Raw genomic sequence first — 57,671 nt, forward strand, 5'->3', positions numbered from 1 at the left:
AGGTAATGAAAAAGAGACTTATTTCTTGATGACAGGCGTTGTGTTTTGACTTTCAGCGGGAAGGGTTGGTGATGGATTGCGCTAACAAATCGAAAAAGCCTTTAAAAACGAGGCATTGATCGTAAAGTCAGGTATAATCAAAGCCATTTTTTATCGACGAAAGAACACTATGAATCAATATCTCGCGGTAACTTCAAATGGCATGGAAAACTTGCTGGTTGAAGAACTGACTAAACTAGGCATTGAAAACGCCAAACCAGTACAGGCAGGCGTAAAATTTAAAGCAACGAATGAGCAGATTTACCGTTGCTGTTTGTGGAGCCGCTTGGCGTCTCGATTTGTACGTGTTTTATCGGAGTTTACCTGTAACGACGACATGGACCTTTACCTGTCAACGTCTGCAATCAACTGGGTAAACCAATTCCATAGCTCAAAGCGTTTTGTGGTTGACTTCAACGGTACTAACCGCGAAATCCGCAACAGCCAGTATGGTGCAATGAAAGTAAAAGATGGCATCGTAGACTGCTTCGAGAAAAAAGGGCTCCCTCGTCCTAACATCAGTAAAGAGAACCCGGATATCCGTGTTCACGTCCGTCTGCATAAAGACAAAGCGATTCTTGGTGTCGATATGGTGGGTAGTGGTCTTCATCAACGTGGTTACCGTCCAGAATCTGGCCGAGCTCCACTTCGTGAAACGCTAGCCGCAGCTATTATCATGCGCAGCGGTTGGGACACTCACCAACCGCTTTTGGATCCTATGTGTGGTTCTGGTACTTTATTGATTGAAGCAGCAATGATGGCCGCTAACATGGCACCAGGTGTTAAACGTAAACAGTGGGGCTTTGAAGCGTTAGAAGACTTCGAACTTGAGCTTTGGGCAGAGATTAAATCTGAAGCTAATGTACAAGCTCGTCGTGGCGTCAAAAAAGTTGACGCTAAGTTTTTCGGCTTCGATAACGACCCAAGAGTTCTGAAAGTAGCGCAAGACAATGCTCGCAGAGCTGGTGTCGAAGAGTTGATTGAATTCGCTCAGGGTGATGCTGCAACTCTTACCCGTCCGGCTGGTTTCGAAGCGGGCGTTATCGTTTCTAACCCTCCTTATGGTGAACGTCTTGGAACTGAGCCAGGTCTAATTGCGCTATACACAGCATTTGGTGGCCAATTAAAAGCAGAATTTGGCGGTTGTAACGCGTCTATCTTCTCTAGTTCAGACGAACTATTAAGCTGTCTTCGCATGCGTGCTGATAAACAGTTTAAACTGAATAACGGTGCGTTACCGTGTCACCAAAAGAACTACAGCATTGCAGAGCGTAGCGCTGATGAAGTGAAGGGAGCGAACGGTACCACAGTTCAAATCGCACCTGACTTCTCAAACCGTTTGAAGAAAAACATTGGTAAGATTGGTAAGTGGGCTCGTAAAGAGAAGTTAGACTGTTACCGTATCTATGACGCAGACCTTCCAGAATACAACGTAGCAATCGACGTTTACGGCGACCAAATTGTGATTCAGGAATACGCAGCTCCGAAGAATATCCCAGAAGAGAAAGCGAAACGCCGTTTGACCGATATCATCCGTGCCACAATTCAGGTGACAGGTGTTGAAGCGAATAAAGTTGTTCTTAAAGTTCGTGAAAAGCAGAAAGGTCGTAGCCAGTATCAAAAATTAGGTCAGGAGTCTGAAACTCTTGAAGTGAACGAGTACGGCGTGAAGTTGATCGTAAACCTTCACGACTATCTAGACACAGGTCTGTTCTTGGATCATAAAATCACTCGTCGTCGCTTGGGTGAAATGGCTCAGGGTAAAGACTTCCTTAACTTGTTTGCTTATACAGGTAGCGCAACCGTACACGCAGCAATGGGTGGCGCACGTTCGACAACCACGGTAGATATGTCGAATACTTATCTGAACTGGGCAAAAGACAACATGCAGTTAAATGGTCGTGTTGGTCGTCAACATCGTTTTGAACAAGCAGATTGTTTGCAATGGTTAGAGAATGCGAAAGGTGAGTATGATTTGATTTTTATTGACCCACCGACATTCTCCAACTCTAAGCGTATGGAAACTTCATTTGATGTGCAGCGTGATCACATTAAGCTGATGACCAATCTCAAGCGTTTGTTGCGTTCAGGTGGCACGATCGTTTTCTCAAACAATAAACGCCACTTTAAAATGGATGAAGCTGCGTTGGCAGAGTTAGGGCTAAAAGCGCAGAATATTTCTTCGCAAACATTGCCACTAGACTTCTCTCGCAATAAACATATTCACAACTGTTGGTTAGTGTCTCACGTAGAATAAACGAAGGATTAAAGATAAAAGGATGTTACAAGCGTTCACACTATACAGCACTGAAGGATGCCATCTCTGTGAGATGGCATATGACCTTATGGGTCAGGCAGGTCTCGCCGAACACACAAACATTGTCGATATTGCACTAGATGATGAACTCTTCTCGCGTTACGGCGTCACAATCCCTGTGTTAAAATATCAAAATTCTGAGTTGAACTGGCCGTTTGACTTGGAACAACTCAAAAATTGGTTGGAAAATAATGGCATTACTTACCATTCATAATGCACAACTTGCATTTGGGGACCATCCACTGCTTGATAAAGCAGAATTTGCCCTACAAGAAAACGAACGGGTTTGTTTAGTAGGGCGAAATGGTGCTGGTAAATCAACTTTGATGAAAGTACTCGCTGGAGACATTTTGCTTGATGATGGCAAAATTCAAGTGACTCAAGATGTGGTGGTTTCGCGTTTAGAACAGGATCCCCCTCGTAACCAAGAGGGCACGGTTTACGAATTTGTGTCTGGCGGGTTGGCAGAAGTCGGCGATTTACTCAAGATCTACCATGATCTTCTTGATCTTGTTACGCATGACCCGAGCGAAAAGAACATTAATCGTCTTGCAAAAGTGCAAGAGCAACTCGACCACTTGAACGCTTGGCGTTTTGATGACCGCGTTAATAACGTTTTGGGCGCTCTCAAGCTGAGTCCCGAAACAAAATTGACGGATTTGTCCGGTGGTTGGCAACGTAAAGCAGCACTCGCGCGTGCGCTTGTATGCGATCCAGATGTATTGCTTTTGGACGAACCGACGAACCACCTTGATGTGACCACCATTGAGTGGTTAGAAGGCTTCCTCAAAGACTTTAAAGGTTCGATCATCTTTATTTCGCACGACCGCACGTTTATCAAGTCAATGGCAACGCGTATTGTCGATCTCGACCGCGGTCAATTAGCATCATTCCCTGGAGATTACGAGAACTACCTTGTAGAGAAGGAAGAGATGCTTCGTGTTGAAGAAATGCAAAATGCAGAATTCGACAAAAAACTTGCTCAAGAAGAAGTGTGGATTCGACAAGGCATTAAAGCACGTCGAACTCGTAACGAAGGCCGAGTAAGAGCTCTAAAAAAATTACGTGAAGAACGCAGTGACCGCCGTGAAGTTCAGGGTAAGGTAAACTTAAACATCGATGATGCCTCTCGTTCAGGCAAGATTGTCTTTGAAGCAGAGAATATCTCTTTTGCTTTTGACGGTAAAAATATCGTTGATAACTTCAGCTTCAACATTATGCGCGGCGATCGTATTGCACTAATTGGTCCTAACGGCTGCGGTAAAAGTACCGTGCTCAAGCTGCTATTAGGTCAGTTAGAAACTCAAGGCGGCCGTTTGCATTGCGGTACAAAACTCGAGGTGGCTTACTTCGACCAGTACCGAGAAATTCTCGATCCTGAAAAAACGGTTATCGATAACCTAGCAGACGGCAAACAAGAAGTGATGGTTGGTGGTCGCCAGCGTCACGCATTGAGTTATTTACAGGATTTCTTGTTTGCTCCGAAGCGTGCTAGAACGCCAGTTAAAGCACTTTCAGGTGGTGAAAAGAACCGTTTGTTACTTGCTCGTATATTGTTGAAACCAAACAATTTACTTATTCTTGATGAACCAACTAACGATTTGGATATCGAAACGTTGGAACTTTTAGAAGAAATGCTTGCCAATTATCAGGGTACGTTACTATTAGTTAGCCACGATCGTGAGTTCGTCGACAACACAGTAACGACCAGTTGGATTTTTGAAGGTAACGGTATAATTGAGGAATTTGTTGGTGGTTATCACGATGCAAGACAGCAACGTGAACAAGCTCTTGCTTCGCGCAGCTCGGTTGAAAAAACAGCGAAGAAAGAGAAAGTGGTTGAGGAAACTCCCAAAACTACGCAACCTAAGAACAACTCGAAGAAGTTATCGTATAAGCTGCAAAGAGAATTAGAAGCTCTTCCAGCTAAACTAGAACAATTAGAGTCGGATATTGAGGCGCTACAAGAACAGGTGAATGACCCATCGTTTTTTGCCAAATCTGTAGAAGAAACTCAACCGGTATTGGAACAGCTCGCTGCTGTAGAGCAGGAGTTGGAAATCGCATTCGAGAGATGGGAAGAACTCGAAGCAATGCAACAGGACAGTTAAGAATTCGATGAATTGTAGTAACAAATTCAAATTGACCGCCGTCGCGATGATGGTTGGCACGGCAATGAATGCGAATGCAGCATTGTATCAAGTGGTTGAGGTGGATCCTGGAGTCAACGGGGACAATATTGATTACTCAACAGCTTATGGTGTCGCGATCCAACAGGGGGATGTAGAAAACCCTGGTACAGATGCTCCGTATGCCTTAGGTTGTTTCAACGATTCAGCAGGGTGTACGCCAGAACAATTCAAGCTTGCTCTCGAGACTCGTACAACACCGTTATCTGCAAGTGAAGCCGTTGATGGTGTTAGCTACCGAGAGGAAGTGCCTTTTGCGATGGACTCTGGCTTCTATTATGTACAAGAATATGACGACTTCGAACGCTATTGTTACAATGAACGTCGTTATTCAACATGTGAGTCCTGGGCATCAGTTCATTGGCAGCCATGGAGTAAAGAGCTAAGTAAAGACTTTACAACAAATGCTTTTGCATTCGTCGAAGGCGATGAAAACGCTTACGAAAACAAATACAACAATGTCATTAACAGCCTTACCGAGGACGGAGAGGCTGTTGGTAACCAAAGTATTGTGAGTAGCTCTGATTCTTCTGAATTGGAAACTCGAAACACAGTAGTAGCTCCTGTTCTTCCAACAATAGTCCCAAGCGATGAAGATGCAACTGTCGTCGCTAGCCGTGCATGGCGTACTGATGGCAAGTTTACGGTAGGTAGTATCTCAGAGAAAGCCTCAAACGATAACGGGACCCATCACACATCAAAAGCAGCGATTTGGGATCAAACTGGAGCCGTCAGTCAGGTTGAATGGCCAAGCGGAACTGCGAAAGATGGTGAGCGTTTAGCGCAAGGCAGCATGCGTGGTATCGCTGAAAGTGGTAACAAGGTGTATGGCGTAGGTTACAACACTTACAAAGATGACAACTACATGAATGCGACTGTTTTTGTTGGTACATTGCCGACAGCAGGTTCTATCGCAGGCGTTACTTGGGAAAATAAACAAGTTAGTGGTGCACAGCAACGTATAGATGGTGATACAGTCCATTCAAACTCTCGCTTAACCGACGTCAATGACAATTTTGTCGCCATTGGTGAAGCAAAACGTTCCGGTGGTTATTTAATGCCAACAGGCTCTGCTCCTAATCGATTGTTTATCGTTGATAACGTGAGTGCTGAGTCTGTTAGTGCGTTTTATCCAACAACAGGGATTTTCTTCAGTGGCGCCGGTGGTCACATGGGTAGTATTAACGCTTACAATGAAATTGTGGGTCAGTTAGATGCAGAGGCCACTCGTGAAGATGATGGTAAACCTCGCCGTAAACGTGGTTTCATTTATCCGTATACCCAAGATGGACAGCTGACAAGTGATCGTTCTACAACACTATTTGATGGTAAGCCATGGTTCTTAGATAACTTAACGAATGGTGGTGATCACTCTGATGAGAACAATGCATTCCGTATCATTAATGCTACGGACATCAACGATGCAGGCGTAATTTCCGGTACAGCGATGATGTGTAGTGGTGGCTATAAAACGACCTCGCATAACTCGTCATGTGATGGTGAAGAGAAGATCGTTGCCGTTAAGCTAGTCCCAATTGCTGGGGCAACGGCTGCTGATATTGAAACGCGTAGCGTTGAAGAAGATTCGGCAGAACGACAAGGTGCGGGTCTAGGTTGGTTGGCTTTGACCATGCTAGGTTTGTTCGGGTTCCGTAGAAAATAGTCAGTATTTTTTAAATCAAGCAGAGGCTCACAGAAATGAGCCTCTGTTTTTTTATGCCTTGAGAAAATCCTCAAATTGATCGATTCTTATAAGTGGAGTCATAAAAGCTCCATCAAAGTTTCACAATATCAGCTGTACGTTAGTAAATGGACCTGTATGAGGAATTAACTATGAAGAGACAAAAGCGTGATCGCCTAGAACGAGCTCAATCTCAAGGCTATAAAGCTGGGTTGAATGGGAGGTCTCAAGAGGCTTGTCCGTATCAACAAATTGATGCTCGGTCATATTGGTTAGGTGGTTGGCGTGATGCCAGAGATGAAAAACAATCTGGTCTCTACAAATAACTCTCCACATACAAACAGAAGGATTTGAAAAGGCTCTTTAAGAGCCTTTTCTACATTTGTAACGAGGATGAATGTAGAAATGAAAAAGGCCCCAAAAAGGAGCCTTAAGAATAATCTGTAAGCAGGAGATTAAAAGCTAGAAGTATCTTGGAATAAACCAACTTTCAAATCTTTCGCAACGTAGATCTCTTTACCATCAACACATACACGACCATCAGCTAAGCCCATTACAAGCTTGCGGTTAACAACGCGTTTCATGTGGATTTCGTACGTTACTTTTTTCGCTGTTGGTAGGATTTGGCCAGTAAATTTAACTTCGCCGACACCTAGAGCACGACCTTTACCTTTGCCGCCAACCCAACCGAGGAAGAAACCAACCAGTTGCCACATTGCATCTAGACCAAGACAGCCTGGCATTACCGGGTCGCCAGGGAAGTGGCAATCAAAGAACCAAAGATCCGGAGTAATGTCCAACTCTGCAAGGATCAAACCCTTACCGAAATCCCCTTCAGTTTCAGACATTTTACTGATGCGATCCATCATTAGCATGTTCGGCGCAGGAAGCTGTGGATAACCAGGACCAAACAGCTCTCCTTGGCTAGAGGCTAAAAGATCATCACGGTTATAAGAATCACGTTTGTTTTGCATTATCAATTACTCCAATTTTTGATAGCTGCATCTTAGTGAACACGTGTACGCTAAACAACTCCGATCAGTACTAGACAAACCAGTTTTTGATGCGCTCCACAATTCCTAAAGGATGCTCATGTCTTTCAAAGTTTTCAATACGTTCGGCGATCTTGCCAATGATGCTGTCATCTTCACCACGGAACGGCTTCGACATCAGAATTGGGATAGCTTCATCTACCGTAGAAACCGACCAAATATGGAACTCGCCATTTTTAATGCTTTCTATTACATCTTTATGTAGCGCAAGGTGTTTAAGGTTTGACTTAGGTAAAATAACCCCTTGCTCCCCGGTAAAGCCTTGGTGCTTACAGACTTGGTAAAAACCTTCGATTTTTTCATTTAAGCCGCCAACGGCTTGGACACGGCCAAATTGGTCAACCGCGCCGGTAACCGCAATTTGTTGGTCAACGGGAGACTCAGACAGGGCACTCACCAAACAGCACAATTCCGCTAATGAGGCGCTATCGCCATCAACTTCACTGTAAGATTGCTCAAATACAATAGATGCAGAATATGGCAGAGGCTCATCAAGGTTTAACGCCGAGCTCAAGAATGCTTGCATGATCATCATACCTTTGGCGTGCAAGTTACCGCCTAATTCCGCTTTTCGTTCAACGTCGGAGATGTCACCATCACCAAAATGAATCACACAAGAAATGCGAGCAGGCTCTCCGTAAGAAACAGGGTGTCCGGCCATATCAATAACGGTTAGGCCATTGATCTGCCCAACTTGTTCACCGGTAGTTTCAATGATCACTTGTCCATCAAGAATGTCGTCAACGGCGCGCTGTGGTAGATATGACTCACGATAGTATTTGTCATCAATGGCAGCATCAATCGATGTAAAATTGATAGTGTCACATTCAGTATATTGACTGGCTAAACTAATCAATTGATTGTGCCAAAGAACACCAAGAGGTAGGTAATGTTGATCTTCCGTATAACGCATACCGGCAAGCATTAAGCGTCTAAATGCCGAATCGTCCAAACTAGGGTGCTGATATTTTTTACATATCCAATTCACTAAGCCGAAATAAAGAGCGAGGCTACGCTCAGAGATGTGAATATCTTCTTCTACTTCGGTGTACATAGTCATTCCCGTAGAAAAATCGTCATCTACAAACTCAATCTCTGCCAATTGAGTTCGGTCACCTGTGATGATCAACTTAACGTCATAATGCTGAGCTACAAAAGGAGAGGATGCAATACGATTCGGGGTTAAGTTAATCGGAGCAAAAGCTTCCCCTTGTATCGCAGCTTTCACACTCGGCCATCTTACTGCGTTTGCCAAAATGAGGTTAGCAGGGACGATTAGATAGCCACCATGAGCCTTCGATAATAAGCCATTCTCGAAAGTTGATTGACCTTCAGTATTGACGCTATATCGATCAAATAGATCTTTTGCGTCTAGAGACTCTGTTGAAACCACTGGCAAAGACGCAATATCGATTACAGCTTCTCTAACGAATTCACGGTAAATTGCATTATCTGCGCAGTTTACGAGTAGGACTCTTGTGAGGCCATTTACCCGAGCAAATCGACTCAACGTTGCCGTCAAGCGAGGTTGTAGGTCAGTGAACGTCTTTGCAGGGAGAAATGGGGCGGTTTCTAATAGTGCTTCATATGGCTTAAATGAAGGAGTTACGTCTTGCCAGTCAAGTTGGTTCATTAATAATCGTCTTAATTCAATGTTGAGGTCATTATAACGAAACGTCCTATAACTCCATAGCGAGAATTTGAGCAATATAAAAATACTGAATATTCATATGATTAAACCTTCGACAAATGAGTGATCAACATCGATACTTTATGGAGTTTTAATTGCTGTATAGCAACATCTGGGTTACGCTGTCACCAGATGTGTTTTAAGGGTCGAAAGGATGAAATATCAGCAGCTTGAAAATCTAGAGTGTGGTTGGAAATGGAAATATCTGATCAAAAAATGGAAAGATGGTGAGTCGATCACCAAGTATATTGATACCAGTGAAGCGGATGCTGCCGTTGCAGAACTACGAAAATTAGAACATGAACCAACTTTAGTGCTTGCTTGGATTGAAAATCATATGTCTGAAGAGTTAGAGAATAAACTCAAACAGGCAATTCGTGCCAAGCGTAAACGCCATTTCAATGCTGAACAAGTTCATACCAAAAAGAAATCGATTGATCTTGACTATCGAGTTTGGGAGAAACTGTCAAATCGTGCGAACGAGTTAGGTTGTACACTCTCTGACGCAATTGAATATTTACTCTCAGAAGCTTCTCGCAGTGAGAAGGCCAGTCAAAAAGTAACCTCGATTAAAGAAGATTTAAATAAACTATTGTCTAGTTAATGGAGTATCAAATGCTTTATGTAATCTTGATTGCTGCTGTTGTTATTTTTTGGCTTATCGCTGTAGATAGACCTGTCTTAAAAATATCGTTTGAGAAAGGGCACATTACAAAAGTGAAAGGTCATATTCCTCCTTCCTTTAAACACAACTTGCAAGACATTGCTGAGCATGACCCTTTTGATGGTGAGATGAAAGTTTATAATCAGCGAACAGGAATGCGTTTGACCTTTTCGAAACAAGTTCCGAAGAAAGTGCAGCAGCGAATTCGTAACGTCTTCCCTCATCAAGGCTTTAAGTCAAGCAAAGGGAAAAAAAGAGCTTAAGAAAACTATCAGTTACTTATTCTTGTTAAATGGGGCGCATTAATTGCGCCCCGTTTTATATCTATTAAGTCAGTAAGTTAGAGTTTTTCTTTTATGAATCATAAGGAAGCTCCATGCGATACACTGTCACTTTAATCTGTTTTTTAATTGGGGCATCAGCCGCGAAAGCCGATGATTCAGAGACGAACCCCATTGCAAAGAAAATTAAAACAGAATTGCAAAAGAAGACCAATAGACGATTTGATAGCTATGAAGGTTATTGTGACCTAATGATTGAGATGGAGCATAAAGGTAAGACTGCGAAGATTAAAAAAGTAAAGGGAAGTGGTGATAAAAGCGTATGTAAATTTGCAAAATCAAACTTAAAAATTGGTAAACGATATCGTTATAAGTTTGCGGAAAAATACATACGACTTCACATAACAACGGGTGATTAGCATTCACTAATAATATTTCGATAACTTGGATATATTTATAAGTGGAATTAATGTCACATTCCATTTACTGCTTGTGTCTTTATAGATAAACTTGCCAACAGGAAAATAAAAACAACGTTAGGAATAGCAGTTTGTTGCTCACGCAGAAAAACTATACACCAGAAGCAATGGACATCGCAGTCAAGGTATCGAAAGAAGTCGAACTTAGACATGCCAAGTGGCTAGCTAGTATGAATCACCAAGTGGATCAGTCACAAGTGGATAAGCTCCTTAGTTTACAGGGGCGATATTGTGACGACGTGATCTTTAGTGAAGAAGACAGAATCACGCGCAACCAAAGAATACTTCTCATGTGCGAACAAGAGCGAGTAAAAGAAAAGCGCCAAATCGTGGAAGACAAGCAGAAAACACTGCAAAAAGTCATCAGCGATGTATCGAAAGTCGCCGATCGAATGTTAATGAAAAAGCTTGAAACGCTTCCAATTGATAAATTATTGAGCATTATACCCGCATTTGAGCTGTTCGCATCGTTTGCCTATTCTCCATCTCTAAGCTTTTCAAAACTGACAGACTTGGCTAACAATAGCCATCAGCTAAGCTCAACGATTATAGACCTGATTGAAAACTCAAGACTGCGTGAGCGAGGAAGTGTGGCTAAAACCAGTTCAGATGCAAGAGTCGCGATTGGTCGCCTTGGAATTGAAAATTGCCGCAAACTATTCCCAGTTTTAATGGCGCGCCCAATGATGAGATGGTCAGATAGTAATACTAAAATCCTGACTCCCAAGTTTTGGCAACAATTGGTTTTGACTGCCAACGTCACCAAAATGCGATTGGAATCGGCAGATGTTCAAGATCCCGATTGTGGTGTTTTGATCGGAACGCTTCGTAGCTTAGGTAGCATCGTATTGATTAATCACTTCACAGATACGTTTGAAGACGCACTCATTGAAGTCATGCTGAACTATAGAAAAACGAACAGGAAAGATGAGTATTATGCCTGTGCAGATGTCCGACCAAATTCCGCTTTCTTGCCTAAAGTCATTGTCGATATGGAAGCTCTGGTGACTAAAAGACTTTTAGAAAACTTTCAATGGCCGAAGAATGTAGAACATATAAAAGTTGCTGTTCTTGAAGACATCGAAAGCAAACCCATCTTAGAGCGTAGTGTCTATGGCGCAGCATTAGCGCAGGCTAGGGCATATGCAATCTATGATGGATTATCAAGAAGTGCAGTGTTTGCAGAAAAGCACAAACCATTTTGGTTTGCTAACGTCCAGATATCGGCGGAAGCATTATCATCAATTAGAATGAGTGCTCCAGGGAAGATGACTCTTATGATATAAAGAAGCGACAGTGTCACAAAAAGTTTGAAGCGACTATATCAAGTCGCTTTTTTAATGTCGTAATAAATAGAACTGAATAAGATAAGGTTACGGCGTCACGATCCTTCAAACCAATCGTGGTGAGAGCCATCAATTTGAACGAGCTCGCCTAAACAATCACGTCGGTAACGAGGTTGGTAAACTCGGGGCTTGCGTTTAGAGTGTGTGACCCAAAGTCCGTCGGCGATCATCCATTGACGCAGAGTCTCTTTAGATACAGCGATGTTGTGTTGCTCTGAGAGTTTTTCTAGAGCGAGCGTTGGTGAGAAATCAGAATAATACTTGTGGATGATCTTAAGTATTTCAATTTTAAAATCTTCTGAGTAACGTCGGTTACTTGGACGACCACGAGCTGCGTGCGCGAGACTTTGAGCTCCTAAAGTGGAGAGTCGATTGAGTAAACGCCGGATATGATGAACAGACACATTTAAAATAACTGCAGCATCAACTTGACGTAATCGCTTTTCACGGACGTCAGACAGAACCTTAAATCGATAAATATCTTTTTCACCCATCGTAATCAACATCGGTTAAAGCCTCAAAAGCAAACAATGTTGTTAATCTTAGGAGGACATTTTAAAGTGGCTAAAACCGGACATTACTAAATTGCTCTAACAGATTATGTCAATCCCATTTTAAAATGTCCTCTTTTCTCCCAAGTAGAAATGTCCCTTTATGAGCAAAATAGAGTAGGTGAGTTAGGTTTTACTGTTAGAAGCTTTGAAAGTTTTTGGTGTGATGAGAACTGGGTTTATCGCCCTTAGTTGTTCCTGAAGCGCTCTTTGTTGAGCTCTGCGTTTAGGGGCTAATTATATGGTCCGCCTCACTCTCAAGCCCTACGCTTAGAGTAGGCTCTCAGAACGAGGTGAACCATATGTCTACCATTCACATCTTAGGTATCGATTTAGGCAAGCACTGCTTTCATGCGGTTGGCAACAATCACACTGGCAAAGACGTTATTCGCCGTAAGTTTAGTCGAAGCCAACTACTCCGTTTCTTATCTGTACTTGAACCTACCATCATCGCTTTTGAAGCCTGTGGTGGTGCTCACTGGCTTGCGAGAAAGTGTGAAGCCTATGGGCATCGCGTTCGACTTATCCCGCCTCAATATGTAAAACCTTACGTCAAAGGTAATAAGAACGACTTTATTGATGCGGCTGCGATAGCAGAAGCAGCGAGTCGACCAAGCATGAGATTTGTCTCTGCCAAGTCAGAGGAAGCTCAGGTAATCGCAGCTATCCATCGAGTGAGGGATGGTTATATCAAAGAACGAACGGCTTGTATGAGCCGAATTGGAGCAATACTACTTGAGTTTGGGCTGAGTTTTCCTAAAGGCCATGCCAAGATGAAAGCGCTATTTCAGTGGTTGGCCGAGCAAGATATAAAGTTACCACCGAGCCTGGTCGCTGAGTTGCTCTCGATTCATGAGCACTATAAATACCTAAATGAGCAAGTATCTACTCAAGATAGAAAACTGAAAGCGATTACTGAAAATAATGAAAATGCCGAACTTTTGAAGAGTATTCCTGGTATTGGTGATTTAACAGCAACGTTGTGTGTGGCCAATATCAGTTCTCCTTCAAACTTTGGTGGAGGTCGCGAGATGGCTGCATGGCTAGGACTCGTTCCAAGGCAGTATTCAACGGGTGGCAAATCAAAGTTATTAGGCATGAGTAAACGAGGGAACAAACACCTTCGCGCTCTATTTATACATGGAGCGAGATTCGTGCTATCTAGGATAGAAACAACAGGAAAAGTGTTTGGAGATTGGTTAGTCAATTTACGAGCAACAAAGCCGTTTAATGTAGTGGTAGTCGCACTTGCCAATAAGCTAGCAAGAATAGCTTGGGCGGTGTTGTACCACCGCCAAGCTTTTAAGGCTGTATAGCCATAACCAAGTTTGCAACGCCAATGAACGTGATGACAAAAACGGTCGAACGGCCAGATTAGTAACCTGATACAAAAAATAGCACCTAGTTGCTTTGGGGCTTTTAAGGATAATCTGGCGCGGATATCATCGTGGAGCGGGAAGTTAATGTTCCCAACGTGGACTCCGAATACATTAGCGCAAACCAACTCCGTTATTACTTAATTGTAGTTGCAATAACGGGGCGGACCATACATTTTTGCTCCTGGTGCGTTTCTGTTGTCGACAATTTGGGTTTGCTGAACATGCTCAAGCTTATCGAAAATTTTAAATTCCAACTTTCTGTGGCCATACACAATCGCAATGTCTCCGTTGGGATAGTCTAAGACTTTGACGTGCTCGTGTACTAAGCGAGTGTTTTCTTCCGTTGGCTCAATGAGATAAACCACTTTGTCATATTGAAATGTCAGTGATTTAGAGAGCTTACGAATTTCCTGCCAACTGAAAATATCGTCGAGTTCCTGTGGGGTTTCGCGCACTTTTCGATGCATATTTTTCGGATACATTGCCGGCTTAGCAAAGCGTCGATTGAAATCGGCAATGAAGTAGGGAAGCCAAGCATTCGCTTCTTCGATGGTGTTAATTCCTTGTAAGCGCATCTCTTTGACAAGTCGGTCTTGTAGCGTCAAGTTTACTCGCTCAACACGACCTTTAGCTTGAGAGCTGTTCGCACATATCAGTTCAATACCTAACTCTTTTAATACTCGGGCATACTGAGTTTGACCGACTTGTTTTTGCTTTTCCTGATTCACCCGAAAAATCGAATGCTTATCACTGTAGAACGCTACGGGTTTGCCGTGTTCATTAAGATATTCTCTCGTTGTTAGCATGTAATCAAAGGCCGATTCGGTTTCGCTGAACCTTAAGTTCATCAGGCGGCCAGTCGCATCATCAATGAAGACCAGTAAACAACATTTGTCAGCGCGTCCTTCAAACCAATCATGGTGAGAGCCATCAATTTGAACGAGCTCGCCTAAACAATCACGTCGGTAGCGAGGTTGGTAAACTTTAGGCTTGCGTTGCGAATGAGGCGTCCATAAACCATCTGCAATCATCCAACTTCGTAAGGTCTCGTTAGATACTGGAAGGCTATGTAACTCAAATAGTTTTTCTCTAGCAAGCGTTGGAGAAAAATCAGAATAGTGATCACGAATCAGTTTTAAAACTGTGTCTCGGTAGTCACTGGGATAGCGGTTATTACTTGGCTTACCTCGAGCTTGGTGAGTCAATCCTACAGCACCGAATTCTCTCAGGCGATTCATAAGCCTTTGAACTTGGCGAACACTCAAATCAAGAATGTCTGCCGCGTCGACTCGTCGGATCCTACGATCGCAAACATCTTGGATTACTTTAAAACGATAGATATCAGAATCATTCATAGTCACTAGCATCTTAAACGCATCCTTAGCTGGTTGTAAGCAAAGCTTAGTGACTACGAGCTAAAGAGACATTTTAACTTTGGTAAATAGTGACATTACAACTTTGCGCCTACACCCTAAGTGCGCATTATGTATATTATGTTAAATGCAGTATAGACGTACGCCAAATCTTCTCTACATTGGTCTCCTATCCCTCTCAGATTTCAAATTCAGACATCGGTTGTTAGGTTCATTAAACATAATGGTGATTTACCATAAAATACTTAATATAGATCTTAATAATCTTGCGATTGTTAAGATCTATATTAAGGAGCTATGCAGTTTCTACTAGTGACTGAATCACTTCATAAATATCTTGCCTGCGAACTGGCTTTGAAATGAAGCCATCCATTCCGGCCTTCAAACACATTCTCTTATCACTCTCCAACGCATGGGCTGTCAGAGCAATGATGGGAATTGAAATCCTTTTTTTTCTGATAAGTCTTGTCGCTGTTATGCCATCCATTACCGGCATTGAAACATCCATGAGTACCATGTCGAGTTCTTGGCTATTTTGCTCCAAGAATTTGATGGCCTCAGATCCGTTGTTTGCTATACAAACATTATGTCCCAACTTATTTAGAATCAGTTTGATCACCAACTGGTTTGATTCGGTATCTTCGACAATAAGTATATTCAGGGCCTTCGATGGTCTGTTCGCTTCAATCTTTACTGGGCGCTCTTGGTTATTACGTGTGAGAACTGGAATCCTTATAGAGAAATGAGACCCGACATTTTCTTTACTGCTCACGGAAATCGAACCACGCATCATTTCCACTAAATGTTTGGTAATTGCAAGCCCCAAACCTGTACCACCAAAACGACGCGTGATTGATCCATCACCTTGATGAAATGCAGTAAATAAGTGATTCAATTTTGCCTTTGGAATACCTATACCGGAATCCATAACTGAAACTTTAAGTTCGTTATTTTGTTCTTCGACCGTAACATTAACTTCACCAAAGTCAGTGAACTTTATGGCATTCCCGATCAGGTTGAACAACACCTGAGAAAGCCTGGTGGAATCTATCCAATATTGTTTACTTTTTTCTAATCCGAAGCTTAAATTAAAGTTCAAATTTTTACTGGTCGCTACTTGTTTTTGTTGGGAAATAACAAATGTTACAGCGTCACTCAAATCAACCCACTGTTCATTTAATTGAAAGCTGCCTGACTCTATCTTAGATAAATCAAGGATGTCACTGATGATCGCTAATAGGAGTTCTGCCGAGCATTCCATTTGATCAAGGACTTCGGACTGGTCATCGGTAAGCATGGATTGGCGCAGTATATCTAACATTCCCAATACCGAGTTTAACGGCGTTCGAATCTCATGACTCATCATGGCAAGAAATTCAGATTTCGATTGGTTTGCCTTTTCCGCTTCTTCTCTTGCTCTGGCGAGTTGAGATGTACGCACGTCAACGATACGTTGTAACTTCTCTTTGGTTTCAATATCTATAACAGCGCGTTCAATTAAGGGGCTAAAGCGTCTTAATGTCTCTTTGTTCTCGATGCTAAAATGCCCTTTTTGAGCACCGATCAATAAGATGATATTTTGGGTTACCTCGGTTCTAATCCCAGTTAAGACAACTGAATTAACATGGCTTTGTATGAAGCTGTTAAGGTTTTCAAACTCACGTAACCTTAGCGGCTCAAACAGTAAAATACACTCACCGTTTAAAGCTCGCTCGGAAACGCTACCCTGTAACCAATCTAAGTTATCGAACACACTATTTGTTGAGATTAAGGTTTTAAATGCGTCTCTAGTATGGTCTCGAGTGATCACGATGAAGTCATCAAAATTGATGTACTTTTTAAGTACGTTGTTAAGGCCGGAAAATATTTCGTGTCGATTTCGAGCCTCACTCATTGCAGAGATAGCAGATAGAATGGCTTTATTTTCATCTGCCAAAAGTTTTTCTCGTTGCCTTGCTTCTTTAAGTTCGACTAACGCTTCTTGCAACGCTTCTTGTTGATATATCTCTAAATATTTATTTTTCATAAGGTTTATGGAAAATCGCTGATGATATCATCAAGTTTCCATGTCCATTTTCACCACCAATGAATCTTCCTTGCTCACCAAATGTGAATGGGCAAATAAAAGGCAGGTGTTCTAATTCTTGGTTAATTTGTTCGCAAACACTGTTTATATCTTGCTTTAAGTGCAACATAGGACCAGCACAAAAGATATTGATCACACCTATTTTTCGAGACTCTTCTAATTTTTGATTAAAAGCGGCATTCACAACCCTTGCAGCTCTTGCAATTAGATGCTCCCTACTCCCTTTCATTAGCGTTAATTGCTCGCCTTCTTCGATAGTTGTGAACAACTCGATGCCACCGTGTGAGGTCTCGCGAATGGGATGGGACAGCTTGTAATAAGGCCTTTCATATAAGTACCCGGCAACACGACCTAACGGGTAAGCACTGGCATTAGTAAACAGAAATTGTTCGTTATCTGGTTGATTATTTTGGTGGTTTGTCCATCTTCGATAAACATCTAGTGCTGGCTCACCGTCAATTTCTAATAAACATCGGTTATGGGTTTTCGTTGCAGTTCCCGTAACATCCGTTGGGGAATGCCCTGCACTAAACGCAATATCGACAGGTTGAGATGAATAAAATAGTGTTAAGCTAATGCCAGCTTTTTCACTTCCTTGCGTGGTTATAATAGACCAGTTCCCTTCTATGTTATTGTCGGCAGAAGAGCCGCCAATAATGGGAACCAAAGTACCAAACCGCTGATCGATCGCTTCAATTACAGCCTCTTCATTCCCTGGCGTGGCATGTAAAAGAATAAGGTTGGGTACCTCGCCGAGCCGGTTAGCATGAGATAAGGCCATGTTCAGCGCTTCATCCACATAAGTATCGACAGAATCACCACATTTCGAAATTCCAGTACCATAGGAATGTGGTCCCGAATCATAGATAGCCAGAACGGCGATGGCTGGTCCACGATGGTAACCTTGGTTGGTCATAATTGCCTGACACGAGCTCGCACCGTGGAGAGACTGTTTAGGAAACAGCTCTCGAAACGCTGATTGAATAGCACGGAAGTCATACTCCTCTGTGTAATAGCAGATGAGGTGAGAGAGGTTCTCTTCAAAGAGTTCCGTGCGAAATTTCTTAATCGCTAAATATTCGTCTGTAATATGAGTAAATAATGATTGGCACTGCATACGAGTTTAATTATTGTGTGATCTTTAACCGTTATACCATTACGACAATATAGCGCTAGACAATAAAGTAATAATTGTATAAAGAAGCGTCATTATCTCGCGTCAGATCTGATTTATAAATGAACTTGGACAATGTTTTCGCTTATTTTGAAATTAATTACTCGAGTCTCAGAAATATCACTCCAATTGCTCTGGCGATATTTATCCGACAGATCTATAAACTCACCAGATTGATTTAGATCAATTTTTATACTGCCATTTTCTGTGCTTTCGATCGAAAAGCCATCAGAACCCTTGTTTATCGTGATTTTTTCTGTTCCGATTGTTACATCACATCGTTGTTTTTGTGAACAATCCACAACGCTACTCGTCTCATAAGTAAAGGTTCTCCAGAAAAATGCACCAATTAAAAGACTGAGCATGATTAAGATTTGTGCAAGTCTTGCCTTTGTTAACTTTTGTGCAGCCATAATTCCTAATATCCTTGTTACAAACTTCAAACTTTTTAAATAAAAAATGATTTCCAGAGGCCTAGTAAGGTTACTACTCTGTCATTGAATTGTTAATTCAAGTATAGTGACTCGCTGAAAATGCCACTTTTTATTAAAGTCAGCAATGGAAATAAAGTGATGATAACACTTAAATTCTAGAGTTTACTTGGGTGGTGTTACGACGCAAGTCGTGTTGGAAGTAAAGTGTAGTTAATTAGAAATTGGAAGCATGCAAATGAGCCAAGTAAAGCAGCTTGAACAAAACTACAACTATACAGTCGTTCGCCAATTTACCCTTGTGACCATTTTATGGGGCATAGTTGGTATGGCTGTTGGTGTTTTGATTGCCGCTCAATTAGTTTGGCCACAGCTAAACTTTGATACGCCGTGGTTGACGTACAGTCGTTTACGTCCACTGCATACTAATGCGGTAATTTTTGCGTTTGGTACCAGTGCTCTGTTCGCAACATCTTATTATGTTGTTCAGCGCACCTGTCAAACACGTCTTTTTGGTGGCCCACTCGTTGCCTTCACCTTTTGGGGATGGCAAGCAATTATCCTAGCCGCAGCAATCACCCTACCTTTAGGTTTTACCTCAGGTAAGGAGTACGCTGAGTTAGAATGGCCTATTGATATTGCAATCGCGATTGTATGGGTATCTTACGCGGTCGTGTTCTTTGGAACATTGGTCAAACGTAATACGTCTCACATCTATGTGGCTAACTGGTTCTTCGGTGCCTTTATCCTCACAGTAGCAGTACTTCACATCGTGAACAGTATGGCAATCCCAGTATCGCTTGGTAAATCTTACTCGATTTACTCCGGTGCCGTGGATGCGATGGTTCAATGGTGGTACGGACACAATGCGGTAGGTTTCCTACTAACCGCTGGTTTCCTTGGTATGATGTACTACTTCGTCCCTAAACAAGCTGAACGTCCTGTTTACTCTTACCGTTTATCTATTGTTCACTTCTGGGCACTGATCTCTCTGTACATTTGGGCTGGTCCTCACCACCTGCATTACACAGCACTACCTGACTGGACTCAGTCTCTAGGTATGGTGATGTCTTTGGTTCTATTTGCTCCATCTTGGGGTGGTATGATCAACGGTATCATGACGCTGTCTGGCGCATGGCATAAGCTTCGCTATGACCCTATCCTACGTTTCCTAATCGTTTCGTTGTCTTTCTACGGTATGTCTACCTTTGAAGGTCCAATGATGTCTATCAAGACTGTAAACGCACTATCGCACTACACCGACTGGACCATTGGTCACGTTCACTCCGGTGCTCTAGGTTGGGTTGCTATGGTTTCCATTGGTTCTGTATATCACCTTGTTCCTCGTCTATTTGGTCAAGAGCGCATGTACTCTGTTAGTCTAATCAATGTTCACTTCTGGTTGGCAACTATCGGTACAGTTCTTTACATCGTAGCAATGTGGATTTCTGGTGTGATGCAAGGCCTAATGTGGCGTGCAGTTAACTCTGACGGCACACTGACTTACAGCTTTGTAGAATCTGTAGAAGCATCTTACCCGTTCTACTTCGTACGTTTCTTAGGTGGTTTCATCTTCCTATTCGGTATGTTCTTAATGGCATACAACACGTACAAAACAGTAACGGCGCCTAAAGAAAGCCTAAAAGCTATCCCTCAACCGGCATAAGGAGATTAAAGAATGAGTAATAATTCGAATAATCGCCACGAAATCCTAGAACGTAATGTCGGTTTGTTGGCAATTTTCATCGTCTTTGCAATTAGTTGGGGTGCGCTCGTAGAAATCACTCCTCTAATTTTCCAGAAGCAAACGACGGAGCCTGTAGAAAACCTACGCGCTTACACTCCTCTGGAAATGGAAGGTCGTGATATCTACATCCGTGAAGGTTGTAACGTTTGTCACAGTCAGATGATTCGTCCTTTCCGCTCTGAAACAGAGCGCTACGGTCACTACTCTGTAGCCGGTGAAAGTGTTTGGGAACACCCATTCTTATGGGGTTCTAAGCGTACTGGTCCAGATTTGGCTCGTGTAGGCGGACGTTATTCTGATGAGTGGCATCGTGTTCACCTTATTGATCCTCGTGAGCTAGTACCTGAATCAAACATGCCTGGTTTCCCTTGGCTAGAAGAGAACGTACTAGACGGCAAACTGACGCAGAAGAAACTAGAAGTATTCCGCAACCAGTTCGGTGTTCCGTACACGGATGAACAAATCGCGAATGCGGCTAAAGATGTAGAAGGTAAAACAGAGATGGATGCAATCATCGCTTACCTTCAGTCTCTTGGTCATGCAATGAAGTAAGGGGGTTACATGGATTTCGGTACAATTCATAGTATTTATACCGTAGTACTCTTCGCGAGTTTCATTGGCATCGTATGGTGGGCATTTGGTAAGAAACGTAAAGCACGTTTCGAAGAAGATGCTAACTTGGTGTTTGCAGACGAAGAACAAAAAACGACCCCAAATAACCAAGGAGTGAAGAAGTAATGACTACATTCTGGAGTCTCTGGATTATCGTGATTACTGTCGGTACGCTGGTAGGCTGTGCGATCCTCTTGACTTGGTGCGCTAAAGATAAAATGGGCGTCGAGGAAGGGGAAGACATGGGCCACGAGTACGATGGTATTCGCGAGCTTAACAACCCTCTGCCAAAATGGTGGACATACTTATTTGTGAGCACGTTTGTGTTTGCAGCTGTATATCTAACTCTATTTCCAGGTCTAGGTAGCTTTAAAGGCGTCCTCAACTGGCAGAGTTCAGATCAAACCGTACGTACGTTGGAAGAATCTAAAGAAGCCATCGCACGAGCACAAGAAAACAAGCAGCTTAACCAATATGCTAAAGAGCTTGATGATGCAGATGCTTACTTCGGAGAAGCGTTCCGTGCACTTGCTCATAATGCAGAAGGTCTACGCCCTATCCCTGAGATTGCGCAAGATCCTGAAGCGATTAAAGTTGGTCAACGTTTGTTCCTACAGAACTGTTCGCAATGTCACGGTTCTGATGCTCGCGGCCAGAAAGGCTTCCCTAACCTAACTGACGACGCGTGGTTATACGGTGGCGAGCCAGCAGCTATTGTTACTACTATCATGCAAGGCCGTATCGGGCAGATGCCTGCGTGGAAAGATGCACTTGGCGAACAAGGTGTTCAAGAAGTAGTAAGCTACACGCTAAGCCTATCTGGTCGTAAAGTGAATGCACGTGAAGCGGAAGCTGGTAAAGCTCGCTTTGTAGTGTGTGCAGCTTGTCACGGCACAGATGGTAAAGGTAACCCTGCTGTAGGTGCACCTGACCTAACTGACCAAGACTGGTTATTCGGCGATTCACGCGCTGCAGTAACAGAAACAGTTATGAACGGTCGCTCTGGTGTGATGCCAGCTTGGAAGGACATTCTAGGCGAAGACAAAGTTCAACTTGTCGCGGCATACGTCTGGAGTTTAAGCAACTCTGACAATAAGTAACATTTCAATAACAGCCCCTTTCATAGGGGCTGTCTTTCCTTTAAATTTAAAGCCTTACATTTTTTCATTTAGCTGTTGAGAACTTTTTTATGGTAAAGCCTTGGTATAAACAATTTTGGCCGTGGTTCCTGATCATCCTACCTCTAACTGTGGTGATTTGGACAATCGTTACTGTGGTCGTATTCGCCAACAACTCGGTATCTTTGGTCGCTGAGGATTACTATAAAAAAGGCAAAGGTATCAACATCGACATCAGTAAAATGAATGTCGCTCGAGACCTTGGCCTTAACGCTACCGTTTCATCAGATGATAACACGGTAGTTATCTCTTTTAACAAAGGGGAACTGCCGCACTTCCCTGCGCTAACCGCGACGTTTACACACCGCACGTTGCCAGACCGTGATTTTACTAAGCTTCTCACTGCCGATGCGAAAGGCAACTATCGTTTGACGCAAGAAGACTCTATTCAAGGTCCTTGGTTTGTTGAACTTGAACCACACAACAAAGAATGGATGATTCAAGGTCGAGTTGAATTCCCTGCACAACCAACAATATTAATGAAGTAAGTCTATGTGTAAATCCTGTTATCACTGCGGTGAAGATGTACCAGCCAACACGGATTTCAAAGTAGAAATATTGGGTGAAATTCGCGACATGTGTTGCCCGGGTTGTGAAACTGTGGCACAGACCATTGTCGAGAGTGGGCTCGTCTCCTACTACCAATACCGCACTGCACCAGCTGAAAAAGCAGATTTAGTTCCGGAACAGCTCCAAGCGCTGATTCATTATGATAATGAAGAAGTGCAATCGGAGTTTGTTCGTAATAATGAGAACACCTCTGAAGTCACGCTTTCCTTGGATGGCGTTTCTTGCGCAGCTTGCGCTTGGCTAATCGAAAAGCAAGTCTCGGGCGTAAAAGGCTTAGTGTCTATCCGTGTAAATACCACCACGAACCGAGCTTTACTTGCGTGGGATAAAACACAAGTTCGTCTTAGCGAATTGCTCTCTGTGATTCACAAACTCGGTTATAAGGCTGCACCTTTTGAAGCGGATAAACAAGAAGCCGCATATCACCACACAATGAAGCAATACCTGTATCGCTTAGGCATTGCAGGCCTTGCAACCATGCAAGTAATGATGTTAGCAGTGGCGTTGTATCTGGAAGTTTTTGGCGATTTAGAGCCGGAGTTTAAAAACTACTTCCGATGGGTAAGCTTAATCTTCGCAACTCCTGTACTGCTCTATTCTGCGCTTCCCTTTTACCTCAATGCATGGCGAAGTATTAGAGGACGAACGCTTGGTATGGACGTTCCTGTGTCCATCGCATTAATCTTTGCTTATGTGGCAAGTCTAGTCGCAACGGTGACAGAGCAAGGTGAAGTATTCTTTGAATCCATCTCGATGTTTACTTTTTTCTTGTTGGTTGGTCGATTCTTAGAAATGCGTGCTCGTCGCAAAGCCGCGGCTGCTAGCGGTAACCTTCTTAAACTCATCCCTGCGATTGCCACCACGTTAGACGGTGAACAAATCCCAGTTAAAACACTAAAGGTCGGCGATCGCATTCGCGTTCTTCCTGGCGAACATATTCCTGCCGATGGCAAAGTGATTTCTGGTCGTATCCATATCGACGAGTCTATGCTGACCGGAGAGTCTGTTCATGTAGTTAAGAAGGCGGGAGATGCCGTTTATGCGGGTACATTGAATGGCGAGGAGTCTTTCGATCTCGAAGTGACGAATTCAAAAGCAGATTCGATGATTTCTAATATCGTTCGTCTTCAAGATGAAGCTCAGCATTCTAAGCCTAAAATCGCTGAAATAGCCGACGTAGTAGCACGTTATTTTGTCGGCGCGATTCTAATCATTTCAGCTGGCACGTGGCTTTACTGGCACCAAACCAAACCTGATGATGCGTTCTGGATTATGCTGTCTGTTTTGGTAGCGACTTGTCCATGCGCCCTATCCTTAGCAACGCCAACCGCACTAACTTGTGCAACCTCTCGAATGGGTGATTTTGGTATTTTGCTACGTAAAGGCCATGTTTTCGAAACGTTGTGTAAGATTAATCATCTTGTCGTAGATAAGACAGGTACGCTGACCAAAGGCGACATCGAAATTAATCAAACTCAAACCTTCGCTAGCTTTAACGAAGGTGAAGCACTTGCGATCGCATCGGCACTTGAAGCGCACGCAAACCATCCTATTGCTCGGGCATTCTCAGGGTTTGGTCAAGAAGACGTTACTGTAAGTAATGTTCAAAACATCATTGGTTCTGGCATTCAAGGTAATTGGAACAATAAGACAGTAAAGATCGGCAGTGCTACTTTTGTGGTTGGTGAGAACCGAGATGAAAGCAACGCCGTCTATCTCTCCGTCGACGAAAAACACGTTGCGACCTTCTATTACCGTGACCCGATTCGTAAAGAGAGCAAAGCATTCATCCAGCGTTTTGCGGATGCAGGTATCAAGACAACGCTATTGACAGGTGATTCTTTGCAAAACGCTCAACCAGTTGCTAACGAAATGGGTATTGACCATGTGATCGCCTCAGCAAAACCAGAAGACAAACTCGCGTATCTTCAAGGACTAGATAAAAACGACATCACTATGATGGTCGGTGATGGCATTAACGATGCACCTACTCTTGCAGGTGCACACCTATCCGTTGCGATGGGTGGTGGTACGGATGTTGCCAAAGCTTCTGCAGATATGACCCTTCTAGGCGATAATTTAGAGAAGCTATTAGAAGCAAGATTACTTGCGATACGTACAAGAAAGATAATCCGAGAAAACTTGGCTTGGTCTTTAGGTTACAACCTGCTAATTTTGCCATTGGCAGTTGCAGGTCTTGTCGCACCTTATGTTGCCGTTGTTGGAATGTCTGCGAGTTCTATCATTGTAGTATCCAACTCATTGCGACTGCTTAAAGAGAAGTGAAGTAAGAGAGCTAACATGGAAAGTCTTTACATTTTAATCCCTATCGCCATTGTTTTGGTCTGTGTGGCGGTTGCTATTTTCCTATGGGCCGTTCGCAGTGATCAGTTTGAAGATCTAGAGCGACAAGGCCACAACATTCTTCTCGATGAAGATGAAAAACCAAATAACAAAAAACCGTAACGTTACTCTATGAGTCCAGATTTTATCGGTGCTTTTATGATTGGCTTGGTCGGAGCCGGTCATTGTATGGGGATGTGTGGTGGTATCGCGTCACTACTCTCTATGGGCACAAAAAACACTAAGCCTTCACCCGTTATCCCTCTCTTCTACAATATTGGACGCCTCGCTAGCTACGGTTGTGTTGGAGCAATGGTTGGTGGGGCTATTTCTGGCTTGTCTGAACTGAGTGGATTAACCCAATCATTAGCGTGGCTCCGCTTTATTGCGGCTATATTCATGATTTTGGTTGCTTTATATATTGCTAAATGGTGGCAAGGCCTGCTGATTATTGAAAAACTTGGGCAGTCCCTTTGGAAATTGATTTCACCTGCCGGTAGGAGCCTACTCCCACTCAAACACCCTTTACATGCCCTGCCGTTTGGGTTTATCTGGGGATGGTTACCGTGCGGCTTAGTGTACTCGGCTCTCACTTGGTCAGCAGTGTCAGGAAGCGCATTAAGTGGCGGGATGATCATGCTGGCATTTGGTCTCGGTACTCTTCCATCGATGCTCGCGATCGGATACGGAGCGAGCCACTTTCAGAAGTTGCAAAAGTCGTTAATATTTAGAAACATCTCAGCGTTAATCTTAATAACTTATGGCGTGTATACTGCCGCCGGAGCTATGCGAATGCTCGGTTTCATATAGTATGAAAGTCGTTTTCAATAATTTTTTTGCTACCCTTTAGAAGTAAGCGGTGATAAAATATTGATGTATATCAAATAGTGAAAGGTTGTTATGATTTCTGAAAAACCTGCAACAAAGCGTATCCAATCAGGTGGTTGCGCGATTCATTGCCAAGATTGTAGCATTAGCCAACTGTGTATTCCGTTCACTCTAAACGAGTCTGAGCTGGATCAGTTGGATCAAATCATCGAGCGTAAAAAGCCAATCCAAAAAGGCCAAGAGCTTTTTAAAGCAGGTGATGAGCTAAAATCTCTGTACGCTATCCGCTCTGGCACGATAAAGAGTTACACCATTACAGAGCAAGGCGATGAGCAAATCACTGCGTTTCACTTAGCTGGTGACCTTGTAGGTTTTGACGCAATAACAGGTGACCAACACCCAAGTTTTGCTCAAGCGCTGGAAACTTCTATGGTTTGTGAGATTCCATACGAAATCCTTGATGACCTATCAGGAAAAATGCCTAAGCTTCGCCAACAAATCATGCGTTTGATGAGTAACGAGATTAAAGGCGACCAAGAAATGATTCTGCTTCTTTCTAAAAAGAATGCAGAAGAACGTCTTGCTGCATTCCTGTACAACCTATCAACACGTTTTTCCCAGCGCGGCTTTAGTCCTCGTGAATTTCGTTTAACCATGACTCGTGGTGACATTGGTAACTATCTTGGTCTAACGGTAGAAACCATTAGCCGTTTACTTGGCCGCTTCCAGAAATCTGAAATTCTGAGCGTAAAAGGTAAGTACATCACCATCTTAGATCACGATGCATTGATGGAACTTGCAGGCGTTAGCAAAGACTAATTTGCCCTATCAATTGATGTAGCTCGAAAATGAGCTACATCATATTTCTTCTAAAATCCCTTCGAAAGTCCTCAAATTCTTCTTCAAACTGAGCTACAGTAAAAATGTACCTTGTGTACTCCAATATACTGATTTACTTTATATTCAGTATTTGGTTTTACAATAATAAGTGGGCTTAGATATGAGTATATACAGTAAGATCCTTGTTGTTGCTGACATCAATAATGATGAGCAGCCAGCACTTGCAAGAGCGGTTCAACTCGCTCGAAAAAGTGTATCCAGAAGCCGAATCACTTTCTTTCTGTCAATCTACGATTTTTCGTATGACATGACCTCAATGCTGTCGGTCGATGAAAGAGATGCTATGCGTCGCGGTGTTATCCACCAACGTGAACAATGGATGCGTAAGATAGCCCAACCGTATTTAGACGATAGCTTCGACTTTGATGTTTGTGTTGTTTGGCATAATCGCCCCTATGAAGCGATTATCGCTGAAGTCTTTGCTGGCGGTCACGACATCGTTATTAAAGGAACGCGTAAGCACGACGTTCTAGAATCCGTCATTTTCACTCCTACAGATTGGCATTTGTTGCGTAAGTGCCCTATCCCTGTACTTTTAATTAAGAACGCTGATTGGCCTGAGCATGCGAAGATACTCGCTTCTGTTCATGTTGGTTCGGAAAATCCAACACATATTGACTTGAATGATTCGATGGTAGAGCGTCTTAAAGAAATCAGTAACCGACTTGATGCCGACCCGTACCTTGTTAATGCGTACCCTGTTACGCCAGCCAACATTACAATTGAGTTGCCGGAATTTGATCCTACAACCTATACAGACGCTGTACGTGGGCATCATTTAACCGCAATGAAAGCACTTCGCCAGAAACATGGTCTTGATGAAGAGCAAACGATCGTCGAGCAAGGCTTGCCAGAAGACATTATCCCAGCAACAGCAGAAAAACTAAGTGCAGCGATGGTGATTCTTGGTACGACAGGTCGTACGGGGCTTTCTGCGGTGTTTATTGGTAACACTGCTGAGCATGTGATTGATAAAATCAATTGCGACGTACTGGCATTAAAACCAAACGGTTACATCAGTCCGCTCGATCCGAATACAGCGACATAACAGCGCTTGTTTTTGAAATGATATAGAAATGAAAATCCCCCACTCGTTGGGGGATTTTTTATTCTGTTCACGGCCTTAAGGCACGCAAATTAAAAAGGAGGCTTATTTCGCCTCCTCTTTTCGAATTAGATGTTGGTTACATCGATAAACATTGATTCGTCGATGTTTGTCGAAGATACCACTGCTTCACTGAATTCGTATTCTTCGCGATTTCCTTCACGGTCCAGTGGTAGGTTTACAAAGTCGAAGAGTTCACGGTCAGCAAGCTGGCTTGGACTTACGTTCTGGATTGACTTGAAGATAGCTTCTACGCGACCAGGTGTTTTCTTATCCCAATCGATCAACATCGCTTTAATCGATTGACGTTGAAGGTTCTCTTGAGAACCACATAAGTTACAAGGAATGATTGGGAACTCTTTATGTTCTGCGTATTTGATTAGGTCTTTTTCACGACAGTAAGTCAGTGGACGGATAACTACGTTACGACCATCATCTGAACGAAGTTTTGGTGGCATCGCTTTAAGGCGTGAGCCATGGAACATGTTCAAGAACATTGTTTCTACAATGTCATCCATGTGGTGACCAAGCGCCAGTTTAGTCGCGCCAATCTTCTCTGCGAACGAATAAAGTGTACCACGACGAAGACGTGAACATAGGCCACAAGTTGTTTTGCCTTCTGGCACTTTCTCTTTAACCACTGAGTAAGTGTCCTTGTCTACGATGTAGTAAGGAATGTTCAGCGTTTCAAAGTAGTCTGGAAGAATATGCTCAGGGAAACCTGGCTGTTTCTGGTCAAGGTTAACTGCGACAACTTCAAACTTGATAGGCGCTGCCTTTTGTAGGTTCAACAGGATATCAAGCATCGCGAATGAATCTTTACCACCACTAATACATGCCATCACAACATCGCCTTCTTCGATCATGTTGTAATCAGTAATGGCATTTCCAACATGTCTTCTAAGACGTTTCTGAAGCTTGTTGAATTCTAGGGTTTCTTTTCTTGTATCTACTTGGTTCATTGCGGGCTCTCACATCGCCGATAAATCGACTAGGGCTTCCTAACTTGGATTTCTATGGGGCGAGGATTATACGAGCTTTTTGCGCAGGATTAAATGTTTGTGTGACGGACTCATCAATAAATGCACTCAAAAACAGCGTCATGAACGTTAGAAACAAAAAAAGAGCCGCAATTGCAGCTCTTCTTCGGTTTCTTATGCTTATTTTTTTGCATTCGGTAGATAAGGTAATACACGAGTCGTTGGTTGAGGTAATGTCATATGACCACCCTCGCCAATTTCACTGATTGCGACTTGCACCTTCCCATTAACAATCGCTTTTTGAGCCCCATTAGAGAACGTAATAGTATCATTAAGTTCGTTAGCGAACTCCATGGTTACACCTTGTACTTGTGGCGTAAACCAACCCGCAAACATACCTCCAAGATCTTCAAGTAAGGCTTGCATTTGAGGCATCAAAGGCTTCAATTCTTCGTACGTAACGCTACCCTGTAACGGTTCTTTCGTCATGACTACAAGAGAGTAATCACAGCGCGTATCTTTGGGCGTTTGTACAAAGACAAGTGGATTCGCTGACTTTAGGTTTTTATCTATAGGAAGCGGTAGCTCTTTCGAAGTTGGTATCACAAACTCCTCAAAATGCTCTTCCTTTTCCATCCATGCTTTTTCGATTTCACACAATTGTTTTGTATCAGAATCAACAAAGAAAACACCGACTCTAACGTCATCATGGCCGTCTTTAATATTGTTCTTTAATTGCGTGTAAAGTTTAGAATACGTAAACATGTATTCTTGAGCGTGAGTGATAGGCGATGCCAAGATCAGTACCGCACTACCCAGTAAACTTAGGCTTAACTTCTTCATCCGATCCGTTATTTCTTTTATTGTGTCCAGTAAGCGTTATTGTGACGAATCATCGCCCGCAAGTCATTCACATAAGCGATACCGCGTTCAGAATAAGCAAGCAGACCGTGAGTAAGTTCTGATGCCGTCGCCACAGATAACAAATCCTTGTGTTTCCCTGCTAAATTCGCACGAATATCACGTAAATCAGCATACGCACGATTACGATTCACATTCATAAAATAGCCATGTACAGACTCTTGTACAGTGTCAAACTTCTCTACTTCGTGCGTTTTACCTGCACCGCGTTTCGCAGGGACGATTCCGCAGCCCTTCTTATAACACCATTGACCAAACAAGTTGTTTGCTTCGGTTGCAAAACGAGAGGTACCCCACGCAGATTCATTCGCAGCCTGTGTTAGCACCAAAGCCTCAGGCAAAACATTAACCCGCTTAAGCATTTCATCCAACCAAGCTTCCGTTACCGTCTCGTCTTGCAATGGATAAGAGTAAAGTGCAGCCAAGCGTTTAGCATATGAAGTTTGTTCTGAGCTCAACTCGCCAAGTTTCAAAGCCGTTAAGAAGGCACGCTCTTTTTCTATGCGCTGATTTTCTAAAGTAATTTTCGGACGAAGGAAGTCAAAGAACGCTGTCTTCTTATCTTTCGTGTCCTTAATCGAGTTGAAATCAGGAATGTCACCAATATAAGGGAGGTTAGACAAGTCTGGGTGTGTTACCGGGCCGTGTACCACCTGCGACTCAATCGCATTGCGATATTCGCGGTCGTAGTGCAAATATGGTCCTACAGAAACAAAAGTGGCGGCTATTGTGATAGCCGCCACTCGTAAACTCATTGATTTTAAAGATTTAGGCATCAAACACCTGAGAGTTACCATCGTGATCGTTATCATTTTGCTGTGCCGCTACGATCTTTAACTTGATACCAAACATTTCGCGGTACAGGATTCCCTTCAAATGGAAGAAGAACGGTAGCACGAAGATCAAGCCAATTCCGTAGAACATTGCAGCAATAATAAACATCAACATCACGCCCAAGTAAAGCCCTGCAAGAACAAAAATCTTCTTGTTGACTGCACGAAGAGACAATAGTAATGATTGCATTGGTGGCACTCTTTTCTCACAAATCAATAAGATAGAATGACTAAAAGCTAAAGAAAGGTATAACGATAGTAGAGGAAAAATCATCCCAGCTACGCCCTGCAGCATTAGACTAAATAGCGTCGCTAAAATCACTGGCACCGTGAATTGTAGGCCTTTACCAACGTGACGTACTTTTGTTTTCAACCCAGCGACATGGCTCATAGCCATCAAACTGATACCCGCATAAATTGGCGCACTGATCACTTCGTAACTAAAGTTAGCGACATAAATAGCAGAGACGATGTCAGTGGTAAAAGACTCAGGGTCTTGCAACGCATCAAGAATCACACCTGGGTCACCTAATTGAAGTTGCAATGCGATATAGAAGATGCCCAACTGAACGAAAAGCAACAAGATGATCGCTGGCGAGAAGGACAAAAATTGTTGAATGGTCGTGCGCCAAGCCTCACTAAAAACAGCACCCGCTTTTAGTTCATACTTGCCAGAAAGAGCTCGCTCTACACTCCCTCCTAAATTGAAATCTTTCTCAAAATCGTTGTTCATATGTTATCCAAGGCTAACTTGTAAATTTTTTTCTGGAAAACCAGCCAATTAATAAGGGCGTCATTATAAAGAAATCTTTCCAAGTCTAAAATCAGATCTCGGCCTCAATACTTGCAATATCTTCTATTTGGTCGATAATTAACCACTCGCAAATCTATGAAATTGAAAACATTTGCTGGCGAAATTAAAACCCTACAAAACGATAGCGAAAGCGTAAATACCCCCATAAAAACAGTATGGTAAGGAATGTTTACTTTTGCCTGCAAAATTTTTTCTGTTTCAAGATAAGAAAATGCTTTGATTTCACAATTTTGGTGATTATGATGCGCGCCTCAAAAGTGAATGACTAATGTCACATCAATGGGATATAACCCAATTTGAACGTGGGAGAAATACAGACGTTGAACGCTAAACAGCAAGCAGGAAAGCCAGTAGTTCGTCTATCTGGTATTAGCAAAAGTTTCGATGGCAAGGAAATCATCGGTAATTTAAATCTGGATGTTAATCATGGTGAGTTTCTGACGATTCTTGGTCCATCTGGTTGTGGTAAAACAACGGTTTTACGCATGATCGCGGGCTTTGAGACGGCAGACAACGGTCAAATCGTATTAGATGACCAAGATGTAACACAGGTTCCTGCAGAGCAAAGGCACGTCAACACGGTATTTCAGAGTTACGCACTCTTCCCTCATATGACCGTATTTGAAAACGTTGCTTTTGGTCTTCGCATGCAGAAAACACCTGCTGCAGAGATCGAGCCACGAGTAATGGATGCGCTGCGCATGGTTCGCCTTGAAAAAATGGCACAGCGTAAGCCACACCAACTTTCTGGTGGACAACAACAACGTATCGCGATTGCTCGCGCGGTTGTCAACAAGCCAAAAGTACTGCTGCTAGATGAATCTCTATCTGCACTTGATTACAAACTACGTAAGCAAATGCAAATCGAGCTTAAACAGCTTCAGCGTCAACTTGGTATTACCTTTATCTTCGTTACGCACGATCAGGAAGAAGCCCTATCGATGTCTGACCGTATTATTGTTATGCGCGACGGTGTTATCGAACAAGATGGCTCTCCACGTGAGATCTACGAAGAACCTAAGAACCTATTTGTTGCTCGCTTTATCGGTGAGATCAACGTATTCAACGCAACCATGCTAGATCGTATCGATGAGAAACGTATCCGTGCAGAAATTGAAGGTGTTGAATCGGTGGTTTACTACGATCAAGAAGCACAGGCCGGTGACAAACTTCAAGTACTACTTCGCCCAGAAGACTTGCGTATCGAAGAGATTAAAGAGTCTGAAGAAAAAGGCATCGTAGGTCACGTGACCGAGCGTACCTATAAAGGTATGACGCTAGATTCAGTTATTCAATTGGATTCTGGCATGCGCGTGATGGTAAGCGAATTCTTTAACGAAGATGATCCAGATGTGGACCACTCACTCGGCCAGAAAGTCGCTATCACTTGGGTTGAGAGCTGGGAGGTAGTACTAAATGATAAGCAAGAAGCTTAATCTTCAGAACGCGATCATTACCCTAATCGTTGGTTGGTTAACACTGTTTGTGTTAGTACCAAACCTAATGATTATCGGTACAAGTTTCTTGACGCGTGATGAAGCGAACCTCATTGAATTAACGTTTACATTCGATAACTATCTTCGCCTACTTGATCCTTTGTACGCAAAGGTGCTGATGCACTCTTTCTACATGGCGATCATCGCGACATTGTTGTGTTTGGTTATCGGTTATCCATTTGCCTACATCGTAGCGAAAATGCCAGAGAAATGGCGTCCGTTTATGTTGTTCTTGGTTATCGTACCGTTCTGGACAAACTCTCTGATCCGTACATACGGGCTAAAGATTGTTCTTGGTACACAAGGTGTCTTAAACAAATCGCTGATGGCAATGGAAATCATCGATAAGCCGATACGCTTAATGTATACAGAAACGGCAGTGATGATCGGTCTTGTATACATCCTGCTTCCGTTCATGATTTTGCCGCTTTATTCGGCAATCGAGAAGCTAGACAACACTTACATTGAAGCTGCAAAAGATCTTGGTGCGAACAAGTTTCAAACCATTACGCGAGTAATTTTGCCTTTAACAATGCCTGGCATTATCGGCGGTTGTTTGTTGGTTCTGTTACCAGCACTAGGTATGTTCTACATCTCTGACCTTCTTGGCGGCGCGAAGAACCTACTGATCGGTAACGTAATTAAGAGCCAAGTATTGAACGCTCGTGACTGGCCATTTGGTGCTGCGACCAGTATCGCCCTCACCTTCGCAATGGCTGTTATGCTTTATGCTTACTACAGAGCAGGCAAACTATTGAATAAGAAAGTGGAGCTAGACTAATGGGACGCACAGTTAGATTTAGCTTTATGGCGCTGGTATATGCTTTTCTGTATCTACCAATTATCGTCTTAATTGTTAACTCATTTAATGCCAACAAATTTGGTATGAAATGGGGTGGTTTCACCACGAAATGGTACGAAACCTTAGTAAACAACGACAGCCTAATGCAGGCTGCATGGCATTCATTGAACGTAGCGGTATTCTCTGCAACAGCGGCAACCATCATTGGTAGCTTAACGGCTGTTGCCCTATTCCGTTACTCGTTCAAAGGTAAAGGCGCGGTCAACGGCATGTTATTTGTTGTAATGATGTCACCAGATATCGTTATGGCGATTTCATTACTTGCTTTGTTCCTTGTATTAGGTGCACAGCTTGGCTTCTTTACCTTATTGATTGCTCACATCACCTTCTGTCTACCATTCGTTGTGGTAACAGTGTACAGCCGACTAAATGGCTTTGATGTGAAAATGTTGGAAGCAGCGAAAGACCTAGGCGCGAGTGAATGGGTAATCTTAAAACAGATCATTCTTCCTCTTGCAAAACCTGCGGTAGCTGCGGGCTGGCTATTGAGCTTTACCCTGTCTCTGGACGACGTAATTATTAGCTCATTTGTAACAGGTCCAACTTACGAAATCTTGCCATTGAAGATTTACTCAATGGTTAAGGTGGGCATTTCACCAGAAGTGAACGCCCTAGCAACGGTCATGTTGATTGTTTCTTTGGTATTGGTAGTGATTTCTCAGTTGCTAGCAAGAGAAAAAGTAAAGTAGAATCCGCATCCGTTAACATCACGAAACAGAATGGTTACATGCCATTCTGTTTTTCTATCTATCGTCCAAAATTGGACAACGTTTGGTTTGGAGCTAACGTCAATGAAAAAATGGGCTACTCTATTAGCTGGTAGTGCATGTGCGCTTTCTCTGTTCTCTGGTACAGCGGCAGCGGATGATAAAGAATTAGTATTTATGAACTGGGGTCCTTACATCAACAGTAATATCCTAGAACAATTTACTAAAGAAACTGGCATCAAAGTCATCTACTCGACTTACGAGTCGAATGAAACCTTGTATGCAAAGCTAAAAACTCATAACCAAGGTTATGATCTAGTGGTACCTTCCACTTACTTCGTAGCGAAGATGCGTGACGAAGGTATGCTACAAAAGATCGATAAGACTAAACTGAAAAACTTCGGTAACCTAGATACTAACTACCTAGACAAGCCTTACGATCCGAACAACGACTACTCTATTCCACACGTTGTTGCGATTACAGGTCTAGCGGTTAACGCTGACATGTACGATCCAAACGAGTTCCAAAGCTGGGCTGACCTATGGAAACCTGAGCTTGAAGGTCAAGTAATGCTGATGGATGACACTCGTGAAGTCTTCCATATCGCATTACGTAAATTAGGTTACTCAGGTAACTCTACGGATCCAAAACAAATCGACGAAGCGTACGCAGAGCTACAAAAGCTTATGCCAAACGTTCTAGTATTCAACTCTGATAACCCAGGCGCTCCATACATGTCTGGCGAAGTTGGCGTTGGTATGCTTTGGAATGGTAGCGCGGCAGCTGCTCAAAACGAAGGCATGAACCTAAAGCTTGTATTCCCTAAAGAAGGCGGTATCGGTTGGGTTGATAACTTTGCAATCTCTTCTGGTGCGAAGAATGTAGAAGCTGCTCACAAGATGATCGACTTCCTACTACGTCCAGAAATCGCAGAGCAAATCTCGGCTGACACGGGTTACCTGACTGCTGTTGCAGAGTCTAACGCTAAGTTTAAAGACGTTGCACCATTGTTCCCTTCTCAAGAAGATCTTGACCGTGTTGAATGGCAAGACTCTGTTGGGAACATGACAGCGAAGTACGAAGATTACTTCCTAAAGCTTAAAGCGGGCCAATAATCGCTTAATAAGCCATCTAGTAAATGAAAATAGGCAGCAATACGCTGCCTATTTTCGTAATTGACTGATATAATTACACGTTGCTAGGTTTATTTGACACAGCTTCAACATTCTCCGTCGATGAAGACATGATGTTTAACGTTCGTGCTCAAATAAACAGGATTGTGCTTATCGCAACTTGGCTCAAATCGGTATCTGTTACTAGTATTGATTTGACCTGTTGCTGAACAAAACGGAAATAAAATGAAAAGTAAATTCTACGCAAGCGCACTGTGTGCAGCGACGCTAATCGCTTCCCCTGCAATGGCTGCTGATCAAGAACTGTATTTCTACAACTGGTCGGAATACATTCCAAACGAAGTTCTTGAAGACTTTACAAAAGAAACTGGAATTAAGGTTATCTACTCTACGTACGAGTCTAACGAGAGCATGTACGCAAAGCTGAAAACTCAAGGTTCTGGTTACGACTTGGTAGTACCGTCTACCTATTTCGTATCTAAAATGCGTAAAGAAGGCATGCTGCAAAAGATCGACAAAGAGAAGCTTTCTCACTTTGCTGATCTAGACACTAACTTCCTGAACAAGCCGTTCGACCCGAACAACAACTACTCTATCCCTTACATTTGGGGTGCGACCGGTATTGGTATCAATGCTGACATGCTAGACAAGTCATCGGTTTCTAAGTGGGACGATTTCTGGGATAGCAAGTGGGAAGGTCAACTAATGCTGATGGATGATTCTCGCGAAGTATTCCATATTGCATTGACTAAGCTTGGTTACTCACCAAACACGACTAACCCAGACGAGATCAAAGCAGCTTACGAAGAACTGAAAAAGCTAATGCCAAACGTGTTGGTATTTAACTCAGACTTCCCAGCAAACCCATACTTAGCAGGTGAAGTCTCACTTGGTATGCTTTGGAATGGTTCTGCTTACATGGCTCGTCAAGAAGGCGCGAACATCGACATCATCTGGCCAGAAAAAGGCACTATCTTCTGGATGGACAGCCTAGCAATTCCAGCTGGCGCGAAGAATGTTGATGCAGCTCATAAGATGATCGACTTCCTACTACGTCCTGAGAATGCTGCTAAGATTGCACTAGAGATTGGTTACCCTACTCCAGTGAAAACAGCGCATGACCTACTACCGAAAGAATTTGCTAACGATCCAAGCATCTTCCCACCACAAGAAGTGATGGACAGCGGTACATGGCAAGACGAAGTTGGTGAAGCAAGTGTGCTTTACGATGAGTACTTCCAAAAGCTAAAAGTAGACAACTAATCACTCTGTCGAAATAGTTTAGAAAAGCGGCTTAGGCCGCTTTTCTTGTATCTGAAGGTCGCTATTTGTGGCTCAATCCATACTGCTCAAATTGCAAAGCATCAGAATGCAACGTTTCAAAATACAAAAAGGCATCGAATCACTCGATGCCTTTGTTAAAGAAGGTTCTGTCCGTTTAATTAAGCGCTGGCTTCGTTTTCCAGAGCAAGAATTTCGTCAACCAATTTTGGCACTTCAATACTTGCTTTGCCGTAACGCTTCTCTTCAAACTCACTCTCGACAGCACTTGGCTCCAAGTTAATTTCAATCGTATGTGCACCATGCATCTTCGCATCATGTACAAAGCCTGCAGCTGGATATACCACGCCAGAAGTACCAATAGAAACAAACAAGTCTGCTTCTTCCAAAGCCGCATAGATCTCACCCATGCGTAGTGGCATTTCACCAAACCAAACAATGTGAGGGCGCATTTGCGCTGGGATCTGGCAACAATGGCACAATTCACCGGTTTCAATGTCTTCTGAATGTTCGATGACTTGGTTGGATTCACTGCAACGTGCTTTAAGCAATTCACCGTGCATGTGAATGATATTGGCGCTACCGCCTCTCTCGTGCAGATTATCAATGTTCTGAGTGATAATAGTCACTTTGCCTTCCAACTGCTCTTCTAGGCGTCCTAGTGCGATATGAGCCGCATTCGGCTTGATATCTTCGCCTTGAAGCTTTGAACGACGTTGGTTGTAAAAGCTTTGAACAAGATCCGGATCGCGGTCGAAACCTTCTGGCGTTGCCACGTCTTCTATTCGGTGATTCTCCCAAAGACCATCTTGAGCTCGAAATGTTTGAATACCAGACTCAGCCGAGATGCCAGCGCCAGTAAGTACGACAATATTTCTGTATGGGAAATTCATAACCTATCCTTGTTGCTCTTTTTATTAAGCTTAACACCGATACAAAAACAACAATAGCAATAAGGATTAGACCATGGTCGTAAGCCTGCTGATTTGCCTCTAATTTCTGCTTAAAAACTGGTGACATTAAGAAGATTTTCTACAATAAAAAAGCCTCGCGTTTGCGAGGCTTTTGAACAGATAGACCGTTTTAAAGGTTTGGACCTGTAGACGGTCTGTGCGGCATATTGTTGCGCAGCTGGTTCATACCTTGGTACATACGTAGGAACCACACGAGAATCGCAAGCGTTGCGAACAGCATACCTACCCAAGGAATGAAATAAGCAACCGTGTCTAACAAGGTACTGTGCACCCAATAATCACTTACGCCAACCAATACACCATTCGATGTTGCCACTGTTACGATCAGAACAACAAAGAACGTGAAGTACAGGAAGAATGTGCGAATCAAGCCGTAGTAATGTGAATTCACTACGTCACTGTCTTCACCTTTATCCAAACGGTAACCCGCGTAAATGATTGCGATAACGCCTGAGATCAAAAACGTAAACGGGGTAAAACAACTCAGGATGTAGGCAACCCAAATCCCGTTATGAGGTTTGTTCATTCGTCTTCGCTCCTTTTACGTCCGTTTGAGCTGTGTCAGCCTCACCCATCGCTTCTTTAGATTTCACTTCTTCATACCAAAGGTCGTGGTGCTCTTTCGCCCATGTCTCGTCAACTTCACCAGTAACCATACCTTCTAGTGCACCTTCCATACCGAATAGACCGATGTAGATGTGGAAGATAAAGCCACAGATCAGAATCAGTGCTGAAATCGCGTGAACAAGGTTAGATAGTTCCATATCGCGGCGAGTTTGGCCGAAAATTGGGAAATCCAGAACTAAGCCACTCACTGCAGCAATAGCACCGAAGAAGATCAACAGCCAGTAAATCGCCTTCTCACCACCGTTTGAGAAACCAGCCGATGGATGCGTACCTTTATGCTTACCAACCATGCCGCCCATTTTCATGAACCAACGAATGTCAGTCATTGTTGGAATGGACTTACGCCACCATTTCAACAGAACAAACATCAGCAAGATAAAGAACAAAGGACCCATGTAGTTATGGTACTGCTTCGCCAACATGACGATGAAGCCCCAGAACTCAGTTGGTACGTACGGCTTCAAGAAGTGCTTACCGTAAACCAGCATCAAACCACTGAATGCTAGCGTTAAGAAGGTAAACGCCATGCTCCAGTGTAGTGCGCGGTCTAGTCGAGACCAGCGTTTCATCTTTTTGCCAGTACGTGGCTTGCTTAACATCAGAGGACCAACGAATACGTAAGCCATGATAACCATTGCGATACTGCCGAAAATCGCGACAGCGCCCGCAGGAGACATCCATTTCTCTTTAAGAATGTACCAAGTCTCACCCGGAGTACTGATCAGCACACCGTGTTCCGCTGATTTCGACGTGGTATAGCCTTCTTGCCCCTCTTTGACCTGACGCCAGAAGTCTGCACCTGCAAGTTGCGTCATCTCCTGTTGTACCACTGGAGATGTGTCTTCTTGCGCAGACGCTGGCATCGAAAAGGTCAGCAGTAATGCTGTCATCATAGACAGCATTACAAGAGACGCACGTTTAAGAGTATTTAACATGTGTCTCTCCTACTTAGCTTTTGGTTGCGTCGTAAGAAAGATCGTTACCGTCTGTCCAACCTGCGTTTTTCGCACCGCGCTCAACCACACGTTGACGGAAGATGTCAGAAACTTTCTCTGCATCACCCGCTAGCAGTGCTTTTGTTGAACATAGTGACGCACACATAGGTAGCTTACCTTCAGCAATACGGTTCGCACCGTACTTCTCACGCTCTTCTAGAGAACCTGGTTCTGTGTTTGGACCACCTGCACAGAAAGTACATTTGTCCATTTTGCCACGCTCACCGAATGACGCTTGTTTCGGGAACTGAGGCGCACCGAATGGACAAGCAAACAGACAGTAACCACAACCGATACAAAGATCTTTGTTGTGAAGAACGATGCCATCTTCTGTGTGCTCGAAACAGTCAGCTGGACAAACCGCCATACAAGGCGCATCTGTACAGTGCATACAAGCAACAGAGATTGAGTTTTCACCTGGTTCACCGTCGTTTAGTGTTACCACGCGACGACGTTGAATACCCCACTCAAGCGCATCATCGTTTTCGTTCTTACATGCAGTAACACAGCCGTTACACTCGATACAGCGTTTGGTGTCACATAGGAATTTCATTCGTGCCATTGTCAGACTCCTTACGCTTTACGAATGTTACATAGGGTTACTTTAGTTTCCTGCATCAAAGTAACAGGGTCGTAACCGTAAGTGGTTGCCGTGTTGGCTGCTTCACCAACAACATAAGGATCCGTACCTTCAGGGTACTTAGGACGTAGGTCTTCACCTTCGAACTTACCGCCGAAGTGGAACGGAATGAACGCCAGACCCGGTTTAACACGACGAGTTACCATCGCTTTCACCTTGATGCGGCCTTTTTCTGCACCTTCAACCCAAACGTCATCGCCATCTTTGAAGCCAAGATCGTTTGCGTCTTTCGGGTTCACTTCAACAAACATCTCTTGTTGAAGTTCAGCAAGCCATGGGTTTGAACGTGTTTCTTCACCACCACCTTCGTACTCAACCAAGCGACCAGAAGTCAGGATGATTGGGTATTCACCAGACTTGTCTTCTTTCTGGATCGACTTGTAAAGCGTTGGTACACGGAAGATCGCTTCTTTGTCGTCCCAAGTTGGGTAATCCGTTACAAGGTCACGACGTGGCGTGTATAGTGGCTCACGGTGTAGCGGCACGCGGTCTGGGAATGTCCAAACAATCGCACGCGCTTTTGCGTTACCAAACGGGATACAACCGTGCTTGATTGCAACGCGTTGGATACCGCCAGACAGGTCCGTTTTCCAGTTTTTACCTTCCGCGGCTGCTTTTTCTTCAGCCGTTAGGTCGTCCCACCAACCAAGCTGTTTGATTAGCTTGTCTGAGAACTCTGGGTAACCGTCTTTGATTTCACAGCCTTTTGAGTAGCTGTCTTCAGCAAGTAGGCTTTGCCCTTCGAATTCAACACCGAAACGCGTACGGAAGTTACCGCCACCTTCTGCAACCGTCTTAGACGTATCGTACAAAATGTGCGTACCTGGGTGCTTCATCTCTGGCGTACCCCAACATGGCCAAGGTAGACCGTAAGTCTCACCATTCACAGGACCACCCTCTGCTTCCAGAGATGTCTTGTGGAATGTGTGCCAGTTTTGTTGGTGCGCTTTTAGACGTTCTGGGCTTTGACCTGTGTAACCGATGGTCCACATGCCTTTGTTGAATTCGCGAGTAATGTCTTCGATCACTGGCTGGTTGTTCTCTACGCGTACGTTTTTGAACAGCAGATCTTCATAACCTAGCTTCTTAGTTAGCAGGTACATGATTTCGTGGTCGGGTTTAGATTCGAACAATGGCTCGATAACCTGATCACGCCACTGAAGTGAGCGGTTAGATGCTGTCACACTGCCGTGCGTTTCAAACTGAGTCGTTGCAGGAAGCAGGTAAACGCCATCAGTACGATCGTTCATTACCGCTGCAACTGTTGGGTATGGGTCAACAATAACCATCATATCCAGCTTCTGCATCGCTTTCTTCATCTCAGGACCACGTGTCTGAGAGTTTACTGCGTGACCCCAGTAGAACATGGCACGAATGTTTTCACGTTGACGAATGTTGTCTTTGTTTTCAAGAACGCCATCCACCCAACGAGATACAGGGATACCTGCACTGTTCATTGGTTTTTGACCGCCGTACGCGTTGTCATCGAAACGACCTTTAATCCATTCGTAATCGATTTCCCACACTTTTGACCAGTGACGCCATGAACCTTCAGACAGACCGTAGTAGCCTGGTAGCGTGTCAGATAGTACGCCAAGGTCAGTTGCGCCCTGTACGTTATCGTGACCACGGAAGATGTTCGCACCACCGCCTGATTTACCGATGTTACCTAGTGCAAGCTCAAGTACACAGTAAGCACGTGTGTTGTTGTTACCAGTCGTATGCTGAGTACCACCCATACACCACACGATACAACCCGGACGGTTTTCAGAAAGCAGTTTCGCTGTTTGGTAAACTTCAGACTCAGGTACGCCAGTTACGCGCTCAACTTCTGCTGGTGTCCATTTAGCCACTTCTGCACGGATTTCATCCATACCGAATACACGTTGACGGATGAACTCTTTGTCTTCCCAGTTGTTCGCAAAGACATGCCATAGAACACCCCAAATAAACGCAACGTCAGAACCCGGACGTAGCGATACGTAGTGATCCGATTTTGCAGCGGTACGAGTACGACGAGGATCCGCCACAACGATCTTACAGTTGTTCTTCTCTTTCGCGATTAGGATGTGCTGCATCGCAACAGGGTGCGCTTCTGCAGGGTTTGAACCAATGAACAGCATCGACTTACAGTTGTGCATGTCATTGAAAGAGTTGGTCATCGCACCGTAACCCCAAGTGTTTGCTACACCTGCTACGGTTGTTGAGTGACAGATTCGCGCTTGGTGGTCAACGTTGTTGGTACCCCAAAGCGACGCCATCTTACGGAACATGTACGCTTGTTCGTTGTTGTGCTTCGCACTACCCAACCAGTAAACGGAATCTGGACCCGACTCTTTGCGGATGTCCATCACCTTGTTACCGATTTCTTCGATCGCTTGATCCCAAGAAAGCTTCTTCCACTTACCGTTTTCAAGCTTCATTGGGTATTTCAGACGACGCTCACCGTGACCGTGTTCGCGCAGTGCTGCGCCTTTTGCACAGTGTCCACCAGCGTTGAATGGGTGGTCAAATGCAGGCTCTTGACCTGTCCACACGCCGTTTTGAACTTCAGCGTAGATACCACAACCTACAGAACAGTGAGAACAGATGGTACGTTTTACTTCTGTTTTCGCTTCTGGATCCACCGATTTAGCTTGTGCTTTCTTCATCATGCCCGGTGCAAAAAGACTTGCACCTACAACCGCACCACCAGCAGCAAGCGAGGTGTTTTTCATGAATGCACGGCGAGAAACGCCAAGCTGATTGGTTTCTTTGCTCACACTGTCGGAGCGTTTGACAAGTTTCATCCGTTATCTCCTAAAGTGTGTCGTAGTAATCGCGAATGTGTTGAGTTTCACGATACCCTTTCTTCTTCACGTCTTTTTCAGAAGGCTCAACCGTTTCTGAAGCGCTTGCCACTTTTGTTGTTCCAGCGACAACCGCACCAGCTACGGCTGCAGTCGTTAAGCCTTTCAGGAGGTCCCTACGGCTTGTGTTTATTTCTTTATTATCTTTCATCATTGCTTCCTTACCTTACGGTAGATCTTTGGAGGCTATTGCCCCTCTATCGATATGACCAAGTACTGCCCGATTACTCGTAATCAGTGACGTTTTTCACATCAATTTTTAATTTGTGCTTACTGCTTTTGGTGTTCACGCTAAAGCGCACTTGTTCCAGTGTTAAGAACGCCTCACACAGTTGAGCTGCTGGCTTATAAAAGTTCGCGCTCTCTGCGTTTTCTAGTTGCTGAGTGAAAGAGTTAAACCAAGGTGCGATGTGTTTGTTAAACACCGCTTGTTGAAGATCTTCTTCTTCACCCGTTAGCATCGACATCACTTCACAAAGTGCTGCGATGTGGTCTTCCGGCTCTCTCACATTTTCATCGCGCTCGAAACCAAGCAGTTCCAAATCGTGACGAATTTCAGCCAGTGGTTTTTCCATCATTGCGCCCGTCATGTGCCATGAGCCAAACGGCATCACTTCACCACGACCGATACCAATGAAAAGATCTTGGTATTCATCTTCGAGCGCTTCACGGTTGGAATCTTTTGCCGCTTGCTGCAGTGCAATCCACGCTTTTTGCATTGCGCTTTCTGATGGTTCAACTTCTAGAGAAGTCAGGAACTCGATCATCTCTTCACTTGGTGCGCTACGGAAAAGCGCTGACAAAACCAAGTAGATCTCTGTTCTCAGTGTTTGTTCTTGTTCTCGTTGTGTATCCACTGCGAGCTCCTAGTATTTCAGTTGTTTCATTGGGTCTTCTGCCATCGACTCAAACATGTCGATCACACGGCAGTCTTCACACATCGCGATACGATTGATCGCCGCTTCATCAGAGAAATGAGAGTGACCGCGTAACTTGTTTTGTAGCATATCGATCATAGACTGAGGTGCGAATGGCTTATGACAGCGAATACATTCCGCTGCTTTCTCTTCGTGAATCACAACCGCTTTTTGGCGCTCTTCTTTCACCCAGTTCATGCGTGGCGTTAGAGTCAGAACTTTCTCTGGACATGCCTTTTCACACAAACCACATTGAATACAATCTTGTTCAACGAATTTAAGTGATGGAGATTCACCATCAGTATGAAGTGCACGTGTCGGACAAACCGCCACACAGCTCATACACAACGTACAATCTTTGCTTTCACAAGAAACATTGCCGTAAGGCGCGTTCGCAGGCAGTTCAACAATGTTCTCAACAGGAATACGAGAAGAAGACATTGCATCCAGCGCAGTAAATAGACGTTGACGCTTGTTACCTTGAAGATCGCCAAGGGCAAGGTCGAATGAATCTGTACATAGTGTTGGAGGACCTTCACGAAGCGATTCCAAGTAAAGGATATCGATGGTCTCTTTTGCGATACCAAGTTGATCCAATAGCTCTTGCGCGATACCTACTTCGTTATTTAGAACACGAATGATGGTTGCAGGCATAAAACGAGAAGCTGCAAATAGCACTTGCGTCGCGCCATTAACTAGAGCTGCGAACCATGTATCGATACCGATAGAAGGAAGCTCTTCAACCACAATTGGAATCACGTTATCTGGTAGCGCTTTCAGTGCCATCACGTTGTAAGTCTCGTGACGAGAACTACAGATAAGAACGATAGGATCCAGACCGCCCGCTTGCTCGTAGTTCGCTAGCGTGCGTTCAATGAATTTTTGCGTATCTTCAGGATTAGGTAGCGCGTAGTAAATCGCTTCTGTCGGGCAAGCCGTTGCACAAGTACCCACGCCCTGACATAGGTATGGGTTAATCTCGATGCGATGACCGGTTTTATCGCTGCCTTCACTTGATAGTGCACCAGCAGGACAAGCATCCACACAACGCTCACAACCTTTTACGCCACGAGAACTGTGCGCACATAGGTCAGTGTCCAGACGGAAGAATTTTGGCTTATCAAACGTACCCATTAATGTTGGGATTTCTTCTAACGCTTCTGCCAGTTTTGGATAGCCGCGTCCTACTGGGTAGTAACCCGGAACCGGAACCTCTTCTGACATGCAACTGTTTAGACAAAGATCGAGAACAACATCGAAACAATCACTATTAATAGCGACTTTTGCTAGGTTGCTTGTTAGACCGTTATTTTCGATAAGCACTTCAAACGTGCCTAGGAAACCAGAAACCTGAACTGAGTTTGCAAAGTACAGTTCTGGATTGGTGCCTTTCTCTCCGTCTGTAGAAAGAAGTGTCAGGCTGTTCATTTGAGATAGCTGCGCGGCTGCACTCTCAATGATGGCAGTCGGTCCAACAATCAGTGTATTACCGCCACTCTCGTAGCTCACCGTTGGTGGAATAAGATTGGTCAACTCTACGGTATTCTCAAACGCATACAGACGCGCTTTACCGTTATTGGAAGTTGCTTGTTCTAATAGTTGTTTCAACATTGCTCAGTTCCATTTATACGCATGGATAGTTTCTTCCATCTTTCATTGTAGTTAGCGCAGGCGATTCTGCTGATTAACTCGTCAGTAACTACCCCTTTTAGGTAGTCCCACCCGGGTTATCACTGCCTGTTGGGCAAATGGTCTAACTTCAACAAGAATGGTAATGAACAACAGATAGCAAATGTCGTGCCAATTAAATATCATCTAATTTTCAATAGGTTAGCTATTTATCTTGGAAATTGTAGGGATAAAAAAACCGACTGGGACATTTTGTCTCAGCCGGTTCATTGAGCGTTTAGTCAAAATGTACCTATTCTTTGTGTGGTATATTTTGTCTCACCTCTTCAGGGTCTAGTTTTGTCTCTGGAATATCACCCTCACTAGGCACTGTATTTATATCCAGTTCTTTTTGTTCTTCGGGAATTTCGACACCTTCAGCAAGTTCTACATCAGCCGATTCAATATCACTTTCTTCATAAGATTCAGTTGATTGTGCGGTTTCTTCTGTTGGTTCTTCTTCCGTTTTCTCTTTTACCCAATCACGAAGTGTTTCAGCCACCCCTTCAGAAAGCGACTTGAGGTTACTGTAGTCATCATCGTAATCATCCAAGCCATCACGAACGTTAAACTCTTCTGATAAGAACATCTTACGCAGTGCGGCTTTCTTAACGCTCTCTGAAGCCTCAGACACCAATAGCTGCGCTACGGACATCTCTTCAGAATCAGTAGTTTCGCTTGATGCTTCTTGAGCTATTGCTCCTTTAGCTTCAGTCTCAGTAACAGAAGCCTCGGTAGCCAATGTTTGCGCTTCCGTACTTAAGTCTTCATGAGCTAGTGCGGTTTTTGGTTCAGTAGATTCAACAGGCTCCACTACCTTAGCGTCTGTAGACTCGGTAGTGGTTTCTTCCAATTTACGTTTCGACCAACGGCTAAAAAAACTAGTTGCCATTTGCTCTACCCGCTCCTTTGCGTTTCTTACGTCTTACTTCTAACAACTCACCATGGCGACCAATAAAGGCTTCCATCCAAGCTTGAATGGGTAATGGCATATCATTGGACAACACTAGGTTATCGCCATCCATATATTGTGCAGCAACCGTTTGAGAGGCAGTAAGCAATTGAATTATTGGTTTTTCACCAGAATCCACATTATCCATAATTAAAAACAACTTAGGTTGCTGAGAACTTAGATTAAATCGGTAATCAGTACGCTCATCTTTATGCAGTTGCAGTAAACACACATCTTGAGTCTCATCCGTTGGCGTGATTTCAAAACCTGCAAGCTGCCATTGAGTCGTAACCCAAATCCCAGTGCTGATTTCGTGCTCTACCAAATCAACGCCAATTGGCCATGAATCTTCTGTTTTTTCGTATTTGTTCTCGAACTCTTTCGTATTCGACATAACTCATCCAGTTTGTTCTATGTAGGCTTGAAGACAGAAAAGGACATTTTGTACTTTGCTTTCAACCATTTTAGCGTTACAAAGCAATAAACGCGCCAAATCAAACTCACTTTTCTCTCTATACAAAATTAGTCTAGCCGTCAGTGTGAGTCTGTGTCATTACTGCGAACTCTCAGTTTTAGCAGACATTTGACGTAAAGCCTCGCAATTTCATTTATACCCGCTATTTTGGAATGAGAATTGCTTTGTAATCCTTGTTAAGACAAAAGAACCCATCAATGAGAGCGTCCATGAGCTCTCTCATTCATCAGGACATGACTGTGGTAAAACCAAACATTATTAAAACCAGTGAAAATCCCCTACAGACCATCGAAGTAGAAGTGTTTGACGAATACGGTGAGAAGCTGACTAAGCAAATTGCGTGTGAACGCCCTCTTACCGTCATGTTGAACTGGAAAGAGATTGTCACACTGATGACACTCGGTTCTCGCCCAGAAGCGCTTGTATTGGGTTATTTGAAGAATCAAAGCTTTCTTTCAGATCCTGAAGCGATTGAATCTGTGATTATCGATTGGGAAACGCACACAGCTGCGGTTATCACCAAAGAGAACATAGAACATCTTGAAGGTGCATTGAAGAAGAAGACCGTCACGTCTGGTTGTGGTCAAGGCACTATGTACGGCAACGTAATGAAGCAGCTTGAAGATTATCAAGTACCACAAATGCCACTCAAACAGTCTGAGATATACACCTCGTTAGAAGCGTTGACGCACTATAATGACACTTACAAGAAAGCTGGTGCAGTTCATGGCTGTGCAGTGTGCAAAGGCGATAAAGTACTGTCATTTGTGGAAGATGTTGGTCGCCATAATGCTGTTGATACCCTCGCGGGCGAAATGTGGCTTAACCAAGAAACCGGCGAAGATAAAATTTTCTACACAACGGGTCGCCTTACATCAGAGATGGTAATCAAGGTCGCTCAAATGGGCATTCCAGTTTTGCTGTCTCGCTCTGGCGTTACGCAAATGGGCTTAGATCTAGCCAAGAAGTTTGGCATTACCACTATCGCTCGTGCTAAAGGTTTACGTTTCCAAGTATTCACAGGCGCAGAGAAAATTGATTTTGACGTAAAGGGAAATCAATAACTCATCATTAAGTCGCCAAATGAGTTAGACTTAAACAATCATATGGATTCACAAAGGATGTGAACGATGAACAACGATCAACTGTGGAATTATCTACTCACCCCAAGCGGTATCATCGTTTCGATGATCATTACTTTCGGGCTCGTTGGCATTTATGCTTATCTAATGAGGCAATTTAAGGATTGAACGCCACAACCTAGCGCTAGCAAAGAATTAGCGCTAGCAAAGAATAGACATAAAAAAAGACCTCGCGATGAGGTCTTTTTATTTATTCGGTAGAAGGATTAGCCTTCAATACCACGAGATTTTAGGAACTCAGAGTAAGTGCCTTTGAAGTCTGTGATTTTACCATCACGGATTTCGATGATACGCGTAGCTAGTGAGTCTACGAATACACGGTCGTGCGATACGAAGAACAATGTGCCTTTGTACTGCTCTAGTGCCGTGTTCAATGATTCGATAGATTCCATATCCATGTGGTTGGTTGGTTCGTCCATTAGCAGCATGTTTGGTTTGTGCATCATTAGCTTACCAAGCAACATACGACCTTGCTCACCACCCGACAGTACTTTTACTGACTTCTTAATGTCGTCTTGACCAAACAGCATACGACCTAGGAAACCACGGACCACTTGCTCGTCGTCGCCTTCTTGACGCCATTGACCCATCCAATCTGTCAGGTTCATATCTTCTGCAAAATCGTGTGCGTGGTCTTGCGCGTAGTAGCCAATGTTTGAGTTTTCAGACCACTTGAACTCACCAGAGCGTGGCTCTAGTACGCCAGCAAGAGTGTTTAGTAGGGTTGTTTTACCCACACCGTTCTCACCGATGATTGCAACGCGCTCACCGACTTCAAAAATCGCATTGAAGTTAGCAAACAGATCGTCTTCAAAACCTTGGCTTAGGTTTTCAACAATCAGAGCGTTACGGAACAACTCTTTAGACTGTTCAAAACGAATGAATGGGTTTTGACGGCTAGACGCTTTCACTTCGTCCAGTTTGATCTTGTCGATTTGCTTCGCACGAGATGTCGCTTGCTTTGCTTTCGATGCGTTTGCAGAGAAACGCGCAACGAACGTTTGTAGTTCAGCGATTTGTGCTTTCTTCTTCGCGTTGTCGTTCAACAGACGTTCACGGGCTTGGGAAGCCGCTGTCATGTACTCGTCGTAGTTGCCTGGGTAAACACGTAGTTCACCGTAATCCAAGTCAGCCATGTGCGTACATACTGAGTTTAGGAAGTGACGGTCGTGCGAGATGATGATCATGGTGCAGTTACGCGCGTTTAGCGTGTCTTCCAACCAACGGATAGTATCCATATCCAAGTTGTTGGTTGGTTCGTCAAGAAGCATCACATCAGGGTCAGCAAAGAGAACCTGCGCTAGAAGCACACGAAGTTTCCAGCCTGGCGCCACTCCACTCATTAGACCGAAGTGTTGCTCCATTGGGATACCTACAGCAAGAAGCAACTCACCCGCTTTCGCCTCGGCCATGTAACCGTCCATTTCCGCAAACTGAACTTCAAGGTCAGCCACTTTCATACCGTCTTCTTCGCTCATTTCTGGTAAAGAGTAAATACGGTCACGTTCTTGCTTCACTTCCCATAGTTCTTTATGGCCCATGATTACCGTGTCGATAACCGTGAACTCTTCATATGCGAACTGGTCCTGGTTCAGTTTTGCAACGCGCTCGTTCGGATCGTAGCTTACGTTACCGCTAGTTTGCTCTAGCTCACCACTCAGGATTTTCATAAAGGTTGATTTACCACAACCGTTAGCCCCGATTAAGCCGTAGCGGTTACCTTCGCCAAACTTAACTGAGATGTTTTCAAATAGCGGCTTAGCGCCAAATTGTTGAGTAATATTCGCTGTGGAAATCAAAACCTTTACCTTAGCAATTCAAGTTTATTGGGAAAAACCGCGCAACGTTACTGCTTAAGGCTACACACTTCAAGTTTTGTTTTTATTAATTAATGAGAAAAAGCTTTCTTCGTTCGGTTGTTTTTTGAGATTTGGCTAACATAAACCTTGCCATTCCTAAAGGTTCTTACCCTAACGGGTTCAAAAGTGAGACATAAATCTGTCATGACTAAGCATTGACATACCCCATGAGATTGGGTTTATAGTGCGTCCCCTTTTATCAATTCCGTACGTTATTCCTTTATTGAGCATCCGTTTCTCAAAGGAAATCGCAACATCACGCACGGTCATTGGGTAAAACTCGCATATCGCGATAAAGCAACTACACTAACTCTAACCTTATAAGTTTTAAGAGAATTTTATGCATTTCATGGCGCGCATTTTAATGCTAGTCGGTCTCGTGCTTTCTTTACCCGCTCACGCTGAGTGGGAGTACGAATTCCAACCTGAGCCTCAAGTATTGCCAGTGGCGCAAGAGATCACTCAGGAGATAAACAAATTGCCTGAACCTTTGTTTATGTCTGACCAAGACAAACGCAAAGTCAATCAACTGCTTAATGCAGTGATGAACGAGCAGCGCAAACAAACCCTCATCTTTGACCAACATTTAAAAGCTTATCGCGAGTCTGGTGAAGACAAAGAGTGGTTTGAAACTCAGTCTAGCAATTTGACTCTGAACAGCCTTGGTCAAAGCAAAGAGCAATTATTAGCGCTGACGGATCCGATTACACACGACAAGCTAACTGGCTTTGGTCCTTATGGTGTGACCCAATTCAAGCAAGAGTGGCGTCAAACTCAATTGAATGCGGAATACTTACTGTTCTTCCAGATTCGTTCATTCCAATCGCTGATAAAAGAGGTGTTCATTTCACCAATCCCAGTACTTTGGGCAGGCATTAAAGTACTGTTTATTTACTTTGGGTTGGTTTGGTGGTTAACCAACAGCAAGCGCATCATTACGCTGTTCCGTGAAACGCAATTAGACAATGTGGCCAAGCCTCCGATTTGGGTTCGTTTGATTTGGTACATTAGTCGTGCACACCGGGCGATTGCTTGGTTGATTGCAATTACGCTTTCTCTTCGCGTGCTATCAGAAATCCCGAGCTTGCAGCATTTGATCATTCTCGAGATCTTCACGTGGTGGGTGTTGGGTGGTTCTATTGCCATCAGCTTCATTTTAGAGTTTGCTTACCGTAACAGTCGTAGTACCAGCCAAGAAGTGATTGCGCTGCGTCTATCGACCATTCGTCGCTATGTATGGAGCGCGATTGTCGCAGGCGTGATTTTACAAATCTCGATTCGAACACTAGGCAAAGGCACCATTTATTCTTGGATCTACAGCGCACTGTTCTTTTGGTTTGTATTGGTGACACTGTCGGTATTGCGCCTATGGCGTAAGAAGGTATTTGAAGTCGCGGAAAAGCTCTCTGACCGCCCTGTTTGGGTAAACTGGGCCATCCGACGTAAAGATACCTTGTTACTAAGCATCATCGGTACGGCTATTTGTGCTGTGTGGATTATGCTGCACAGCTTTAAACACCGCATTGTTGCCATGTTGTCTAACTACACCATGTTTAGCCAAGCTTTAGCGTATTTGTTCCGTATTGAAGTCGCAAAACAAACGGGAAATAACGGTGCAGATACTAATCTCGTAAGAATCAAAGGCGAGCAAACGTTTGACTATATTCTCCCAGGTAGCGAAGAAAGCGAGTTGGTGGACTACGCCTCTGATGAAATCAAGCATCTGTCTAAATATCTCCTGACAGACAGCCCTGCCGTGTGCGTTATCTCGGGTGAGCGTGGCGTTGGTACAACAACCTTCCTACGCACTATCCTGAACAAAGTGAAGAACGCCGAACCGCTTTATTTGAACTGTCCATACGCAGGTTACAGCGAGTTGCTAAAAGAGTTGGCTCTGCAGCTTGGGTTGGAAGAAGACGCGTCTGAAATTCAGGTTCTTGCGCATCTTCGTAAAAGTGATACGCCTTACCTTATCGCCGTCGATAACGCCCAACGCTTAGTTAAGCCGATGGTGGGTGGTTTAGGCGGCCTAATCAAGCTGACTAACCTACTTCGCCGCTCTAAGAAGAACCACCGCGTTGTCATGGCGATTGAGAAAGCGAGCTGGCGTTTCGTTGACCGTGCTCGTGGCGAACGGTTGTTGTTTGACTGGGTGGCATTTATGCCGCGTTGGAGTGAGAAACAACTCTCTGCGCTGTTTGATACACGTATTAACCAACAGATTGAAAATCCAGTGACGTTTGATGGTCTTGTCGTCCCTAAGCAATGGGACCAAGAAGACATCACGGAAGAAGAACGTGCTAAACAAGGTTTCTACCGTATTCTGTGGCATTACTCAGATGGTAACCCGACAGTTGGCTTACGCTTTTTCCGCTTGTCCCTGCGTCAGGATAAAGAGACGCAGCAAGTGGTGGTTCGATTATTCCACGCACCAGAGTCTCAAGAGCTTGAGAAAATGCCGAAGCCAATGTTGGCCGTTCTGCGTTCTATTGTTCAGCTTGAAGTGGCATCGCCAGAGGAGTTGTCTGAATGTACCCAGCTCAGTATTGCGGAAGTTATCGGTACTCTTCGCTACTTCCAAAGCCGTGGCTTTATTGAGTGGAGCGAAGACAAAGCTCGCGTGTCGGACCACTGGTTCCGTCACATTACTAACGTTCTCGACCGTCAACATTTATTGGTGAAATAACGATGAAAAAACTACTCACCGTATTGGCTCTATGTTTATTGAGCTCCCCTGCATTGGCGACTGAAGAAATCGCGAGTGTCGATAATATCTCGCAAATTGCCAGCTTAATTCGCTGGAGCGGCGTGTTCTTCTCTATCATCGTAATTGCATGTACATGGTTGTTGCTTAAGTTCATGAGCTCGATGGTAGAAAGTATTGGTAGCCAATTTGTGCAGTATCGAATGGTGCTGCAAAAGCTCCAATCATTCCTGCAGTTCTTTATCTACTTAACTGCCGGCTCTGTGGTATTTATGATGAGCTTTCGCATCAACGACCAGATCCTTGCTTTGATTGGTGGTACGTTGGCGGTATCCGTTGGTTTTGCAATGAAAGACCTAGCGGCATCGTTCATCGCGGGTATGACGGTTATGGTGGATAGACCGTTCCAAGTTGGTGACCGCGTCACGTTTGAAGGAAATTACGGCGATATTATTGCTATTGGTTTGCGTTCTGTGCGTATGCGTACCCTAACCGATGACATCATTACGATTCCAAACAACAAGTTCTTGAGTGAAGTTGTGGTCAGCGGCAACTATGGTGCGTTGGATATGCAGGTGGTGATTCCGTTCTATGTAGGCATGAATGAAGACATTGCGTTAGCACGTGATTTAATTCAGGAAGCGGCCTCTTCAAGTCGCTATATCCATCTACCGAAGCCTGTGACGGTTCTCGTAAAACAGACGATTACTGATAACTACTTAGCAATTCAGTTAACGTGTAAGGCGTATGTGGTAGATACCGCCTACGAGAAGCTCTTTGAAACCGACATTACTCTACGTGTAATGAAAGAGTTTAAAAAGCACGGAATCAATCCTCCAAAGATTGCGGTGCATACGGGTTAATTCGACGTTTTCCTCTCGCACTTAGAGAGGAACAGATACAAAAAGGGTCAGTAAATTTACTGACCCTTTTTATTTGATTGGGACTCATAGTCAGTTCAAGAATAGCGCTAAACAATATTCATAACGTCAAGTAGCAACTCGGCTTTTTTAGGCAGATAGATACTGAATGTGCTTCCTTTGCCCCATTCCGATTCAGCTTTTAGTTCGCCGCCTGTTTGGCTAAGAATACTTTGCGAAACAGAAAGCCCTAGACCAGTACCGTCACGCTTAGTTGTATAGAACGGCGAGAAGATACGACTTAAGTTTTCTGGCTTGATACCGCAACCTTCATCGGTGACATGAATCGCTGCACCTTTCAGTTCGCCGTCTTCAATCCAATCATCACTCACGACGGTTAGCTTACCTCTGCCGTCCATCGCATGAATGCCATTCATCTGCAAGTTCACCAGAATCTGCAACAAGTGGTGGCGATTGATCTCGACCGAAGTATGAGCCTGTAAATCGGTGACAAACTCGATGTCGCGCTTCTTAGTACCGGTTTTAACCAGCGTAATACTCTCATCAATGATTGGGTTCACGTGTTGCCACGTAATTTCGTCTTGCACACCACCCTGACGGCTGTATTGCAGTAAACTACGCGTGATATTACGAATGCGGTCAATTTGAGCGTGAATGGCGTCAATTTCTTCCTGAACGCGGCTTGCCTCTTCACCTAACTCAAACTGAATCAATTCAACGTTACCCAGAATCACTGCGGTTGGGTTGTTAATCTCGTGTGCAATACCCGCAGTTAACTCACCCAGTGCGGCAAGCTTTTCGTTGACCACCAGTTTGTCACGCGTTTGGTTGAGCAGCTGAATATGGAGTTCGAGCTGTTCTGTTTTTTCCTTCAAACTCGCCGTACGTTTTTGAACTTTACCCTCAAGTTGCATCGCAGAGTTTTTAAGCTCGACTTTACGATCTTCAAGTGCATCCAACATATTGTCGAATTGGCGAGCTAACTGAGCCAGCTCGTGGTGTTCGTCTAGTCCGAGAGGCCCAATACGTTTTTCTTTACCCAACTGAACTAATTTCACGACTTTATGGATGCGTTCAATTGGACGGAATAAGTCTCGCGAGCCTCGATATACCATCACACCAGAAACTAAGAGCAGCATTAAAGTGATCAAGCTTATCTCGACGATATTGGTCATGTAGGCTTTTACGAATGGCCACATCAAGTAACCGGTGTAGAGCATACCGATGACATTATCGTATTGGTCTTTGATTGGCTGATATGCGGTGATATACCAAGCATCGTAAACAAATGCGCGGTCGACCCATTGCTCACCTTCCTCCAATACCTTGTTGTACACCTCAGAACTAACTCGTGTACCAATAGCGCGCCCCAAACGTTGGTCACTGTCTAAGGGAACATTGGTACTAACACGAAGATCATCCAAAAATACCGTCAGAGTCCCCACAGGACGGAGGGTGTCGTTATCACTCAAATAGATAAGATCACGAATTTGATCGACCAATACCGTGCTGTTGTTGAGCAGCAAACCGCCATCTAAGAAGCCAATTAAATCATTCTGCTGGCTGTAAACCGGTATTACGGTTCGACTCACCAAGCCACGCGCTTCCACACCACCATTTTTTAGAATCGGTACTTCAGCACGTTTTGCGAGTTCGGGGTCTAGCTTTTCCAGTTCTTTTCTGTCCAGAACATCGAAGAAAGATTCGCGCTTAGTTAAATCCATAAAGCGGAATTTGTTTTCCATCGAATTAACACGTTGGAAGGACAAAAAATCCAACCCGTAGCGTTTCTTCTGCGCAGTCACCCACTTTTGCAATTCTGCTTGTGGGACATTTTGGTTCACTCGGGTACGAAAATCATAAGAGTCCGCGAACGATTTCACGTAGTTCGCTTGTTTTTGTTGTAGTAAGGTGATGCTGTTATTGGCCACACCAAGACGTTCTGATACGTCCAGCAGCGCATTTTGCCACGTATAGTGAATCGACCAATAGATCGTGATACCAATCAATGCCAATGACGTTAAAAAGATTGGCGCGGAGGTCAAAATCAATAATCGATAGCGCACCATTGTTTTGAACCGATACGCCCATTTAGACAATCCCTTGCGTTGCTGCCAAGTACTATTCGGCATAATCCTCGTCCTCAGAGTCCCACTCTTTGTATTTGCGCTCTAGGGTTTTTCTTGCCACACCCAAATCACGTGAAGCAGCAGATTTATTGCCTTCATGAAGAGTAACTACTTGTTGTATATGCGCTTTTTCAACCTCTTTTAGCGTCCAAGTGTTTGGATAACCTTCACCGCTGAACTCTCTGCCCTCTTTGAATGTTGGCAGCTCTGCAGTATGAGAAACCGTAATCGACACGTTAGGCAGCGCATGTCCTCCATTCAATTCACGCCAATGGTGCGCGGGCGGTTTGCCTAACAAGATGCAGCGCTCAATGAGGTTTTTCAGCTCACGAATATTACCTGGCCATTCGTACTCACTCATCGCTTCCATATCCTCATGCGCCCACTTCGGTGCTTGCATACCCAGTTCGCTCGTTAGCATGTTGCTAAAATAAGGCACAAGCTCGAACAAATCGGTTTTGCGCTCACGCAGGGGAGCGACTTCGATCTTCAACACGTTCAAACGGTAGTAAAGGTCGCTACGGAAGTTGCCTTTGTTGACCTCTTCTTGCAGGTTGCGGTTGGTCGCCGCGACAATGCGCACATCAATGCTGATTTCGCGTTCAGAACCGACCGGACGAATGGTACGCTGCTCTAACACGCGCAGCAGTGACGCTTGCATGGATAACGGCATTTCACCAATTTCATCAAGGAATAATGTACCTCCGTTCGCTACGCGGAAAAGGCCTTCGCGAGACTTTTTAGCGCCCGTGAAAGCACCTGAGGTATGCCCGAATAGTTCACTCTCTAAAAGCTCTGGTGCAATCGCACCACAGTTAAGTGGGACAAATGGTCCTGTGCGACCACTCGCTTGGTGAATGCCGCGCGCAACGAGCTCTTTACCTGTTCCCGACTCACCTTCGACCAAGACTGATGCGCGAGAAGGCGCAAACTGGGTAATCAGCTGTTTGAGTTGACGGGTTTTCTCAGAGCCGCCAATGATTTCTGACGTGTGAAGACGCTGATAGTCACGTTTCATCGCGTATTGCATGCGCTCAGTCAAACGACGATCCATACAGCGGCTGACCGCTTTCAACATCTGCTCTAGGTTAAACGGCTTGAGGATAAAGTCCGACGCACCAAGCTGCAGTGCTCGAATTGCAATTTCCAAATCCGCGTAGCCAGTCATGAAGATGACATCCGCGCGTTTGTCGTCATCTTCAAACGCCTCTTCCCATTCAATCCCTGAACGCCCCGGCAAGTTGATATCCAACAGAATCAAGTCGTAGTGGCGTGAATTACGCAGTTCTTCCGCTTCTTCAATGCTGCCCGCTGTATCGACTTGCGAAAACAGTTTGCCCAGAGCCTTTTTAAGGATGGCTTGCATACCGAGTTCGTCATCAACGACCAGTACTGAAAAAGCGTTGTATTGTTGGTTTGTACTAATATGGGATTGAGTAGACATATTTACCCCAGTTGGATTGGAATGGGACAGAGTGTACCAAGTTTAAACAGAGATACCCTACAAAAAGTGCGACATTTTGTACCAACGCAAATTTTTATGCAAATAAGTCCATGAATTAGCGCATAAATCAAACCTTTTTAGCTTGTAAAATGTTGGCATCTTGTTTGCTATATGGAGTGTCCAAGTGACCTCAGGATGTGGGAGACATCAATGCAATACCATCGCTTCTCGCTCCCTCACCCTAAGGTGGCTTGTGATTTGAGCGCTCACTGACGCTCTGGCGACTTCTTTAGTAACCCAAGACTTAAGAAGCCAAAGAATCATTGGAAAGGAAACAACTAAAATGAAAAAAATTGCGCTGACTCTAGCTGC

Annotated in this window: 52 protein-coding genes and 1 pseudogene (1 of these 53 only partly in view); 29 read left to right on the top strand and 24 right to left on the bottom strand. The window is 44.0% G+C overall.

Annotated features, from left to right (window positions below; genetic code table 11):
- Positions 1-169 precede the first annotated feature (169 nt).
- The 5 genes from rlmKL (at position 170) to rmf (ending at position 6,552) form a co-directional block, all read left to right on the top strand.
- A complete protein-coding gene (gene rlmKL, locus ITG12_RS02880; protein ID WP_038881982.1) occupies positions 170-2,296 on the top strand; it encodes a bifunctional 23S rRNA (guanine(2069)-N(7))-methyltransferase RlmK/23S rRNA (guanine(2445)-N(2))-methyltransferase RlmL in 2,127 nt (708 codons plus the stop codon).
- 22 nt (positions 2,297-2,318) lie between these two features.
- Positions 2,319-2,570 carry a glutaredoxin family protein gene (locus ITG12_RS02885; RefSeq protein ID WP_038881984.1) on the top strand — a complete coding sequence of 84 codons (252 nt, stop codon included), beginning with the start codon at positions 2,319-2,321 and terminating at the stop codon, positions 2,568-2,570.
- The gene (locus tag ITG12_RS02890) at positions 2,548-4,467 is read left to right on the top strand and encodes an ABC transporter ATP-binding protein (RefSeq protein ID WP_038881986.1); all 1,920 of its coding nucleotides are present in this window, start codon (positions 2,548-2,550) and stop codon (positions 4,465-4,467) included. The genes ITG12_RS02885 and ITG12_RS02890 overlap by 23 nt, the downstream gene beginning before the upstream one ends.
- A 7-nt stretch (positions 4,468-4,474) precedes the next feature.
- Positions 4,475-6,208: a DUF3466 family protein gene (locus tag ITG12_RS02895; protein ID WP_038881987.1), complete on the top strand. Its 1,734-nt coding sequence runs from the start codon at positions 4,475-4,477 to the stop codon at positions 6,206-6,208.
- A 170-nt stretch (positions 6,209-6,378) separates the two neighbouring features.
- Positions 6,379-6,552, top strand: a complete 174-nt coding sequence (gene rmf, locus ITG12_RS02900) for a ribosome modulation factor (protein ID WP_005532367.1) — start codon at positions 6,379-6,381, stop codon at positions 6,550-6,552.
- 129 nt (positions 6,553-6,681) lie between these two features.
- On the opposite strand, the gene fabA is transcribed toward rmf, so the two are convergent.
- Complete coding sequence (gene fabA, locus ITG12_RS02905) at positions 6,682-7,200, bottom strand: bifunctional 3-hydroxydecanoyl-ACP dehydratase/trans-2-decenoyl-ACP isomerase (protein ID WP_038872958.1); 519 nt, start codon at positions 7,198-7,200, stop codon at positions 6,682-6,684.
- Positions 7,201-7,270: 70 nt separating this feature from the next.
- Positions 7,271-8,911 (bottom strand): Lon protease family protein, encoded by a 1,641-nt coding sequence (locus ITG12_RS02910; protein WP_038881988.1) that lies wholly within the window; start codon positions 8,909-8,911, stop codon positions 7,271-7,273.
- A 211-nt stretch (positions 8,912-9,122) separates the two neighbouring features.
- Between ITG12_RS02910 and matP the strand changes: the two genes are divergently transcribed.
- The 4 genes from matP (at position 9,123) to ITG12_RS02930 (ending at position 11,678) form a co-directional block, all read left to right on the top strand.
- Entirely contained in the window at positions 9,123-9,572 is a 450-nt protein-coding gene (gene matP / locus ITG12_RS02915; protein WP_038872954.1) for a macrodomain Ter protein MatP, read from the top strand.
- A gap of 11 nt (positions 9,573-9,583) precedes the next feature.
- The gene (locus tag ITG12_RS02920) at positions 9,584-9,895 is read left to right on the top strand and encodes a DUF3634 family protein (RefSeq protein ID WP_038872952.1); all 312 of its coding nucleotides are present in this window, start codon (positions 9,584-9,586) and stop codon (positions 9,893-9,895) included.
- 113 nt (positions 9,896-10,008) lie between these two features.
- Positions 10,009-10,332 (top strand): hypothetical protein, encoded by a 324-nt coding sequence (locus ITG12_RS02925; protein ID WP_042605483.1) that lies wholly within the window; start codon positions 10,009-10,011, stop codon positions 10,330-10,332.
- 131 nt (positions 10,333-10,463) lie between these two features.
- Positions 10,464-11,678: an HDOD domain-containing protein gene (locus ITG12_RS02930; protein ID WP_248873582.1), complete on the top strand. Its 1,215-nt coding sequence runs from the start codon at positions 10,464-10,466 to the stop codon at positions 11,676-11,678.
- 95 nt (positions 11,679-11,773) lie between these two features.
- Here the strand turns inward: ITG12_RS02930 and ITG12_RS02935 are convergent, their stop codons facing one another.
- Positions 11,774-12,244 carry a helix-turn-helix domain-containing protein gene (locus ITG12_RS02935; protein WP_081635034.1) on the bottom strand — a complete coding sequence of 157 codons (471 nt, stop codon included), beginning with the start codon at positions 12,242-12,244 and terminating at the stop codon, positions 11,774-11,776.
- Between the two features lie 347 nt (positions 12,245-12,591).
- On the opposite strand from ITG12_RS02935, the gene ITG12_RS02940 reads away from it, so the two are divergent.
- On the top strand, positions 12,592-13,605 hold the full coding sequence (locus ITG12_RS02940) for an IS110 family transposase (RefSeq protein ID WP_248873584.1): 1,014 nt from the start codon (positions 12,592-12,594) through the stop codon (positions 13,603-13,605).
- Between the two features lie 254 nt (positions 13,606-13,859).
- On the opposite strand, the pseudogene ITG12_RS02945 reads toward ITG12_RS02940, so the two are convergent.
- The 4 genes and pseudogenes from ITG12_RS02945 to ITG12_RS02960 form a co-directional block, all read right to left on the bottom strand.
- Positions 13,860-15,023: pseudogene (locus ITG12_RS02945) on the bottom strand (ISNCY family transposase); the annotation flags it as partial.
- Positions 15,024-15,336: 313 nt separating this feature from the next.
- Positions 15,337-17,067: an ATP-binding protein gene (locus ITG12_RS02950; protein ID WP_038872946.1), complete on the bottom strand. Its 1,731-nt coding sequence runs from the start codon at positions 17,065-17,067 to the stop codon at positions 15,337-15,339.
- Positions 17,057-18,244, bottom strand: a complete 1,188-nt coding sequence (locus ITG12_RS02955) for an FIST N-terminal domain-containing protein (RefSeq protein WP_038881929.1) — start codon at positions 18,242-18,244, stop codon at positions 17,057-17,059. The genes ITG12_RS02950 and ITG12_RS02955 overlap by 11 nt, the downstream gene beginning before the upstream one ends.
- Positions 18,245-18,357: 113 nt before the next feature.
- Positions 18,358-18,714, bottom strand: coding sequence for a hypothetical protein (locus ITG12_RS02960; protein WP_038881928.1), 357 nt, complete (start codon positions 18,712-18,714; stop codon positions 18,358-18,360).
- 256 nt (positions 18,715-18,970) lie between these two features.
- Here ITG12_RS02960 and ccoN point away from each other — a divergent pair, with 256 nt between their 5' ends.
- The 10 genes from ccoN (at position 18,971) to uspE (ending at position 27,958) form a co-directional block, all read left to right on the top strand.
- Complete coding sequence (ccoN, locus tag ITG12_RS02965) at positions 18,971-20,398, top strand: cytochrome-c oxidase, cbb3-type subunit I (protein ID WP_033006505.1); 1,428 nt, start codon at positions 18,971-18,973, stop codon at positions 20,396-20,398.
- Positions 20,399-20,410: 12 nt separating this feature from the next.
- Positions 20,411-21,031, top strand: a complete 621-nt coding sequence (gene ccoO, locus ITG12_RS02970) for a cytochrome-c oxidase, cbb3-type subunit II (RefSeq protein WP_038872939.1) — start codon at positions 20,411-20,413, stop codon at positions 21,029-21,031.
- Between the two features lie 9 nt (positions 21,032-21,040).
- Positions 21,041-21,217, top strand: coding sequence for a CcoQ/FixQ family Cbb3-type cytochrome c oxidase assembly chaperone (locus ITG12_RS02975; protein ID WP_009706108.1), 177 nt, complete (start codon positions 21,041-21,043; stop codon positions 21,215-21,217).
- Positions 21,217-22,191, top strand: coding sequence for a cytochrome-c oxidase, cbb3-type subunit III (gene ccoP, locus ITG12_RS02980; protein WP_038881927.1), 975 nt, complete (start codon positions 21,217-21,219; stop codon positions 22,189-22,191). The genes ITG12_RS02975 and ccoP overlap by 1 nt, the downstream gene beginning before the upstream one ends.
- 89 nt (positions 22,192-22,280) lie before the next feature.
- Positions 22,281-22,757, top strand: a complete 477-nt coding sequence (locus ITG12_RS02985; protein ID WP_038881926.1) for a FixH family protein — start codon at positions 22,281-22,283, stop codon at positions 22,755-22,757.
- A 4-nt stretch (positions 22,758-22,761) separates the two neighbouring features.
- Complete coding sequence (locus ITG12_RS02990; protein WP_038881925.1) at positions 22,762-25,125, top strand: heavy metal translocating P-type ATPase metal-binding domain-containing protein; 2,364 nt, start codon at positions 22,762-22,764, stop codon at positions 25,123-25,125.
- A 15-nt stretch (positions 25,126-25,140) separates the two neighbouring features.
- Positions 25,141-25,305: a cbb3-type cytochrome oxidase assembly protein CcoS gene (ccoS, locus tag ITG12_RS02995; protein ID WP_010447939.1), complete on the top strand. Its 165-nt coding sequence runs from the start codon at positions 25,141-25,143 to the stop codon at positions 25,303-25,305.
- 9 nt (positions 25,306-25,314) lie between these two features.
- Positions 25,315-25,992 (top strand): sulfite exporter TauE/SafE family protein, encoded by a 678-nt coding sequence (locus ITG12_RS03000; protein WP_038881923.1) that lies wholly within the window; start codon positions 25,315-25,317, stop codon positions 25,990-25,992.
- Between the two features lie 90 nt (positions 25,993-26,082).
- Positions 26,083-26,829 carry an FNR family transcription factor gene (locus tag ITG12_RS03005; protein WP_038872924.1) on the top strand — a complete coding sequence of 249 codons (747 nt, stop codon included), beginning with the start codon at positions 26,083-26,085 and terminating at the stop codon, positions 26,827-26,829.
- Positions 26,830-27,010: 181 nt separating this feature from the next.
- Positions 27,011-27,958, top strand: a complete 948-nt coding sequence (uspE, locus tag ITG12_RS03010) for a universal stress protein UspE (protein WP_038872922.1) — start codon at positions 27,011-27,013, stop codon at positions 27,956-27,958.
- A 125-nt stretch (positions 27,959-28,083) separates the two neighbouring features.
- On the opposite strand, the gene ttcA is transcribed toward uspE, so the two are convergent.
- The 4 genes from ttcA to ITG12_RS03030 all read right to left on the bottom strand — a co-directional run bounded on the left by ttcA (position 28,084) and on the right by ITG12_RS03030 (position 31,482).
- Positions 28,084-28,977, bottom strand: a complete 894-nt coding sequence (gene ttcA, locus ITG12_RS03015; protein WP_038872920.1) for a tRNA 2-thiocytidine(32) synthetase TtcA — start codon at positions 28,975-28,977, stop codon at positions 28,084-28,086.
- Positions 28,978-29,175: 198 nt separating this feature from the next.
- Positions 29,176-29,838, bottom strand: a complete 663-nt coding sequence (locus ITG12_RS03020) for a DUF2987 domain-containing protein (RefSeq protein ID WP_038881922.1) — start codon at positions 29,836-29,838, stop codon at positions 29,176-29,178.
- Between the two features lie 17 nt (positions 29,839-29,855).
- Positions 29,856-30,692 carry a glucosaminidase domain-containing protein gene (locus tag ITG12_RS03025; protein WP_248873586.1) on the bottom strand — a complete coding sequence of 279 codons (837 nt, stop codon included), beginning with the start codon at positions 30,690-30,692 and terminating at the stop codon, positions 29,856-29,858.
- Positions 30,685-31,482, bottom strand: coding sequence for a hypothetical protein (locus ITG12_RS03030; RefSeq protein ID WP_038875069.1), 798 nt, complete (start codon positions 31,480-31,482; stop codon positions 30,685-30,687). The genes ITG12_RS03025 and ITG12_RS03030 overlap by 8 nt, the downstream gene beginning before the upstream one ends.
- Before the next feature lie 401 nt (positions 31,483-31,883).
- On the opposite strand from ITG12_RS03030, the gene potA reads away from it, so the two are divergent.
- The 5 genes from potA (at position 31,884) to ITG12_RS03055 (ending at position 37,025) form a co-directional block, all read left to right on the top strand.
- Positions 31,884-32,999 carry a spermidine/putrescine ABC transporter ATP-binding protein PotA gene (potA, locus tag ITG12_RS03035; RefSeq protein WP_009706100.1) on the top strand — a complete coding sequence of 372 codons (1,116 nt, stop codon included), beginning with the start codon at positions 31,884-31,886 and terminating at the stop codon, positions 32,997-32,999.
- Positions 32,980-33,840 carry a spermidine/putrescine ABC transporter permease PotB gene (gene potB / locus ITG12_RS03040; protein ID WP_038875067.1) on the top strand — a complete coding sequence of 287 codons (861 nt, stop codon included), beginning with the start codon at positions 32,980-32,982 and terminating at the stop codon, positions 33,838-33,840. The genes potA and potB overlap by 20 nt, the downstream gene beginning before the upstream one ends.
- A complete protein-coding gene (gene potC, locus ITG12_RS03045; protein WP_005389180.1) occupies positions 33,840-34,610 on the top strand; it encodes a spermidine/putrescine ABC transporter permease PotC in 771 nt (256 codons plus the stop codon). Before potB ends, potC begins: the two co-directional genes overlap by 1 nt.
- Positions 34,611-34,712: 102 nt before the next feature.
- Positions 34,713-35,744 carry an extracellular solute-binding protein gene (locus ITG12_RS03050; protein ID WP_038875065.1) on the top strand — a complete coding sequence of 344 codons (1,032 nt, stop codon included), beginning with the start codon at positions 34,713-34,715 and terminating at the stop codon, positions 35,742-35,744.
- A 243-nt stretch (positions 35,745-35,987) separates the two neighbouring features.
- On the top strand, positions 35,988-37,025 hold the full coding sequence (locus tag ITG12_RS03055; protein WP_038875062.1) for an extracellular solute-binding protein: 1,038 nt from the start codon (positions 35,988-35,990) through the stop codon (positions 37,023-37,025).
- 179 nt (positions 37,026-37,204) lie between these two features.
- Here ITG12_RS03055 and cobB read toward each other — a convergent pair whose 3' ends face one another.
- The 10 genes from cobB to ITG12_RS03105 all read right to left on the bottom strand — a co-directional run bounded on the left by cobB (position 37,205) and on the right by ITG12_RS03105 (position 47,059).
- Complete coding sequence (gene cobB, locus ITG12_RS03060; RefSeq protein WP_038872748.1) at positions 37,205-37,936, bottom strand: Sir2 family NAD+-dependent deacetylase; 732 nt, start codon at positions 37,934-37,936, stop codon at positions 37,205-37,207.
- A 190-nt stretch (positions 37,937-38,126) separates the two neighbouring features.
- Entirely contained in the window at positions 38,127-38,543 is a 417-nt protein-coding gene (locus ITG12_RS03065) for a hypothetical protein (RefSeq protein WP_038875061.1), read from the bottom strand.
- Positions 38,527-39,579 (bottom strand): formate dehydrogenase subunit gamma, encoded by a 1,053-nt coding sequence (locus tag ITG12_RS03070; RefSeq protein WP_038875059.1) that lies wholly within the window; start codon positions 39,577-39,579, stop codon positions 38,527-38,529. The genes ITG12_RS03065 and ITG12_RS03070 overlap by 17 nt, the downstream gene beginning before the upstream one ends.
- 13 nt (positions 39,580-39,592) lie before the next feature.
- Positions 39,593-40,201, bottom strand: coding sequence for a formate dehydrogenase FDH3 subunit beta (fdh3B, locus tag ITG12_RS03075; protein WP_005427693.1), 609 nt, complete (start codon positions 40,199-40,201; stop codon positions 39,593-39,595).
- Between the two features lie 11 nt (positions 40,202-40,212).
- Positions 40,213-43,068 carry a formate dehydrogenase subunit alpha gene (locus ITG12_RS03080; protein ID WP_033006499.1) on the bottom strand — a complete coding sequence of 952 codons (2,856 nt, stop codon included), beginning with the start codon at positions 43,066-43,068 and terminating at the stop codon, positions 40,213-40,215.
- A gap of 10 nt (positions 43,069-43,078) precedes the next feature.
- Complete coding sequence (locus ITG12_RS03085) at positions 43,079-43,279, bottom strand: twin-arginine translocation signal domain-containing protein (protein ID WP_005427585.1); 201 nt, start codon at positions 43,277-43,279, stop codon at positions 43,079-43,081.
- Between the two features lie 73 nt (positions 43,280-43,352).
- The gene (locus tag ITG12_RS03090; RefSeq protein ID WP_038875056.1) at positions 43,353-43,985 is read right to left on the bottom strand and encodes a molecular chaperone; all 633 of its coding nucleotides are present in this window, start codon (positions 43,983-43,985) and stop codon (positions 43,353-43,355) included.
- 9 nt (positions 43,986-43,994) lie between these two features.
- Complete coding sequence (locus ITG12_RS03095; protein WP_248873588.1) at positions 43,995-45,656, bottom strand: 4Fe-4S dicluster domain-containing protein; 1,662 nt, start codon at positions 45,654-45,656, stop codon at positions 43,995-43,997.
- A gap of 310 nt (positions 45,657-45,966) precedes the next feature.
- Positions 45,967-46,605: a DUF3306 domain-containing protein gene (locus ITG12_RS03100; RefSeq protein ID WP_038875052.1), complete on the bottom strand. Its 639-nt coding sequence runs from the start codon at positions 46,603-46,605 to the stop codon at positions 45,967-45,969.
- Entirely contained in the window at positions 46,595-47,059 is a 465-nt protein-coding gene (locus ITG12_RS03105; RefSeq protein WP_038875049.1) for a DUF3305 domain-containing protein, read from the bottom strand. The genes ITG12_RS03100 and ITG12_RS03105 overlap by 11 nt, the downstream gene beginning before the upstream one ends.
- 320 nt (positions 47,060-47,379) lie before the next feature.
- Here ITG12_RS03105 and ITG12_RS03110 point away from each other — a divergent pair, with 320 nt between their 5' ends.
- Positions 47,380-48,204 carry a formate dehydrogenase accessory sulfurtransferase FdhD gene (locus ITG12_RS03110; RefSeq protein WP_038875099.1) on the top strand — a complete coding sequence of 275 codons (825 nt, stop codon included), beginning with the start codon at positions 47,380-47,382 and terminating at the stop codon, positions 48,202-48,204.
- A gap of 284 nt (positions 48,205-48,488) precedes the next feature.
- Here ITG12_RS03110 and ITG12_RS03115 read toward each other — a convergent pair whose 3' ends face one another.
- Positions 48,489-50,081 (bottom strand): ABC-F family ATPase, encoded by a 1,593-nt coding sequence (locus ITG12_RS03115; protein WP_038872740.1) that lies wholly within the window; start codon positions 50,079-50,081, stop codon positions 48,489-48,491.
- Positions 50,082-50,481: 400 nt separating this feature from the next.
- Here ITG12_RS03115 and ITG12_RS03120 point away from each other — a divergent pair, with 400 nt between their 5' ends.
- Positions 50,482-52,827 (top strand): ATP-binding protein, encoded by a 2,346-nt coding sequence (locus ITG12_RS03120; protein ID WP_038875048.1) that lies wholly within the window; start codon positions 50,482-50,484, stop codon positions 52,825-52,827.
- 2 nt (positions 52,828-52,829) lie between these two features.
- On the top strand, positions 52,830-53,708 hold the full coding sequence (locus tag ITG12_RS03125; RefSeq protein WP_038872738.1) for a mechanosensitive ion channel domain-containing protein: 879 nt from the start codon (positions 52,830-52,832) through the stop codon (positions 53,706-53,708).
- A 107-nt stretch (positions 53,709-53,815) separates the two neighbouring features.
- Here ITG12_RS03125 and ITG12_RS03130 read toward each other — a convergent pair whose 3' ends face one another.
- Together ITG12_RS03130 and ITG12_RS03135 are read right to left on the bottom strand one after the other, a co-directional pair.
- Positions 53,816-55,858: a cache domain-containing protein gene (locus ITG12_RS03130; RefSeq protein ID WP_038875045.1), complete on the bottom strand. Its 2,043-nt coding sequence runs from the start codon at positions 55,856-55,858 to the stop codon at positions 53,816-53,818.
- Positions 55,848-57,299: a sigma-54 dependent transcriptional regulator gene (locus tag ITG12_RS03135; protein WP_038872736.1), complete on the bottom strand. Its 1,452-nt coding sequence runs from the start codon at positions 57,297-57,299 to the stop codon at positions 55,848-55,850. Before ITG12_RS03135 ends, ITG12_RS03130 begins: the two co-directional genes overlap by 11 nt.
- A 343-nt stretch (positions 57,300-57,642) precedes the next feature.
- Here ITG12_RS03135 and ITG12_RS03140 point away from each other — a divergent pair, with 343 nt between their 5' ends.
- Positions 57,643-57,671: the start of a substrate-binding domain-containing protein gene (locus ITG12_RS03140; protein WP_005441551.1), read on the top strand. 790 nt of this gene lie beyond the right edge of the window; 29 of the gene's 819 nt are visible here — the first part of the coding sequence; the start codon lies at positions 57,643-57,645; the stop codon falls past the right edge of the window.

It is taken from the genome of Vibrio sp. ED002, assembly GCF_023277445.1.
In the GTDB taxonomy this organism is placed as follows: Bacteria; Pseudomonadota; Gammaproteobacteria; order Enterobacterales; family Vibrionaceae; genus Vibrio; species Vibrio jasicida.

What these genes read in the sequence shown, in the direction of transcription:
- ITG12_RS03055 (WP_038875062.1), top strand. Translation starts at nt 35,988, where the DNA reads ATGAAAAGTAAATTCTACGCAAGCGCACTGTGTGCAGCGACGCTAATC.
- ITG12_RS03080 (WP_033006499.1), bottom strand. Translation starts at nt 43,068, where the DNA reads ATGAAACTTGTCAAACGCTCCGACAGTGTGAGCAAAGAAACCAATCAG.
- ccoO (WP_038872939.1), top strand. Translation starts at nt 20,411, where the DNA reads ATGAGTAATAATTCGAATAATCGCCACGAAATCCTAGAACGTAATGTC.
- ccoN (WP_033006505.1), top strand. Translation starts at nt 18,971, where the DNA reads ATGAGCCAAGTAAAGCAGCTTGAACAAAACTACAACTATACAGTCGTT.
- ITG12_RS03005 (WP_038872924.1), top strand. Translation starts at nt 26,083, where the DNA reads ATGATTTCTGAAAAACCTGCAACAAAGCGTATCCAATCAGGTGGTTGC.
- ITG12_RS02935 (WP_081635034.1), bottom strand. Translation starts at nt 12,244, where the DNA reads ATGTTGATTACGATGGGTGAAAAAGATATTTATCGATTTAAGGTTCTG.
- ITG12_RS03095 (WP_248873588.1), bottom strand. Translation starts at nt 45,656, where the DNA reads ATGTTGAAACAACTATTAGAACAAGCAACTTCCAATAACGGTAAAGCG.
- potB (WP_038875067.1), top strand. Translation starts at nt 32,980, where the DNA reads ATGATAAGCAAGAAGCTTAATCTTCAGAACGCGATCATTACCCTAATC.
- ITG12_RS02890 (WP_038881986.1), top strand. Translation starts at nt 2,548, where the DNA reads ATGGCATTACTTACCATTCATAATGCACAACTTGCATTTGGGGACCAT.
- ITG12_RS03130 (WP_038875045.1), bottom strand. Translation starts at nt 55,858, where the DNA reads ATGCCGAATAGTACTTGGCAGCAACGCAAGGGATTGTCTAAATGGGCG.
- ITG12_RS02940 (WP_248873584.1), top strand. Translation starts at nt 12,592, where the DNA reads ATGTCTACCATTCACATCTTAGGTATCGATTTAGGCAAGCACTGCTTT.
- ITG12_RS03050 (WP_038875065.1), top strand. Translation starts at nt 34,713, where the DNA reads ATGAAAAAATGGGCTACTCTATTAGCTGGTAGTGCATGTGCGCTTTCT.
- ITG12_RS02985 (WP_038881926.1), top strand. Translation starts at nt 22,281, where the DNA reads ATGGTAAAGCCTTGGTATAAACAATTTTGGCCGTGGTTCCTGATCATC.
- fabA (WP_038872958.1), bottom strand. Translation starts at nt 7,200, where the DNA reads ATGCAAAACAAACGTGATTCTTATAACCGTGATGATCTTTTAGCCTCT.
- rlmKL (WP_038881982.1), top strand. Translation starts at nt 170, where the DNA reads ATGAATCAATATCTCGCGGTAACTTCAAATGGCATGGAAAACTTGCTG.
- uspE (WP_038872922.1), top strand. Translation starts at nt 27,011, where the DNA reads ATGAGTATATACAGTAAGATCCTTGTTGTTGCTGACATCAATAATGAT.
- ITG12_RS02950 (WP_038872946.1), bottom strand. Translation starts at nt 17,067, where the DNA reads ATGAAAAATAAATATTTAGAGATATATCAACAAGAAGCGTTGCAAGAA.
- fdh3B (WP_005427693.1), bottom strand. Translation starts at nt 40,201, where the DNA reads ATGGCACGAATGAAATTCCTATGTGACACCAAACGCTGTATCGAGTGT.
- ITG12_RS03105 (WP_038875049.1), bottom strand. Translation starts at nt 47,059, where the DNA reads ATGTCGAATACGAAAGAGTTCGAGAACAAATACGAAAAAACAGAAGAT.
- ttcA (WP_038872920.1), bottom strand. Translation starts at nt 28,977, where the DNA reads ATGAACCAAGTAGATACAAGAAAAGAAACCCTAGAATTCAACAAGCTT.
- ITG12_RS03030 (WP_038875069.1), bottom strand. Translation starts at nt 31,482, where the DNA reads ATGAACAACGATTTTGAGAAAGATTTCAATTTAGGAGGGAGTGTAGAG.
- ccoP (WP_038881927.1), top strand. Translation starts at nt 21,217, where the DNA reads ATGACTACATTCTGGAGTCTCTGGATTATCGTGATTACTGTCGGTACG.
- ITG12_RS02960 (WP_038881928.1), bottom strand. Translation starts at nt 18,714, where the DNA reads ATGGCTGCACAAAAGTTAACAAAGGCAAGACTTGCACAAATCTTAATC.
- ITG12_RS02925 (WP_042605483.1), top strand. Translation starts at nt 10,009, where the DNA reads ATGCGATACACTGTCACTTTAATCTGTTTTTTAATTGGGGCATCAGCC.
- ITG12_RS03125 (WP_038872738.1), top strand. Translation starts at nt 52,830, where the DNA reads ATGAAAAAACTACTCACCGTATTGGCTCTATGTTTATTGAGCTCCCCT.
- ITG12_RS02895 (WP_038881987.1), top strand. Translation starts at nt 4,475, where the DNA reads ATGAATTGTAGTAACAAATTCAAATTGACCGCCGTCGCGATGATGGTT.
- ITG12_RS02955 (WP_038881929.1), bottom strand. Translation starts at nt 18,244, where the DNA reads ATGCAGTGCCAATCATTATTTACTCATATTACAGACGAATATTTAGCG.
- ITG12_RS03025 (WP_248873586.1), bottom strand. Translation starts at nt 30,692, where the DNA reads ATGCCTAAATCTTTAAAATCAATGAGTTTACGAGTGGCGGCTATCACA.
- ITG12_RS03135 (WP_038872736.1), bottom strand. Translation starts at nt 57,299, where the DNA reads ATGTCTACTCAATCCCATATTAGTACAAACCAACAATACAACGCTTTT.
- cobB (WP_038872748.1), bottom strand. Translation starts at nt 37,936, where the DNA reads ATGAATTTCCCATACAGAAATATTGTCGTACTTACTGGCGCTGGCATC.
- ITG12_RS03065 (WP_038875061.1), bottom strand. Translation starts at nt 38,543, where the DNA reads ATGAACAAACCTCATAACGGGATTTGGGTTGCCTACATCCTGAGTTGT.
- ITG12_RS02885 (WP_038881984.1), top strand. Translation starts at nt 2,319, where the DNA reads ATGTTACAAGCGTTCACACTATACAGCACTGAAGGATGCCATCTCTGT.
- potC (WP_005389180.1), top strand. Translation starts at nt 33,840, where the DNA reads ATGGGACGCACAGTTAGATTTAGCTTTATGGCGCTGGTATATGCTTTT.
- ITG12_RS03100 (WP_038875052.1), bottom strand. Translation starts at nt 46,605, where the DNA reads ATGGCAACTAGTTTTTTTAGCCGTTGGTCGAAACGTAAATTGGAAGAA.
- matP (WP_038872954.1), top strand. Translation starts at nt 9,123, where the DNA reads ATGAAATATCAGCAGCTTGAAAATCTAGAGTGTGGTTGGAAATGGAAA.
- ITG12_RS03020 (WP_038881922.1), bottom strand. Translation starts at nt 29,838, where the DNA reads ATGAAGAAGTTAAGCCTAAGTTTACTGGGTAGTGCGGTACTGATCTTG.
- ITG12_RS03000 (WP_038881923.1), top strand. Translation starts at nt 25,315, where the DNA reads ATGAGTCCAGATTTTATCGGTGCTTTTATGATTGGCTTGGTCGGAGCC.
- ITG12_RS03070 (WP_038875059.1), bottom strand. Translation starts at nt 39,579, where the DNA reads ATGTTAAATACTCTTAAACGTGCGTCTCTTGTAATGCTGTCTATGATG.
- ccoS (WP_010447939.1), top strand. Translation starts at nt 25,141, where the DNA reads ATGGAAAGTCTTTACATTTTAATCCCTATCGCCATTGTTTTGGTCTGT.
- rmf (WP_005532367.1), top strand. Translation starts at nt 6,379, where the DNA reads ATGAAGAGACAAAAGCGTGATCGCCTAGAACGAGCTCAATCTCAAGGC.
- ITG12_RS03085 (WP_005427585.1), bottom strand. Translation starts at nt 43,279, where the DNA reads ATGAAAGATAATAAAGAAATAAACACAAGCCGTAGGGACCTCCTGAAA.
- ITG12_RS02975 (WP_009706108.1), top strand. Translation starts at nt 21,041, where the DNA reads ATGGATTTCGGTACAATTCATAGTATTTATACCGTAGTACTCTTCGCG.
- ITG12_RS03120 (WP_038875048.1), top strand. Translation starts at nt 50,482, where the DNA reads ATGCATTTCATGGCGCGCATTTTAATGCTAGTCGGTCTCGTGCTTTCT.
- ITG12_RS02910 (WP_038881988.1), bottom strand. Translation starts at nt 8,911, where the DNA reads ATGAACCAACTTGACTGGCAAGACGTAACTCCTTCATTTAAGCCATAT.
- ITG12_RS02920 (WP_038872952.1), top strand. Translation starts at nt 9,584, where the DNA reads ATGCTTTATGTAATCTTGATTGCTGCTGTTGTTATTTTTTGGCTTATC.
- ITG12_RS02990 (WP_038881925.1), top strand. Translation starts at nt 22,762, where the DNA reads ATGTGTAAATCCTGTTATCACTGCGGTGAAGATGTACCAGCCAACACG.